This window comes from Rothia sp. HMSC071F11 (assembly GCF_001809115.1).
Classification (GTDB): domain Bacteria; phylum Actinomycetota; class Actinomycetes; order Actinomycetales; family Micrococcaceae; genus Rothia; species Rothia dentocariosa.
The window spans coordinates 1-46,917 of record NZ_KV795770.1; the positions used below are offsets into that span (position 1 = coordinate 1).

Here is a 46,917-nt window from a genome sequence, read left to right on the forward strand (position 1 = left end):
GCGTTCGCTGTATAGTTTTGAAACAACAAGCCTGAGGGTTTGTTAGTTAATTACATATGTATGGAAGAGACCCCCGTGAGGGGTCTCTTTTGTTTTAACCATTGATTTGCATTCTTCTTGATAGCTATCGGCTCTGCTGTGTTCTTATGGCGCGCGTTGGTGAATGCTCTAAAGGCTAAGAAGACCTCATGAAATATAATCGGCGCATCAGGGTGTTGAAAATCTGTGAGAGCGCATATGCTTTCTTGTTATCTTAGGAGCATGGAGACTTTACAATCTGCCCCAGACCCGAAGGATTTGACGCTATCGATAGATGAGAGGCGTGAACTTATCGTCTGGGCGGCAGATTGTATGTATCGGATACTGCCCATTTTTGAGGAACAATATCCTGCTGATCCTCGGCTTCGGCAGGGGCTTGCTGCGGTCGCTGAGTTCAACCGCGGTGCATTATCTGTTGGAACTATGCGTCAGCACGCTTTGCTCTGCCATGCTACGGCCCGGGACTGTGAGACCCCGTCTGCACAAGCCGTAGCTAGAGCCTGCGGACATGCGATTGCCATAGCCCATATGGGTGCCCATGCACGCAATATTGAGCGATATACTCGCAAAGTGCTTTCGGGAAAATCTCTGACCGAAGAGCTCGAATGGCAACGGGCACATATTCCTGCTCGATTCTTCAGCTATGTTTTCACGCGCTAAGCAGCGTATGCCCATACGTAGAATTTCGGAAGCCAGAGAAGTCCTTTTTACCGGTCTGTGATAGCGTGCCTGAGGCTTCATGACGGGAATACTAATACCAATCTTGCACATTCTTCTGAACGAGTTTCTGGAACGTTTACTGCATCAAGTACCGACGAATAACCTATTCCCGAGTTAGAGTGAATGTATGGAGTACCCGCTTTTTTCAGACCGACAGCAGGAACCGTATACGGGAGAGGACACCTCAAAATACCGGACGGTGGCGCTCACCGCTGAGGTTAAGCTGCCTTTAGCGGAACTATGGCTGGCGTGCACCGAGTATATCCATCTGTGGTGGCCGCGGGAGCTTCTGCGGGACGAAGAAAGCTATCTGGAGCTTACCGATACAGTTCTTACTGAAGAAGACTCGCAGGGGTATGTAACAACCCTTGCTGAGGTAATCTACTATGAGCCCGAGGACGTGCTGGGCTTTTTGCCTCTGCCCGACACTAAACTGCATCAGCTTCTGCGTGATGACAGCGGATTTAGCCTACTTTTTGACGAAGACGGCGCAGAATCTTCGCTTCTAGAAATCACCTCTGGTTTAGCGAAACCCCGTGAACTTGCGGCTGAGTACGACGAGCTGGGTGTTTATACGATCCAACGTTATGGCGCAGAACTTATTTTGAAGGCGTGCGCACGATTCTTTGGCGCTGAACTTCAAGCAGAGTCTCTCGTATCGGGTATGCTTGACAGCTATGAGCACTAGGCAGGCCGCATCGGAACGAGGCACCGCAGAAAGTACAGTACAAGAGGCCGAACACTACATTATCGTTCGTCGCCCTCTGATGGTTGTGCAGTGGCTGAACCTGCCAGCAATCCCGATCTTGGGGCAGCTGATTCAAACTGTTTTCTTCGTTCTGCTGGTGTTCGGTTTCTTCTTATGGTTTGCCTCTGTGACGGTTACCGACCAAACCATCGAGCTGTGGGTAGGAACCAAGCCCGAACATCTGAAAATTTTAGACCTTGAAGTCAACTACAACGCGGTCATGCTTAAGGTGACGATGATCGTGCGGTATTCTCTGGGCTGAGCTTTGTGGCGACGACCAGCAGCGACGATCTGCACGCGCTTGACTTCTTAGAACCGATGGTGCTGCGTCTGCGAAAAATCCTGATAATTCGAGATATATACCTCTCCATTTTCAGGTACGGGCGCCGAAGAGACACTGGAGGGCTATGAACTGTGGTCCGCATCGGCGCAAGAAGATAGTACAGAGCCCGTTGCATCTACCGATAAGGAGACGGTGAAGGATAATGGTCTCGAAGAAGCCACTGAATCCGGGAGTACAGACTCATAGCCAGAGGTGAAGGTAGGCTCATAGCGCCTCGATCACAATGCCGCCAAAACGGGCATTCTTTGCCTCGCAGGTTATTCCATCAACGTAGCAGGTTGAACTGGAGTAGGTTTCTTGCAGCCCGGTATTGGCGTAATATCCGTAAAATCCGCCAAGCAGCGTTACACCCGAGCTATTGGGAGTCGGCAGCACCTGTATATCGTAGAAAACAACCGGGCGGCCAGACCGGTCAGTCACCCGTGCAGAACATTCGGGACAGAGCGAGCGAGGATAACGTTCTAAAGTCTTCACGGGCTTGGAACAAACGGGGCATGCAATTTCCATGAATGGTGGCTTGACCATGGAGGATATCCTTCGGGTGGTTAGATGACAATGTAGACACGTTGGATGGGGATAGTCCCATTGCTTTTATCTTAGAGGTGTGTATCCAGGGTGAAAATGGTGTACGCCAAATAGGACATGCGCAGGGCGATGATGAACATCAAAAGTCTGAAAACCCCGTAAACCTAGCTAAGTTATTTCAACGTACGTAAGATGTTCTTATGACACGTTTTACGACCGACCACCTCAAAACATTCGTCACGGTCATCGAATACGGCACCTTCGACGCTGCTGCCGACGTTCTTGGGGTTAGCCCCTCCGCAATATCACAGCGTGTAAAAACAATGGAACAGCTGGCCGGTAAAGTTCTGCTGCAGCGCACCAACCCGGTTACCCCAACAGCCTCCGGGCAGAGCGTGTTACGTATTGCCCGGCAAAGTGAATTCCTACAGCTTGAACTGGAACGAGAACTCATGGGCGAGGGCGGATTCCAGACAGTCTCTATAGCCCTGAACGCCGATTCTTTAGCAACGTGGTTTTTGGAGGCCATACGCACGCTCGCTCAGGAGGACGAAATTTTCTGTGACCTGCGGCGTGAAGGTGAATTTCATTCCTCAGCCCTTCTGCGTACCGGGGAAGTTATGGCTGCCATAACCTCACAGCCCGGAAAAATCCCCGGATGCTCGGTAGATTACCTGGGCGTGGCGCGTTACTGGTGTGTGGCATCGCCAGCGTATGTGGATCGTTACCTTCCGGGGTTCCCCGCGAAGACTACCCGTGATGATCTGAACCGGGCACCCGTGGTGGAATACGATCGTAAAGACTTTGTGCAGGATGCTGCACGCGCTCTGATTGAGGAAGACCTAAAACTGTCCAGAGCCGAATTCGAACAGAGCCCAACGCTCTATATTCCTTCGTCACCGGACTATGCGCAGGCGGTCTATGAGGGTATTGCGTGGGGTCTGCTGCCGGAGGCACAGTGTAGCGAATATTTCGCCGCCCAAACACTTGTGAAACTTGCTCAGAAGCCCGTGGAGTTCCCACTGTACTGGCAGCACTGGAATATCAACTCGCCCGTTCTGGAAAAAGTTAGCCGTCGGGTTGCTGATGCGGCTCATCAGGGACTCTTGAACTCATGAGGGGCAGTTAAGGGCGAATGACATCAAACGCACCGCATCCACTGCTGTATCGCGCGGATTCACCCTGTGGCTGATAACACTCAACTTCGTGCCGGTATTCTACTGGTTGTGACTTTAATTCCACGATCGCCTTGGCAGCATTCCTAGTGGTGTTGGCGCTGTTGCAGATTATGTTGCGGCCTTTATTTGCTACGCTTGCTGCTACACAAACCATTGTTTTTACCAGCTCTTTAAAACCTCAATCGACTAGTATATATGCTTATATTGGAATATTTGCATATATAGATCTTGGCAGCGTTTTCTACTGCACGTCGTATCTACGAAGCGCGCTAGAATCTTGTTCGCTGGGTACTGTTCTACGTCATCTTTGCGCTCTGTACAGGGATTCTCGGGTGTATACCCCCGTATATGACACAGCATGTGGAACAACTCAAAGAAAGTGCATGCCGCAGACCGACCCATGCAGCACACAGCGCTGACCCAGACGATGGTGGAGCTGATCGTCATGATCGTATTCGTACGGATTCTGCAGCCCCTGCGCGAAGAACCAGTCGCAGAGCCTCAGCACGATTAAAAGCAAGAAGAACGCGGCGGGCGCATCCCAGGGATACGGCACCGCCTCGCTTATACGTGATCTAGCGGAAGAAAAGAGTCGCCAGCCAGAATAACGCCGCGGCGACGATAAACCCGATCAACGCCCAGCGGCGCAGCCTTGTCTCCACGCGGGCGGCACGAATATCCGCACGTTTTGAAATATCCTCGGTACTCCGCATGGGATCGGAGGTAGAGCCATGCGGGGCATCCTGAGATTCTTGAGGCGAAGGAGACCCATCTGATTCGGACATAGCCCTAACCTAACGCCACCGAGTCATCATGACCATACCCACCATCATGGCACCCACGCCAATAGTCACATTCCACATACCAATACCGGGCACAGGAAGTCGACCCTCAAAAATGTAATACGCAATAATCCAGAGAATACCCAGCGCAACGAGCGAAAACATCACTACTCGATACCACAGGGGAGTACCTTCTCTCTGTGTTCCGCTCGTTTCCATCTCGCGAGCGACCTCCAACAGACGGAGCTCGCTCGCATCTTCTTCAACGGCCTTAGCCGATTTCTTGTCTTGTGACTTCTTTGACTTAGTATTGGCAGTCTTTTTCGACTTTTTCGCAGTCGACTTAGGGGACATATTTTCCTCCGCCTCAGATGTATGGGTAACCTTATGTAGTACGTTAAAAACTATCTTTGCAGACTCGCGGGATGATTTCACCTTTCACCGGCGTTGTCATTAAAGAAAGTGTAATGACTGGGACGGTAACATCCCGCTATGGAGGACACCCAAAACTATGGCGCATGCATCCGCGAAAGCGCATCAGGCAGTTCAGCCTCATAAATCTATTCTGCGGTGGACCATCCAAATCACGGGTGAGCTTCTGATCACCGTTGGTCTTGTGCTGCTGCTCTTTGTCGTGTGGCAGCTCTGGTGGACCAATATAGACGCAAACCGTTCACAGTCCCAAGCCGTCGATTCCTTGACGCACGAGTTCAGCTCCGCCGCGCCAGTCGAACAGTGGGATCCCCAAAATCCCCCGGAGCCTGAAGCCGAACCCGAACACGGAAAAGGATTCGGGGTTGTCTACATTCCCCGGTTTGGTGCAGACTACCAGCGCCCCGCCGCGCAGGGTACCAGCGCAGACGTGATCGATACCCTCGGTTTGGGACACTACGACGGAACCGCCATGCCGGGCGGCGTGGGCAACTTCGCGCTCGCAGGGCACCGGCAGACACGCGGGGCAGTGCTCGACTATATCGATAAGCTGCAGGTGGGCGATCACATTTATGTGCGCACCAAAGACGGCTACTACACCTACACCGTGTACGAGCACGTGATTGTGCAGCCTGACAATATTGAGGTGATCGAGCCGGTTCCGAGCAAACCCGGACAAGAGCCCACGGAGCGCATTATGACGCTCACGACCTGTCACCCGCGTTACGGTGACACAGAACGTTATATTGTGCACGCCCGTTTTGAATCCTGGCAGCCTAACTCTGCTGGCGCGCCTGCGGAAATTGCCCAAGCAGCCCAGAACCCCGCCTAACCCGAGAGGATATAACATGTACGGTTGGATTTTTCGCCATCTTCCCGGACCTCTATGGGTTCGCATCATCATTGCTATTCTGCTTATCGCCGTGATCGTATACGCCCTCATGGAATTCGTGTTTCCGAATTTTGCCGAGTACGGTCCGTTCAATTTTGACGTTACCATCAACCATTAGCGGCGCTTGCCAAAGGAGAAGCCATGACCCGCATCCTGGTTATCGATAATTACGATAGTTTTGTGTTCACTCTCGTCGGATATCTGCAGCAGCTCGGAGCCGAGACAACCGTAATCCGCAATGACGAGTATGACCTTGATACCGTGCTCACAATGGCTGCCGAGTACGACGGCCTGCTGATCTCTCCGGGACCCGGTGCCCCCGCAGAAGCCGGGGTCATTATCGATACCATTCGCTGGGCTGCGCAGACTCATAAACCCTTGCTTGGCGTGTGTCTGGGGCATCAAGCTATCGCGGAGGCGTTTGGCGGCACCGTCACGCACGCCCCCGAGCTGATGCACGGCAAGACTTCAACCTTGGTTCACGAGAACGACTCGGTGTTCAAAGGCGTACCGAACCCCTTCACTGCGACTCGCTACCATTCGCTGGCGGTCGTCCCAGAGACTATGCCTGAGGTCTTGGAAACCACCTCGACGACTGAGAGCGGCATTATTATGGGGCTGCGGCACCGGGATGCGCCCATGCATGGCGTGCAGTTCCACCCGGAATCCGTGCTTACCGAGAGCGGTTATCTGATGCTGGGTAATTGGCTGGAAGAAACGGGGCTTGAGGGCGCCGCTGAGCGTGCCAAATCGTTGTCCCCACTAATCGCTTAGCGGGCAGCAGTAAAGGCGCCTGACAGGCCCAAATAGGTCTGTCAGGCGCCTTCTCTATGCGTGGTACAGCCGAAGAAATATATGTGGGGCGTGCTTTAGATTCAAAATCTAAAGCACGCCCCACATATATGACCAGGATTTACCTGAGCAAACCAGCCTTACCTTTCTTCTTTCTCCTCATTTTCCTTGCCGTTTTGTACGGCCTTGGATGAAGGAGCAGCGGCACTTGGCGTTGCAGAGGGTACAGGAGCGTTGCCCTGCTGGCCCTGTTGACCTTGCTGCTGTTGATTCTGCTGCTGATTACCTTGCTGACCCTGCTGGCCTTGCTGCTGTTGATTCTGCTGCTGATTGCCCTGCTGGCGCTGGGTGTTGTTGTTATTATTCGTCGACGGGGTAGTCGCACGCGGTGAAGCAGATGCGGTCGCTGCCGGGGCAGCCGCTACACGAATAGTAACAGTGCTGTTCTGAGCCACCAGAGTACCCGCAGCGGAGCTCTGAGAAATCACCGTATTCGGTGCCGCAGAGCTTGTCTGAACGGTCTCAATATTGGTGTTGAGCAGAACATCGGACGCAGTCAGAGCTTCAATAGCCTGATCCTTCGTCAGACCCACGAGCGAAGGAACCTTGACCTTACCGGAGGACAGCACCAGGTTCACGTTGCTGCCCGCCTCGATCGTGGTCTTACCGTTGGCATCGGTTTCAGCCTTCTCAGGCTCCAGAGAAACTACCATACCGGCGGGAACGGATGCGCTCTCAACGGTGCTGACACGACCATCCTTAAGGCCGAGCTCCTTCAGAGCGTTGCGCACATAGGCTTCGCTCTGACCCTGCAGGTTATCGGGCAGGGTTACACGCTCGGGACCATTCGAGTAAGTTAGCGATACGGTAGAACCCTTAGCCGCCTTCGTACCCTCGCCGGGGCTGACACTAATAACATCGCCCTTCTTCACGTTCTCGGAGTATGCCCCGCGGCTCTCCACGGCAAAGCCAGCATTGCGCAACTGGTTCTCGGCATCGTCCTTCGATTGGTTCATCACGGTAGGAATAGCGACCTGCGGAACTTCATTGAGCTTGCCCTGGTAGTACAGGAACGAGCCGATACCCAGCAGAAGCGATGCTGCAATAGCAAGACCAACGAGGAAACGAACCCAGGTTCGCTTACGGGGTTGCTCGGCGGGAAGGAACTCTTCCTCTTCAACAAATTCTTCTCCGCCGTACTCATCGTCATCAAAGAAACCGTTGAGGTTCGCATCTTCAACAGGAGTCGAAACCTGCGGCATGGTCGTGGTGTAGGCATCGAAATCAACCTCACCCGTACCGGTTCCTGCCGCACCCGCCGCGGGAGCCTCAAGAGGCGCAAAAGCGGTGGTCATGGAGTCATCGGGAACCTGTTGCGGCATACCGCCGCCAACCTGCAGACCCGCTCCCTGACGGATCGCCTGCGAAAACTCATCGGCGGTCTGGTAACGATCATCCGGGTTCTTGGCAAGACCTCGAAGAATAACTTCATCAAGCTCAGGGGGTACGCTCAGCGGGCTAAAGGTACTCGGTGCGGCGGGAGTCTCGGTGAGATGCTTTGCCGCCAAGTCAACGTTAGTTTCCGCGTCGAAGGGGGAACGTCCAGCAACCATTTCATACAGCACACATGCTGCCGAATAAAGGTCGCTTCTCGCGTCGACTTCTTTACCACTGACCTGCTCGGGAGACATGTAACGTGCGCTACCCATCACCACGTTGGCCTTTGTCAGAGCCTCGCCAGCCTCTTCAATAGCTCGGGCGATGCCGAAGTCCATCACCTTAATCTGACCCGGCTGCCCCTTCGCGGCGTCTTCCTCGGTTCGGGGAAGCACCATAATATTCGCGGGCTTAATATCGCGGTGGATAATACCCATCGAATGACTGTATTTTAGAGCGCTCAAAAGCTGCTCTGCGTACCCCACCGCATCACGCACGGGAATGTACCCGCCCGACGACAGGACGCTGCGCAGCGTCCTGCCATCAACGTATTCCATAACGATGTACGGGATCTTAGCCTCGTCATCGTCGACGGCATCATCAACACCGTATCCGCTGTTGGGATCTGACGGGGAATAAGCGCCCGTGTCGTACACCGCAACGATACCGGGGTTGTTCAGGGATGCGACAGCCTCCGCCTCACGTTTAAACCGTGAACGGAAGGTTTTGTCTTGGGCCTGCTCCGGGCGCAGGATCTTCATCGCGACCTTACGACCGAGACGAGTATCCTCCGCCGCGTATACGGTAGCCATCGCACCGGTACCGATAACATCGAGTACCTTATAACGGCCATCTACCGTTTCAGGAACCAACAGGTCCATACGTTCTCCTGGGGTAAAAATAGTTTTTGATGTGAGTGGACTCAGACACTAACGCCCAGTACGAGGACTAGAAGAAGTCGACGCGCCTGAAGGCGTAGCTGCGGATGGCGACGAGTCAGAATCCGTCCTCGTACCTGAAGACTCATTAGCTACATACATCTCTACCTTACTAGGAACTGACACTTTAGTGCCAGAAGAAGGGCTGGTGCGCAGCACCGTACCGGGCTGTGCAGTGTCCGAATGCTCGAAGTGAAGGTTCACGTCAACACCAAGCGAGGTAATCGTCCGAGAAGCCTCTTCGTAGTTCTTCCCATCAACATTAGGTAGGGTCGCGCCCCTGGAACCGCTTGAATAACGCACGGTAATGGTGCTGCCTTCGTCTACCGAACCAGCCGGTGAAATCGACAGAACGGTGTTGGCTGGCTCTTCAGACTCAACACTTTCAGTCCTGGGCGAAAGACCCAGGTTCTTCAGGTCATTGACGACATCCTGAAGGGGGCGACCCTCGTAGCTGCGTGCCTGCAGGTTAATTTTCTGCTTCTGAGTACTGCTTGCAGCCGAGGACTCCTCGCTCGGGGTGGCTACCGTGACGGTACCTTCCGCAGAGCTGGGTGTTGCCGAGCTGGTGGTATTCGTATCAGGGGTTGCACGGCTGTTGGCCGCCCAGACAGCCCAGAGGATACCGAGAATAAGCACAAGTGCCGCCACAATAGCGACGATCCATACCCAGTTGCGTTTCTTCGGACCCTGTTGTGCCGTACGTGCGGCCGCAGCCTTTGACCCGGGCTCAGGAATCGGAGCGGTCGAAGGACCGGGCGTGAAGTGCGACCCAGATCCGAACTTCGGAGCGGCGGATGCCGAAATAGGCTCGGCGATCAGGGAGGTCTGGGCGGTATCCAGATTCTCCGGCAAGAACGCCTCAAGCGTGGGCACGGCCTTAATCGCCGCAGGAATATCGCGACGGCGAATAGCATCAATAGCGGATGCCAGCGCGGTAGCATCCTTAGGACGCTCCGCAGGATCCTTAGCAAGCAGGCACATAATCAAGGCGCGGGCGGGCGCCGGGATGCTCTCCGGCAGCGGCGGTGGCGGATCGTTCACCTGAGCTAGAGCAATCGCGATCTGTGATTCACCCGTGAACGGGCGGTGACCGACCAGGCATTCGTACCCGATAATACCCAGCGAGTACATATCGGAGGACGGGGTTGCAGGTTGACCGGTTGCCTGTTCGGGTGCCAAATACTGGGCTGTACCCATCACCTGACCGGTAGCGGTCAGCGGAACCTGATTCGCAAGCCTAGCAATACCGAAGTCGGTAACCTTCACCCGGTCATCCGGGGTGATCATTAGGTTACCGGGTTTCACATCGCGGTGCACGAGTCCCTGAGCGTGCGCAGCAGCCAACGCGCGAGCCGTCTGCGCAATAAAGTTCAGGATGCGATCTGGCGGCAGCGTGCCGTCGCGCTCGATGATGCTCGACAGCGGCTCACCCGGAACCAGCTCCATCACCAGGTATGCAGAGTTATCCTCTTCACCGTAATCGAACATATTGGCAACACCGGGGTGGTTCAGGAGCGCAGTATGGCGCGCCTCCGCGCGGAAACGCTCCAAGAACCCGGGGTCACCCGTATACTCCTCTTTCAGGATTTTAACGGCGACGGTGCGTCCGAGAACCTTGTCGCGAGCTTTCCAGACCTCACCCATACCGCCGATAGCGATACGTTCGGTTAGGGTGTAGCGCCCGCCCAAGGTGATATCAGCCGAAGGCCTCACTTGTTCAACACCGCCTCAAAAAGTTGTTTACCTGCATTTGTCGAAAGCTGGGAACCGGTTGTTGCATCCATATCCTCATAGACCACCGCAATGGCGATCTGAGGATCATCGGCGGGTGCAAACCCGGTAAACCAAGAGTTATTCAAACCACCCGTAGTTTCTGCGGTACCGGTCTTACCAGCAACCTTATACCCGGGCACGCCTGCGTTACGGGCAATACCGTTATCCACAGAGTTCACCATCCATTGTTTCACCTGATCGGCGACTTTAGTAGAAGTTGAGGTGCGCAACTTCTCGGGTGAGAACTCGTAGAGCACGCTCAAGTTACTGGTTTTGACAGAACGAATCATATTGGGCTTCATCTGCACACCGCCGTTAGCGATTGCGGCAGAAGTCATTGCCACCTGCAGTGGGGTGGTGCGTACATCGTACTGACCCACGGATGCCTGTGCCAGCTGGCTCTGCGACATACCCTTCGGGAAGCTCGACTTAGCCACCGCCAGCGGAATCTTCAAATCCTGACCATAACCAAAGTTTTCGGCAGTCCTAGAGATCCTATCTTCACCCAAATCCATTGCGATCTGCGCAAAAGGAGTGTTGCAGGACTGCGCCATAGCCCATTCAATCGTAGCCTTAGTGCGTCCTCCACACTGACCGCCCGCAAAGTTCGGAAGCGACACATTGGTTCCCGGAAGGGGAAGCTGTGCGGGGTTATCGATCGTGGAGTTCGCATCATATTTGCCGGACTCCAAAGCTGCGACGGCATCAATAATCTTGAAGGTCGAGCCGGGCGAATAGGTGTTACCCGCAATAGCACGGTTGTAAAGCGGGTTATTCGGATTCGAGTTCAGTTCCTCATAGTTGCTGACTACCGTAGACCCATCGTGGGATGCGAGCGTATTCGGGTCATATGAGGGAGACGAGGCCATCGCCAAGATTTCGCCAGTCTTGGGGTTAATCGCCACAATAGAACCCTTACGGCCCTGCAGCAGGTTGTTAGCAAGCTCCTGAAGCTTGGAATCCACGGTGAGCTCGACGCTCGCACCGCGTGCCGAAGAACCCGAGAAGAGCTGAGCAACACGATCGTAGAACTGGCTGTCGGAAGTACCCGAAAGCTCCTTGTCCATAGCGGATTCGACACCGGTAGAACCATACACTGACGAGAAATAACCCGTCAGCGCCGCATACTTTTCCGGCTCAGAGTACACGCGCTGATAGTTATACTCATCATCCGATTTCACCGACGAGGCGATTTCGGTTCCATCGACCACGATAGAGCCACGGTTGGCACCGTAGTTATCGTACAGAGAACGCGAGTTCCACGGGTTATCTTTGAGAGATTCGGTGTCGAAGAATTGGATATAGCTCAACGTACCCATGAGCAGGATAAAAACGCAACCTGCGGCCATCCACATGCGGCGAATTGCCCTATCCATTGCGGTCACCTCCTGCTTGTTGAGTTGAAATACGGGCGAGAACGCTGGTTGCGCCCTCAGATTCATAGCTGTAGTCTTCGTGGTCGATACTTTCGGGAACGTCGAACCCGACCACGACGTGAGGCGCTCGCGCGGTATGCGAAATCGAAAGCCACAACGCCACGATAATCCAGTTAGCCACCAGGGATGAACCACCGGCAGACATAAACGGTGTGGTCAAACCGGTCAGCGGAATTAACCGGGTTACACCGCCAACCACCACGAAGAGCTGAAGCACCATAACCGTGGAAAGGCCCGCCGCCAAGAGCTTGCCGAAACCGTCACGAGTGCCCAACGCCGCGCGGTAGCCACGCGAGATGAGGATGAGGAACATCATCAAAATAGCGCCCAGGCCGATCAGACCGAGTTCCTCACCGAGAGAAGTAATAATCATGTCCGAGTTAGCGAACGGCACCAAAGAGGTAAGGCCCTGACCCCATCCACGGCCAAAGAGACCGCCGTAGGACAGACCGAAAATACCCTGAAGGATCTGACCGGAACCACCGCTGGAGGACATATAGACCTCGGGATCAAAGGCGTGCATCCAGCCATAGATACGGGCGTGCACGTGAGAAATGGAGTTGTAGGCGAAGTATCCGCCAACCACCACGCCGACACCGCCGACTACAAGCCAGGAAATCTTGCCGGTCGAGAGGTACAGCATCGCCATGAACAGCCCGAAGAACAGGATTGCAGAACCCAGATCCTTCTGGAAAACCAACACGCCGATGCTGACCATCCACGCCAAGAAAATTGGGGTCAAATCGCGCAGACGAGGCAGATTGATGGGCCCCAGACGCTTACCCGCTGTGAGAATCAAATCGCGGTGTGTGGACAGGTAGCCCGCAAAGAAGATTGCCAGGGTAATCTTTGCAATTTCGCCGGGCTGGAAGGTACGCCCGCCGAGCCTGATCCAAATCCGTGCGCCGTTGATTTCGGTACCAAGGCCGGGGATAAGCGGCATGATAAGCAGGATGAAGGAGAGCACCAGCGAAATATAGGTGATCTTACGCAGCACTCGATGATCCCGCAGGAAGTACAGCACAACGGAGCAGAGGATCATTGAGAAGCCTGTCCAGAACAGCTGGGACTCGCCCACTGGGGACTTCTGCATGGCGGGATCCTTATCGATGCGGAAAATCATCGCCAGCCCGATTCCGTTGAGCGCCACAACGAGCGGCAGAATAAACGGATCGGCGTAACGCGCCCGGAATTGAAGCACCAGATGCGCGATGAGCGCGCACACGCCCAGCACCACGGTACCTTGAATCCACGGGTTTTTCCCCATGTCCCACGCCGTTTCGGGGTCAATCAGGTACATTGAAAATGAGCCGATGCCGACCGCAACCACGAGCAGAACAAGCTCAATCAGGCGACGCGAACGGGGTATGTGTGCATCACGCAATAGCCTAGCCACGATTACCACCTTCCGTTGCTGAAGTTTTTTGACCTGTCTGCGCGCCGGACGAAGCCGCACCGGAAGGCTGTGTATTCCGGTCATCCTGCAGATTCACCTGAGCCTGCATGCGGTTTACGATAACCCGTGCATCGTCAAGATTATCCGCGTGAATCGTATTCTTCAAAAGCGTGCGTGTATGTTCGGGCAGCTGTGAAGTTTCCACTTCGCTTTCCTCGACTACATGGGAGAGATGGATTGGCCCCAACGACTGCGGAACACCGTTATAGACGGCGACCTTACCGTTATTTTCACCAACGTAGTAGCGGCCCTCAACCCATTTCAGCCCGCTCCAACCCGCAATGAGCGCCAGTACAAGGATTACGGCTGCACTCACCAGCAGAATCGGGCGCCGACGGCGTCGAATCGGGTCCGCCAGAAGCTCTTCAAGCTCGTCCGGCAGCTTTGCGGGTTCCTCGGTGCTCATCGGCACACGCTGCGCCAAAGAGGCCCGATGCTCCAGGGTGCGGCTCGTCACCGCCGGAATACGCCCGGTTTCTGTTGCCACGGCGGCGCTGCCCACCAGCTGATGCGGGCGAGAACCAAGCTCGTGGCGTAAAATGGCGGCATTTGTGCGGGCAAAGTACACCGCATCCTGATCGCTCGCGTCGCCATCGTGAGGGAAGGAATCTGTGAGGTCACGGGCGCGGCGGAACTTCTTGAGCGCGCGGTCGTGATCGGACAGACCCTCTTCGGCGTTTACTTCCTCGGTGATTTCCTCAAGCTCAGAGGTTGTCAGTGAGGTATCGATCTCGCCGGTCTCCGGCAGGGCAGAAGGGCCTACAGGTTCGTCGGCGGGAAGTTCTTCGCGGTCAATAACCTGTACAACTACGACCGTCACGTTATCGGGTGCGCCGCCGTCGAGAGTCATCTGGATAAGAACGTCCGCGATCTCACCCAGATCATCGGTGGAACGCATGACGGCTTCGATCTCTTCATCAGAGACCACCGCCTCTAAACCATCGGAAGCAAGCACCCAGCGCTCACCGGGAATGGCTTCTAAAGTCTGCAACTCAAGCTCGGGGGAGGCATCGACGTCGCCAAGCACGCGCATAATCACGTTGCGGTGCGGGTGATTCTCCGCCTCTTCGGGAGTGATACGGCCCTCGTTGAGAAGACGCTGTACGAAGGTGTGGTCGGTCGAAATCTGCTCGAAACCGCCGTCTTCATCGGCGCGTAAACGATAGGCCCGCGAGTCGCCAATATGGGCCATCTCGATCTTTTCGCCGTCCACCAGCAGAGCGGTGCAGGTGGTACCCATGCCCGCAAGGCGCTGATCACTGGTTGCCAGATCATTGATAATGGCGTTGGCACTTTGGATTTCGTCGGCGAGGTATATGCCGCCGGTACCGTCAAAGTCGGGGTGGTCCAAAGGGGTCAGGTTTAAAACGGCGGTAGCGGATGCGACGTCACCACCGACGTGCCCGCCCATGCCGTCAGCAACAACAGCAAGATAACGTCCACCGTACCCGGAGTCGTCATTCTTGCTGCGTTTCACGCCCGTATCGGAACGGGCTTCAAAGCGAAAGGCTATCTTCAACGATTACCCCCTCAGCTGCATAGTCGTTCCGCCCACACGGAAATCGACACCCGGCTCAATAGCGGTAGCGCGGGTCAGCTTTTGGTTGTTTACGAATGTGCCGTTGGTTGAGCCCAAATCCTCCAAGAACCAGCGAGAACCCTGTGGGAACAGACGGGCATGGCGACCGGAGGCGTAATCGTCCTGCAACGAAACCTCAATATCATTGGCGCGACCGATAGTAACCGGGGAGTCACCCAACTGCATCATAGCTCCCGCCTGCACTCCCTTGGTGATCACCAAGCGGGAAGGACGTGCAGGAGGAGCTGCAATATGCTGCGGTTGCGGCTGCGAGTCTGCGGCAGATTCTACGGGTACGGAGCGGAAGTTCTTGCCCAGCCCCAAATCGCGGCGGGCGGCTGCCACCACGAAAAACACAAAGAACCAGAGCAACCCCAAAAACGCAAAGCGCAGTATGGTTACAGTTAGCTCGGATGCCATTAACGTATACCTCCAGAGGCAATTGAGCGGAAGAGAACTCGGGCTCCGCCCAACTGTAACACCGCTCCATCTTGGAGAACGGTAGGGGTTTTCAGCGGAAAACCATTCAGCCGGGTTCCATTGGTTGAGCCCAAGTCGGTGGCAACATAGTTGCCTCCCTGGCGGGAAATCTGTAGGTGGCGGCGCGAAATACCCTTGTCAGCCAGCCGCACGGATGCATCGGAACCGCGACCGATGACGAGAGGTGCCCCAGAAAGCTCATACCGCTGCCCGTTAATATCCACAAAGGCATGATGCGCCACGGCACGTTGCTGCTGCGGAGGATTCTGCGGGGAACGCGGTTTCGGCGCGGACGCGGCAGGTGCCTGCTGTTGCTGCTGCTGAGGCTGTTCCGTGCGACGCGGCGGAGTAGCCCGCGGTTTTGTAATTCTGGTCGGCAGACCGGTATCACGAGCCGGGGCAACAGGGGCGTAGTCGGAGGCGCCGTGGGCGGCACCGGCGGGAGGAACATAGTTCGTCGCACCCGAGGGCGGAGCCTGGAACGCCTCAAAACTGGGCACAACCTCGAACTCGTCGGCTTCGAGATCGGCAATAGGACTGAAGGTAATACGTACAGCCCCAATCAGCGAATACCCCTGCGCACGCGCATGCGAAATAGCAAGATTGCACAGCTCAACCGCGAATGGGTTGCCCCACTCCCGCACGCGCGAAAAATCGGCGCTCGAAAAGCGAACGTTGAAGATATTTGGTGCCATCGTATGACCGCCCTGGTCCACATATGAGGCATCATCCATCGACGTGCGAATACGGTTAGCTACATCAGCCTTTGCGAAGGTGCCAAAGCCTTTAGAAAAGCCAACGGTACGACCGATGCCTTGCTCCAGTCGTTCCAACTTATCAAATAACTTCATTGCCTCCTCCTTTATGGCTCGGGCCGGATGTCACCCCTGGCATCCCGTGGTTGGGAACCCGAAGGGTTCAGTCTAGCTTTTGTAGCTGTGCATTTGCTGTGTTAGGTGTGAGTGCACACACCCAACTCTATTCTAGGGGATAGTGTGACCACCATGCCGATAATATACTTTTTACTCGTAAAATATAGACTCGAAAACCCCAAATGTTGCCGACACAACAAAAAATCCCCGGCTCATCAGAACCGGGGATTGCTGGTGCGCGAGGGGGGAGTTGAACCCCCACGCCCTCACGGGCACACGGACCTGAACCGTGCGCGTCTGCCTATTCCGCCACTCGCGCAAGTGTCATACGACTCAAAGAGCCGCAGGCAACATATAGAACTATACAGGCTCCGTAACAGACCGTCCACTTCGGTATTCGTGAACTTACTCACCGAAGGTTGAAATTGTCATAGGATATGTTATTTTCCTTCGTCGTGAGGGTTCGAGGTGGTATCGGTCTGATCTGCGGCGGGCGCATCCTTTTTCTCGCGATGCACGCGCAAAAACCACGCCAGCGCACCAAAATAGGGGAGCACCAGAATGAACAGAAGCCATTTGAGCTTCTGAATCTCGTTGAAGTAGGGGCTGCGATGCACCGTAAAAATGCAGTACAGCACCGAAGCAATCCAGATAAAAATCAGGGCAAGCACCGTGTACTGGTAGATTGCCTGCGCCGTCGGACTCTGAAAAAGCACAAGAGGAAACACCGAAAAACCTAAAGTCAGCACGTCTTTAGTATGCCAGAGGATACGCCAAGCGCCCGAGAACATAAAATTTATGTCCTCGGGCGCTGCGGGGAGAGTTATCTAGGTGAAGCGTTATACATTCGCAGCCTTTGTGGCGCGTTTAGCCGCAGCTGCCGCATCACGCTCAGCCCAGAACTCGCGGGTGGTCACCTCATCGGTGCCGTCCCAAGCCGCAAGATTCTTAATCTCAGGCATATCGGATGCCTTGAAAATAGGCTCCACACCGGATTTGCGCTGCCGCTCGTAATTCTTGAGCACCGCAACGACCTTCGGCGAAAGCCACACCACCGCAATCAGGTTCACAATCACCATGCCCGCGTTGAGCATATCCGCCGTGGTCCACACCAGCTCCAGCGATGCAATTGCCCCGAAGAATACGAAGCCCAGCACCACCAGACGGAACACCGTCAACGCCCCGGGCTTCTCAGTCACGAAGCGAATATTCGATTCGCCGTAATAGTAGTTGCCGATGACCGAGGAGAAGGCGAAGAGGAAAATCGCGATGGTTAGGAAGTGGGTGGCCCAGGTGCCGAGCTGGTGGGCAAGCGCATCCTGAGTCAGTCCAGCACCGCGGGTCTTATTGCCATAGGTTGGGTTCGACAAAAGCACGATAAACGCGGTGACCGAGCAGACCAGCATCGTATCGAAATACACGCCCAAAGCCTGTACGTAGCCCTGCTTTGCGGGGTGCGAAATAGTTGCGGTTGCGCCCGCGTTCGGGGCGGTACCCATGCCGGCTTCGTTCGAGAGCAGACCGCGCTTCATGCCCCAAATAACGGCGCCCATCGTGCCGCCCACTACGAACTCGCGCAGACCGAAAGCACCCTGGAAAATCATGAGCAGAACGTTCGGGATTTCGCCCACATTGAGCACAACCACGAACAGTCCCAGCAGCATGTACAGAACCGCCATGAACGGCACCATAAACTCGGTGACCGTAGAAATGGTGCGGATACCGCCGAAGATAATCGCAGCCGTCAGTGCGGCAACGAAAAGGCCTACCACGATGCGGAAACCCATATTCTCGGTACCGGAAATACCGATATTCAGGGAGTTCGCACCAGCTTCCACGATCGCATTGGTTTGTACCGCGCAGAACACAAAACTATAGGTGAGCACGATAAAGCCCACGAAAATCAGGCCCAGCCAGCGTGCATTCAGGCCACGCTGCATATAGTAGGCAGGACCGCCAATATAGGAATCCTTGCCGCGTTCTTTATACAGCTGACCCAGCAGGGATTCGGCAAAAGCGGATGCGCCGCCCACGGCAGCAATGACCCACATCCAAAACACCGCGCCGGGACCACCCATTGCAATAGCGATCGCTACGCCAGCAATATTGCCAGTGCCCACGCGGGATGCCGCCGAAACGGTGAACGCGCGGAACGAGGAAATGCTCTTGCTCCCATCGGCTTCGTGACCGGACGGGTCGGTGAGTACGCGCAGCATCTCGGGTAGGGAACGCCACTGTACGGCGCGGGTGCGGATCGTCAAGAACAGGCCCACGACAATCAAGGCAACGAACAGAAAGTTTTCCCATATCCAGCTTTGAATGCTGTCAACCACACTGGTGGCGCCAGCGGTGGAGGCGTTAATGTCCTGAATAAAATTTACAAGTGAGTCCACAGGTTTTCTCTTTCGTCACGGCATAGAAGCGTAATAGGGATAGCAACTATGCGGGCATGAAGGCGCGAAGGTGCAAACCGGGTAGACCGCACGCCAGGGAAAGAAATTCCCTTTAGAAATTACAGGTACTTATTGTTCCGTTGATGAAGGGTGTACGGCAATCTCATTGGGGGTCTTGTCCACATTTGTAACGAATAATTAATATAGCCGGAACACGGGTGATACTCCGTTTGACAAGCAAAAACATCAAAAAGCTATGGCTGAACCACAATTCATATCAAACATCGTTTAATAGACATAAAAACACTCTCCAGTGGAGAAAATGAATTTTTGACTACATGCTACTTCACGGGTTTAACAAACGGGAAAGAAAGCACCCCGCGAATCTGGGTCTGCGCCATGAGCATCGCCAAACGGTCAATGCCGATGCCCAGCCCGCCCGTCGGGACAAGCCCGGTCTCAAGGGCATACAGAAAATCCTCATCAATCTGCATGGCCTCCGGGTCTCCCGCGGCAGCCTTGAGAGACTGCTCGGTCAGGCGGCGGCGCTGTTCTAAAGCATCCGTCATCTCGGAATAGGCGGTTCCCATCTCCATACCGTTAATCACCAAATCCCAGCGTTCCACCAGATGCGGCTTGGTGCGATGCGCACCCGCCAGGGGAGAGGTCTCCACCGGAAAATCCGTATAAAACGTGGGGAACACAGTTTTTGCCTCTACCAGCTCGCCGTAAAGCTCCTCAAGAATGGCGCCCGCGCCCATGTCATCACGCACATGAATCTGATGCTCATGCGCCAGCTCAAGCAAAGTCTCAAAATCTGTTTCACTCGAAATATCGCGCCCCAGCGCACGCGAAAGGGCCTCGCATACCGAAACTGCCCGCCACTCACCCGAAACATCCGTGAGAGTACGCTCGGTACTGCCCTTCTCGCCCAGCGGAAGTACCTCAGAACCATAGACGGCCCGGGCAGCGTTCTTGATGAGCGTTTCGGTAAGTTTGCGCATGACCGTGTAATCTGCGTAAGGCTTATAAGCCTCCAACACCGTGAACTCCGGGTTATGGGTGGCATCCGCGCCTTCGTTGCGAAAATCCCGCCCCAACTCATAAACAGCGCCCAAACCGCCAACCACCAGGCGTTTAAGATACAGCTCGGGCGCTATACGAAGCGTCAGATCCGCACCATAGGCGTTAATAAAGGTTTTGAAGGGGCGCGCGCTCGCACCGCCATGAATAGTATTCAGAATCGGGGTCTCAACCTCGGTGAACCCTGCATCATTGAGCGTGCGGCGAATGGCAGTGATCAGTGAGGAGCGCATCCGAAGGTTTTCAAGCTGCTGCGGATGCACCAACAGGTCGGTCGAGCGTTTGCGGATGCGCGCCTCCGGATCATTCAACGCCCCGTACGGAATGGGGTGTAGACACTTCGCCGCCATCTGCCAGCTATGCACAATGACGGATGCCGTTCCGGTGCGGCTAGCCCCCGCCGTGCCGGTCACGAGCAGAATATCACCCGTATCGACAGCGGACTTGAGAAGCTGAAACTCGCGCTCACTCACAAGGCTGCGCTCGGCAATAATCTGTACCTGTTTGCCTTCCTCAGACAGGGTCAGGAAGATAACCCCGCCGTGGTTGCGGATAAACCGCACCCTGCCCGATAGGGTAAACTCCCCGCTTGGAAGCGTATGGTTACTCAGCCCATCGTGCACCTGCACCGTCGAATACTCGCACGTGACTCCCAGCGGGTACGGGTTCATGCCGGCATCACGAAGCATCTGCAGGTGACGAATACGGTGCTTGGTCTGATCGCTGAAGCGGTGTTCGGGGGCCTGCGCCTCGCTTGGACGCACACGCTCAATCTCGTGCACTCGCGCGATCTGGTCTTCGGTCAGGCGGTGCACTTCATGGCGCTGTTTACGTGCCGAAAAATCGGGCAGGAAGCCCTCGGCAACCCCGGCCGCTGCCGCAACGTTCAGGAAAGCCAGCGTCGGTTCCGCAACCATATAGCGCGGCATCCACTCCGGGGCGAACTTGAGGTTGAAGCGGTACAGTCTCTCCAACTGAAGGAACCTGTCTAAAACCCCCAGCGACCGAGAGGCGAACCTGCTCCAGGCATTGGCACCGAACTGATCTGCGTTCTCGTACACGTGGCGGAACATAGCAAAGTTCAGTGAAACACGCGTGATGCCGTAGTCGGGGGTATCCTCCATAAGCTGGGCAACCATATATTCCACGATGCCGTTGGGGCTGTCGGGGGAGCGGCGCATCACATCCAGCGATATGCCGGTGCGGCCCCACGGCACGAATGAGAGGAGGGCAACCATTGTGCCAGCAGAATCATGCGCCGAAACAAGCAGATTGCGACCGTCTGCGGGGTCTGAGAGCCTGTTGAGTGCCATCGAGAACCCGCGCTCAACCTTGCCGTGACGCCAAGCGTTCACGTTATTTTCCACCTCGTGCAGCTGCTCGGGTGAAAGCTCACGATGCCTGCAGATTCTCAGCGTGTAACCGGCCTTACGAACCCGCTGGTGGGCGTGGCGTACCTCCGTAAGCGAGGTATTGTTCAGGCTAAAACGTGAGACCTCTAGAATGGCTTCGTCCCCCATGCGGATTACGCCCAGTCCCCGGCGTGCGAAAGCTCTGGCGCCGTCTTCACTCACGCTGATGGCGGCGGGAATCCAACCGTAGCGGCGCACTTGGTGCATCCACCGGTCGATTGCGGAACCCCAGGATGCCGGATCGCCCACCGGGTCGCTGGACGCCAAACATACAGAGCCCACTTGCCTGTAGGTGACGGCGGCGCGCATATCCGCCGAGAAAATCACCTGCTTATCGCGGCGTGTTGCAAAGTACGAGAGTGAATCGTTCCCGCCATACTCCTGTAAAAGTTCGCGCAGGCGCAATTCCCGATCGGCGGTCCAGGTATTAGGGACACGGTACCCCCGCACCACCACATACACCGCGATCAGTGCAAAAATTCCGTAGAACACGGATGCTGCCCCCACCACCGTGGCACCCGGGTTTGCACCCTTGAGTTCGGGAAAACTATCGAGCCCTAACCCCTGTTTGAGCAGGTGGGGAACCGTAACCCCCGGCACGTGATGCCCAAAATACCAGGCCAGCAGGGTTGTCACCGTTAGCCCGCCGAGGAAGACCACGGTTGCCAATACCCATGAAATTCGGCCTATATGCGCCGGGAAAGCAGAGCGTGCCAGGATGAGAAGCGGAATAAAGATAGCCGCCACAATAATAGCTACGGTGTCGAGTGTGGAGGAGAAAAATTCTTCGCTCGGCATCACGTTATCGGGGAAGAAGAGCAGAAGCGCACTTCGTGTTCCGATGAGGATGCCGATGACTTGAAAGAAGATGACGGCGTAGAGGGCGGCTCGTTTACGGGTAATCAGAGCGGATGTCATGACCACCATGATGACTGCGCTCACCAGCGTATGACTTGATGGGATGTTAAGCAGGCTCGCGGTGATTTCCCACCAGGTGAACCCGTGGCCCCTGCGAAGCGGGGAAATAATCCAGGTGAAAAGTGTCAGAATTGTCGCGATTGAGTAGATACCGATAACCCAGCGGGCGATGATTTCCGCATAGCGTGATGTCGTGTGATGGGCTTCTGTGCCCTGTTTCTGATGTGCCATAAACCGTTCTCCACCAATCACTCGGTACTTTTCATTCTACGGACATGCCGTGTGTATGCGTAGAATCTGAGGACGTAAGACAGCGCACCATTGGGGTGGAGGTCGAAAGCGCTGCCAGGGGTCGCCATGCAGGGAGTGCTTTGAATGCCATATGGCATACGCGGTAGACTCCCCACCATCGATATATTCCAAAAATAGAATATATCTGAAAGGGTGCAGTACGGTTAGAGGTGTTGGGCTGGATGTTTAGAAAAAGCTCTCAAACCTGAGAAATATCAGCTATATTCCAGAACGAGAATAGAAAAATCCGGTGGTGATTCTTAGGGGTGTCACCACCGGATTCTTAATGCTTGGGCAAGGTACTTACCAATACTCCGCCGCCGAACACGACCTGGCTAAGACTGTGTTTTGCGTTGCTGGAACACGTCCGGAATGCCATCCATATCGGCATCCACGCTCTCCTTTTCCGCCAGTAAACGGTAGTGCTTATTGCGGCGGGAGAGAATCAGAGCACCCAGAATTGCGGCGGTCACTGAACCGAAGAGAATAGCGATTTTGGCGTCTTCACCGTGCGGCGATCCACCGGTGAATGACAGTTCTGCCACCAGAAGCGATACGGTAAAGCCGATACCGCCGGTAACCGCAAGGCCTATGACGTCAATCCACTGCACATCCGGGTCTAGGTTGGCGTGCCTGAACCTGGTAACCAGCCAGGTGGTTCCCGTAATACCGATGGTCTTGCCGAAAACGAGGGCGAGCATAATACCCAGGGAGACCGAATCGGTGAGGGCCCGCTTAAGACCGTCAAAACCGCCCATAGCAACACCGGCGCTAAAGAAGGCGAAGACCGGCACGCAGATACCCGTAGAAAGGGGGCGGAAACGATGCTCGAAAACCTCGGCGAGACCAGCATCCGCGCCCGCAGCTTCGGTACGTTTATTGAATTTAACCGGAACACAGAAACCAAGCACCACGCCGGCAATGGTTGCGTGAATACCGGATTCAAGGAAAAGAGCCCACGTGATAAAACCCAGGGGCAGAAGCAGAATCCACGCCGCGGCGGGCTTGAGGTGCAGCATTTTTTCGCCGCGATAGGCGATAAAGGCGAACAGCGAGATAGGGATGATCGCAAGGAGCAGGTATTCGCCGTGGAATGTGCCGGTGTAGAAGATTGCAATAATGCAGATAGCGATCAGATCATCAACCACCGCCAGGGTAAGAAGGAAGATGCGCATTGCCGAGGGCAGGAACGTTCCCACGCCCGCCAATACGGCGACCGCGAAGGCAATGTCGGTTGCCGTGGGAATGGCCCAGCCATGTATAGCTGTGGGGCTGCTGAAGTTGATAGCGGTGTAGATGATGGCGGGGGTAATTACGCCGCCGAAGGCTGCTGCGATGGGAACGATCGCGGTTGCCGGTGATTTGAGGTCACCGATCGCGAACTCTTTTTTGAGTTCAAGACCGGTCAGGAAGAAGAATATTGCCAAGAGACCATCTGCCGCCCAGGTGCCTATCTTCATGTGAAGGTGGTGAAACCCTGGAACTTCGGGGCCTATAACGGTATCGCGCACCCCGAAATAAATATCTGCCAGTGGGGTATTGGCAAGAACTACCGCGAGGACGGTCGCCACCAGCAGGATGCTGCCGCCCACGGACTCCGTGCGCAAAATATCTGCAACTCGCTTAGAGTTGCTGTAGGATCCGCGGCTGAAAACTGTATTTTCTGAGTTCGGTGTCTGTGATTGGGTCATATTCTCTGTAGTTATCCTCCGGATAGGAATAATCTTTACTATTCTAACGCTCCTACCCAGGAGATGGTATTTTTTGCTTCTAAAAGTATAAATATACTTAACCAATATATGCCATTTTGGGCATATATTCTATAACGTAAGTGAAATTTCAAGGTTAATATAAATATTCTCGCCCCTGCCGTAATATTGGCTCGGAGCGAGAATATAAAAATTATGCAATTATGAGGTGTGAGATACCTTAGGACCCTGCAACGGCAGGAGCGGAGCTGTCTTCGCCGTGCGACTCATCGAGCTCACGAGCCACATAGTTTTCGATGTCGAAGAGGTTTCCGTTTGCACGCTTCACGATGGTGACGAGGGTTTCCATCGATGCAACTTCCTCAACCTGTTCCTTCAGGAACCAGAGGATGAACTGCTCACCCAGAGCATAGTTTTCGTTGCGTGCTGCGGAGAAAAGAGCCTCGATCTGACCGGTGACTTCCTTTTCCTGCGCCAGGGAAAGATCCACGATCTCCTGAACATCTTTAAAGTCATTCTTGACGCTCGGAACTGCGGGAATCTCAACCTTGTGGCCGCGATCCAGCTTGTACTGAACCATCATGAGGGCGTGCCCACGCTCCTCCAAAGACTGGCGGTAGAAGTAACGCGCCAACTGGGGAAGGTCCTCACCATCAAGCCAAATCGCCATTGAAAGGTATTGGTGGGATGCGGCAAACTCGTGACCGATCTGTTCGTTGAGCAGATCATAGAAGGACTTAGACATAACTTTTCTCTCCTTGAAATTAGGGTGTGTGTTCTATTTGCGTAGGGTACAGTGCAACGCTGTCGAACCCATCATAGAGGGCCGAATCAGCACTGTATAGAGAGAAAAGGCTAATCTGGAGGCGTATTTAGGGGTTCCTGAGTTCGGTCTATCACACCACAACAGAACCGTTATGATGTGCTCGCAAGCCTCGGAAAATCCGGATGTATTCATTCGCGCAGGCTTAGGCGGGGTAACTTCCGCGTCGCAAACTCGACGATGAAATAAGTTTAGAAGGCGTATCTCCCAAGATGCTTTCGCCGATATTAGCTAAAGCACGCACCTGATCTTCCGTGAGGTGGTCGAAAATCTCGTGACGTACCTGTGCTACGTGACCGGGTGCCGCATCCTGAAGCTTCTGCAAACCCTGAGGAAGCAGATGGCAAATGCTGACGCGGCGGTCTTCGGCGCTGAGTGACCGGGACACGTACCCGTCTTTCTCCAGTCTGGCGACCACGCGCGAAAGACGCGCCGGCAGAGTGTTTGTGGCCAGTGCCAGCTGCGTCATTGTTAACTCGTGATCCTCTGACTCTGAGAGTCCAACAAGTACCATGTACTCGACATAGCTCAAATCGGCATCCTGCTGAAGCTGATTATCGAGCTGCCGTGTGAGGTTGAAGATGATCGAGCTGATAAACAGCCATCCCTCACGTTCTTCTTCATTTAGCCATTTGGGCTCCGCCTTCTCTGGAAGATTGCCAGAGACGGTGGTTGCTTGTTTGGGCATGAGTGTTCCTCCTCGCACCTCCAGCTTTTAAACTGAGCGCATATATAAGGTGTGTAAAGTTCATTGTACTTGTTAAGACAGCAAACCCTCAGATATTGCTCAAAACTTGGTATGTCTTTCCTTAAAGTACACACTGGCGGCACAAATTTGTCCGAAATACGTCACACCATTGTCGGCGTGTCTTCGACAATTTGCCCGGGAAATAGCGCTTCCCGAATGAAATCACTGTAATGATTACCTGTAAAAAATACTTGATAATTCAAGGTTTTACACGTAAAGAAGGTAAAATTTTGAGGCTGCTTAGGTAGTACTCGCCAGGAATATTACAAAATGATTAAAAAAATTTGGGAAAAAATACCATTTGGGTTTGCACATGATAAATAAGCGTGTACACTGGTATGCATAACGGGGTCGAAAAAGAAGCCCGCGGGGCGAGACCGGAAGCTCAAACCGACAGGGTTCGACTCTCTATTTATCGGTGATTGTCGTCGGTGTGCAGGTAACCTGCATTTCTACCGGCGGTTGTGCGGTGCGGGTACTGTTCGTGGTTGGGCGGTCCCCGCGCCGTTCTTTTTAAGAATACCCTACGTACCCCGCCAACACTAGCAAGAATGCCTCATAGGTGGGCAAGCGCACATCAAAAAGGTTGCGCGGCGTCTATGCTCGCTACTTCCCCGGTATTTCGGGGGTTTTCTATTAATTTTTCCCCCGACGGTCACGGTCTTTCATGCCTTTCTGCACGGCGTGGTGCATGGTGGGTCGTGCGGGATCGCACGCAGTACGCCAGATCCATACCTTAACTACCCCGGCAGAGCAGGATGCGCCCGGCGTGTCGCGTTCCTGCGCATTCTGACATTCACAGGCGTGCATGACCTCTCTCGATACGTGGAACGACAGGGGCAGGCAGTGTAAGCGTGCTCTGGGAGATGCGGCTGATATGACCCCCAATGAACTCTTTCCAAGGCTTTATCCACAGTACTTTTCCACACTGTGGAGAACTTACACGACTGTTATTAGGGAATCTGGCTCACACACGCATCACGCCCACTGTGTCTTAGAACGCACCCGTTAATCCGTGCAAATACGCGAAAATAACTCTGCTATGAAAATCTTCGGTGGACGCATCCAGAATTTTGAGGATGTCGAGACAAGTTTTAAACAGATACTATCCACACCTGTGGAAAACTTTGTGAACAATTTCCACCGGTCATTATCCACAGAATAGGTTGTGCATTATGCACATACTAAATTCTGCTTGTGAAAACTATATGCGGTACTAGCGTGTGAGTTTTTATGGGCGAGAAGACGCTAAAACACAGCGAACACGGTAAAAATTACACGTAACATAACGACACTAATTTTCGGCTTTTGGCGTCATAAATGTCGTTATCTATATGCGACAGAGAACATCAACATGGGTTATCCACAAAGTTTATCCACAGCGTGGATAACTTACATACCTGTTATTTGCGGGTCTGAACCCCGCAAAAATCCGGCAAATACTCCGAAATCGTGATGAATTTGAAATAAAATCCACGGGTTTATCCACCCCTGTGGAAAACTTTCTCCACCCTATGCACAGCATCCCCGCACAATGCCCAGAACCCACTGAACTCGCAGGCAAACGCTGGTACCCTTGTAACGACGCCATCTTCTGAATGAAAGGGCATACACCATGGCTGAAAAGTACACTCTTCCCGAGCTCCCCTACGACTACGCGGCGCTCGAACCCCACATCTCCGCAAAGATCATGGAGCTGCACCACGATAAGCACCACGCAGCCTATGTTGCAGGCGCAAACGCAGCCCTAGAGCAGCTTGAGGAAGCACGCGCAAACGGCTCCTACGGCAACGTTTCCAAGCTGTCCAAGGATCTCGCCTTCAACCTGGGTGGTCACACCAACCACTCCATCTTCTGGAAGAACCTTTCCCCCGAGGGCGGCGACAAGCCCACCGGCGAGCTCGCAGCGGCTATCGACGAGTTCTTCGGTTCCTTCGATAAGTTCCGTGAGCACTTCACCAACGTTGCCCTCACCATTCAGGGCTCCGGCTGGGCAATTCTCGCCTGGGACACCGTGGGTAAGCGCCTCATCATTGAGCAGCTGTACGACCAGCAGGGCAACATCTCGGTTGCACTGATTCCCGTTCTGCAGCTCGATATGTGGGAGCACGCCTTCTACCTGGACTACCAGAACGTGAAGGGCGACTACGTGAAGGCATTCTGGAACATCGTGAACTGGGCAGATGTCGCTGAGCGCTTCGCCCGTGCAGTGTCGCAGACCAAGGGTCTGGTGCTTCCCGAGTAGTCCTCAAGGATTAACGTGCGCTCGCACTCAGGGCGTATCGTATACGGGCGGGTGCCCGGTGCCTTCGTTAGAAGAGGCGCCGGGCACCCGCTTTGCGCTATAGAACTCATGGGTTAGTGGCTACACGGTGATGAGATGGTATACAGAACCGCGACGCCCTGAGTGTGCTCGCTGCTCTGCCATACCTCGTTTGACCAATTTGGGCAGTGCATACCGAACCTGCCGCGCGGTTAACTGGGTATCTTCTACGAGATCGGTGACCGTAGCGGGCTTCTGCGCTAAGGCAGAATACACCTGTGATTCTGTGGCGGATAGTTCCTGCGGTACGTCAACATGCTGGGAAGACTGTGCCGCCCGTCGCTCCCGTGTGGACTGTGCATCGTTGGTGGATCGGTAAATGATAACGCGTACCTGAATACCTTCATCAAGGATGCGAGCCTCGCGCAAACCAGCATTGCGTAAGGCCTGCTGCGCCGCCAAAATACCCCCGCCTTCTCCCTCAATGAGCCGACGACCGTCGCTGAGACGAATATTCTGACAGATAGCGTACAGTGCCTCATTCACAGCCGCAGGGCGGTGCACAAGACCAACCTGACTAGGTAAAATACCCCAAAAACCACCGGGGCTGATGATCTCAACACGGCCACGCTTAATAAAAATCTGCACGAACTTCCCCGAAGCATCCTGCTCATAACTGCGGTGCACAAGGGCATTTGCCACGAATTCGCGCAGAGCCACTAGAGGAATTTCGGGTTCATCCATCAGACCCGCCCCGTCAGGGGTTGTTACGGTGCGGTTTTTAAGATTACGCACAAGCCAGGCAAGCGCATCTTCAAGCATGGCAGGAATAGGGCCTTCGCCCCGAAAACGGTCATCATTACGGGCTGTACCGCTCATAGACACTACGCCGATAATACTTGCCCCAGAATAAAACTGCTGCGGATAATCCCCCAGAGCACATAATCCGGCCAAGGTTAAATCGTTCTGCGCGGCGGTGAGAACATTGCGTTTGTGCAGAATTTCCTGGTCAGAGTCATGCCGCAAACGTGCTGAGGAGAGGCGAACCTGACGCAAAAAGTCCTCAGTGTACGGCTCATCTAAATCTTTGATGGACGTTCCAGGAATATTTCGTAGGTCATTCTGTGGTTTATGGCGTTGGGCATACATAAGGCTTAGCGCGTAACTATCCATCGGGTAGTCACCGTCTCCGAGGCGCTGATACGCCACATTACCTTTAAAGCAGGGGCGTTCCTGTACCGGTAACCCTGGAACAGATACGATGAGCACCTGATGATCGCCCAGAACCATATCGGTGGTTTCTACCGCGATTTTGGGTTTGAGATTCTGCGCGGCGTCAATAATTTTCGCTCGTAAATCTTCAAGATCGTAAACACCCACGGGAGCAAAATCTTGGGATTCGTCCACACCGCATATGATGGTGCCGCCGTCAGGAAGGTTGGCAAAGCTACAGATAGTCTCAGCAATGGACGACGGGTAACCGTTATGCGCCGACTTCACCTCAACGGTCAGGCTATCCCGACCGAGGAGGCGTAGCTCATTCAGAGTTTGTGTCACTTCTTCAGGCGTATACATGTAAATATTGTAACTCTGAGAGTGACAATGTGGGCGTCTGACTGGACTGAAAGTTACAAATCTGGTGATTTTGGATGACAAAATGTAACTTCCAGACGGGTTTTTGTCACTTTGGTATAAAAAACGGAATGAAAGTGACAAAAATGTGACTCTCGATGGCAATTGTGTAACTTTCACCGAGGAATCAAACGGGACCCCTTTAAACTTTGCGAACTTCCGAAGGGGCACACATACTCGCGAGATGCTTTCGCAAGTGTAAAAGCGGGAGCGGGTAAAACTGGGGTGGACCGATGTTCGCTAGGCCGCGCCGAGTTCTTGGGCGAGAAGCGCCATTTTGCGGCCGCGACCCCAACGGTAATCCCCGATCACGCCGCTCTCACGAATCACTCGGTGGCAGGGAATAATCATGGCAACCGGATTGTGCCCCACCGCGGTTCCCACGGCACGGGCGGCACGCGGGCGACCAATACTCTCAGCCACAGACCCATAACTTTGCACGGCACCCTGCGGAATATTCAAAAGCGCACGCCACACCTGCACCTGAAACGGCGTACCCTTCAAATGCAGGGCGATGCGCTCCCCGCCGCCACCGAAAATACTCAACGCCTGCTCGTGAAAAGGATGCTCGCCCTCATGCAGCTGCGCATTCGGGTATTCGGCGCGCAGGTTCGTAAGAGCCGCATCCGGGTTATCGGCGAATGCCATATGACATATGCCTTTATCCGTTGCGGCGATCAGCACCGTGCCGAAAGGGGACGCGGCGTAACGCCAGACGATGCGCAGGTTCGCCCCGCCGTTCTTGTACTCGCCGGGGGTCATGCCCTCAATGGTGACGAACGCATCGTGCAGGCGCCCTGTGCCGCTGAACCCGCTCGACCAGGCCGCATCGAGCGTGCTCTGCTGCCCAGCGAGCGCCGCCTTCGCCCGTTCAAGGCTGATATGCTGCAGCATTTTCTTGGGGCTCACTCCCGCCCACTGCTGGAACTGACGCTGCAGATATTCGGGGCTCACATGAACCGCTTGGGATACCTGCGCGAGCGTGGGCTGATCTGCGGCGTGGTCATACAGGTACTCGATAGCGGCGGCTATGCGCCCGAACTGGACGGTCTGCTCAATCGGGTCTGTGCTCGCTGCGGAACGGTCTGTGATGCTCAAGGATTCTCCTAGTTCAAGGTCTTAACACTAGAGAATACGGATGTTTCGGGCGGAAAACGACCCGATTCTTGACCTTGTGCGCGGGAGGCGTAGAAGCGGGAGTATTCTCATCGCTCCCGAATAAAAAACTTCTCCCGGATTGGTGGGGGCTTCACTATCACCCCGCCTGTGAGGCGAAAAGCCGGGTGAAATGCGAGTTGTGCGCCATTAGCTCGGTGTAGGTACCCGATTCGACGATTGCGCCTGCATCCATCACGTAAATACGGTCGGCCTGGCGGAGGGTCCATGCGCGATGCGAGACCAGAACCGTCATATGTCCCGCCGCAATCTCGCGCAGAGAGGCGAAAATATCTTCCTCCGTTTCGGCATCAATCGCGCTGGTTGGTTCGTCCAGAACCCACAGGTCGGTATTGCGCAAAATTAGGCGAGCCAATGCGAGCCGCTGCCACTGCCCGCCTGATAGACCAGTGCCGCCCCACTGTTCACCCAGCTGGGTGTCTAAACCGGCAGGCAGGGCCCGCACGAACTCGGCGGCACGGGCCTTTTCGAGTGCGTCCCACAGCTGCTCGTCGGTTGCGGAGCGCCCGGAAATCCCCATGAGGAGGTTCTGCCGAACCGTCAGTTCGTAGCGTCCAAAATCCTGGGTGAGAATAGTCGCCAGTCGGTGCCGTTCGGCGGAATCGAGAGCATCCACCGGGGTGTTGTCGAAAAGAACACGTCCCTCGTGAGCGGCGAGCATGCCCAGAATCCCATGTATTAGCGTGGTCTTGCCCGCACCGTTTGCCCCCACGAGCGCGATTGTTTGACCGCGCTCAATCTTGAAGGATACCCCGCGCACCACGGGTTTTTCAGCGTTGGGGTAGGTGATGGAAAGGTTCTCGATGCGCACGCGGCTAAGCGGTGCATCAAGAGTGGCGACCGCCTTGCGAGACGGATTTTCGGAGCCTTCCAGAAACTCTCGATACCGTGTAATTCCGTTAGCCCCGGCGCCGAGCGAGCTCATATCGTGACTCGCTGCAGTCAGCGACATCATGGCGGAAAGCGCGCCCACTATCGTACCAGAGATGATACCCGCGCTCGCCCCGGAGGACACCAGAAAATCTAGCGCACCCACCAGGAAGACTGCGCACATTACCCCCGATATTACCTGCAAACGCAGGGCATATGCGGTAAGTTTCACCTCTTCGTCAGCGGCCAGCCCGCGTTGTCGGTTAGCCCGTGCCGCAAAGAACCAGCCTGCTTTCAGGGTCGAAAGTTCTTCAGCGGTATCCGGGTAGGCTATTTGGTTGGTAGCGTACCAGGCTCGGTGATTATGCGCATAAATGCTGTCCCAGGCCTGCTCGTTGCGCCGCGTGTACAGCCCCGCTACGAACGCCACCGGAATCAGGCACAACAGAAGGCATGCCGCCGCCGCAGAGCTGACGCGAGCTACCATGACGCAGAGCGAACCCACCATAAGAAACGTGAAGAGAAGTACGCCGGTGCTGGTTACTTGGGTGTGCAGGTGGCCGTTGGCGACCGCATCCTGGGCGGCACGCGAGCGCTGCGAAAATGATCCGCGCGAAATCTGTTCGGGGGTGAGGGAAGCGAGCCTGCGGGCGATCGCCCGAATACCTGTTTGCGCCATACCCGCCCGCAGCGACATATCCAGCGAATTAGACACTTGCTGCAGGGCAAGGTTACCCGCCAGCACGCCCCCAGTTACGCCCGCCCACGTGAGTGCAGTGTGCGCATCCCCGGCGCTGAGCGAGTCGGTGATTGCGGCTATGAGGAACATCTGCGCGCTGGGCAGAAACGAGAGCACTGTGAGAAGGGTGAACGAGCTGAGTACAAGAATAGGATGCGCCCGCAGCGCATACCGCAGGGCCCAGAGAGTTTGTCTAATCGTTTTTAACACGATGGTGTCCCTTCTTCCGCAGACCCGATGTTTTCCGTGGATCCGGCACCGTCAGCAACTAACAAGTCTGACGGCGTGTGTTCCGGCGCATCCTCTATCTGTGAGGCGAAAATTTCGGCGAACCGCCCGCCAGCGCCTAATAGTTCGGCGTAGGTTCCCGATTCGACGATGGTTCCGCGATCCACCACATGAATGATGTCCGCGTGTTTGAGAGTCCAGGCGCGATGTGAGACCAGAATCGTCATATGATCCGCCGCAACTTTGCGCAGGGTAGCGAAAATCTGTTCTTCGGCGTGGGCATCGATAGCGCTGGTTGGTTCGTCCAGAATCCACAGGGCGGTGTTACGCAGGATCAGGCGCGCCAATGCTAAACGCTGCCATTGCCCGCCCGATAGCCCGACCCCGCCCCAGGCTTCGCCGAGCTGTGTGTCTAAACCGGCAGGCAGGGCACGCACGAATTCGGCGGCGCGGGCTTTGTTGAGCGCATCCCAGAGACGTTGATCGGTTGGCGGTTCCTGGCCCTGCGTGTGAGTGCCCAACAGCAGGTTTTCCCGCACGGTCAGCTCGTACCGCCCGTAGTCCTGGCTGAGCAAGGTGGTGTGCTTAAAAACCTGTTGCATGCTTAGCGACTCAGTCGGAGTATTGTCAAAGAATACGCCTCCCGCGGTGGAGGGAGTCAGCCCGAGAATCCCGCGCACCAGCGTAGTTTTCCCCGCGCCGCTGGCACCGACCAATGCCACCATCTGTCCGCGTTGTATGTGTAGGTTCACGTGGTGCAGCGTCGGTGTATCCGTCCCGGGATAGGTGACGCTCAGATTGCGTACAGTGAGTTCGCGCGGAGAATCACCGGTTGCGGGCGGATTATGATGCGTTGTCTCTGAAGCAAGCACGTAGCGCGGATTATCCACAAACGCGCGATACTGGGCAATTGACATCGCTCCATTTGAGACCTGCCCGAAGGCGTAGCCAACATCCTGCGTGGCCGCGATACAGGTGAGCGTTCCCACCAGCGCACCGGCAATCTCGCCCGCGCTCGCCCCCGAACCGATCAGACAGTAGAGTGCACCCATCAGCAACACCGAGCAGATGAGCCCAGCGAACCCCACCACGATACCGCGCACCGCCTCCAGATGATATTCCCGCCCGGTGGCACGATTTCGTGCCCGCGCCACACCGTCGGCGAAGAAACCACCGGCCTCCAGGGTCGCGATCTCCCGGGCTGTACTGGGGTGGGTGAGCGCATCCAGAAAATATGCTTCTTCACGGCGGTCCTCATAAACCTGCCCGTAGATACGGTAGTCACGCTTCGCCAGCAGAACCATCGCGGCAGAGAGCGGAACCATGCACCCCGCCACAAAGAACGCAGCCGGAAGGCTCGTGCCTGCAATTGTCGCGCACAGCAGCAGAACCATCGCCACGGCGGCAACGAGGGTCACCACGGAATTTGCCTGAGTGGGAATCTCCTGCTTCGTAAGAGATTCACGGGCTGCACGAAGATGCTTCTGCATCTCGGGTTCACTCATCACCTCGGGCTTCACCCGCGCCAAGGTGGTATTGAGTTTTTGATGCGCGGCGGCATTCACGCGCGCCTTCGTCATGGTGAAGAGCGACATGCTTGCCCGCTGCACCAGAAGGTACGCCGCCACGAGGAGACCGATTATCGCAGCCCAGGTGAGCGATGTTGCAGTATCGCCGGAGGCCACCGAACCCACCGCAGCATTCACCAGCACCACCTGCGCGCTCGGCATGAACGTGAGAAGCAGGGTCGTACAAACCGCGGCAAGGAAGGGAATGGGCGCCGTGTGAAGGGTTATACGGAATGCCCACGGGATGGAACGAAGAATGTTCAGCACGGTGCCTCCCCGAGGGTCTTTGCCGAAAGGCTGAGCGTGCGGTCGATGCGGATGCGCTCGCAAAAATCCTCGTCGTGGCTAACGATGATCAGCGCGCCAGTATAAGCATCGAGCGCCTGCACCAGCCAATCCACCGACGAAATATCTAGGTTATTCGTGGGCTCATCCAACAGAAGAAGCTGCGGCACCGGGTCGGTGAGCAGAACCGTCGCCAGCGCGGCACGAAAACGTTCACCCCCGGAAAGCTCCCCAATACGCTGATGCACGCTTTCGCGCCTGAACAGCAGCCGCGCCAGTTGGTTGCGAAGATGCTGTTCGCTCGCGCCCGGGTTCGCCCGCTGCACGGTTTCAAGGAGGGTGCGTTCAGGATCAAGCGTGATGCGCTGCGGCATATATGCAGCGTTGCCCAGGCGGTAGAGCACCCGGTAAGCGGGCGGCACGGGAGAGTGGTATCCGGGCTTGTTCGCGTGCGCTATTGCTTTGAGAAGCACGGTCTTGCCGCTGCCGTTTGCTCCCGTGATGCGCATATGCTCGGGCCCGGTCAGGATAAGAACCTCGGGAAAGTCTTGGCGACGGGACGAATAATCAACTTTATAAGGTTGTGTTTCATGTGAAACTATATTTTGGGTGTGTGCATTCTTAAATTCGGCACTCTGTTGCGCAGACGCGCAAGAGTCTTTCCCCACCCGCTGTAATTCCAGTACCTTCCGCCCCGCCGGGAGTGCATCCTGAGCAAGTTCCAGGTAGATACGCTCCTGCACGCGCAGGTTCTCTTGGGCTTCACTAACTGCCGCACGCGCATCCGCCACCATGCTTTCATGTGCCGTGCGAAGTTTTCCAGCAGAGCGCTCTGAACTGTTCTTATCCAGGCCCATCGCCAGGCCAGGTTTCCGCTTCGACCGCTCAAAATCGCGGCCTCGGCGGGCGTTGCGATCGAGCTTAATCTGGTTCTCAATGCGCTCGCGCTCAGCCTTACGCGCCTCATTTTTCGCCTCACTCATGCGGCGATGAGCGGCGCTCTCCTCGGCCTTCCGAGCCGCCCGGTAGGTGTCGTAGTTGCCCTCATATATGCGCAGATGCGCCCGCCCCTCACGGTCGGCGTGCAGCTCGGCAATCGCGTTCATGCGCGCGAGCAGATCGCGGTCGTGGCTGATGATCAGCGCCGGGCAGGTGAGGGTTTCAAGAGCCGCGAAAAGCCGACTCTTCGCGGCGGAATCCAGGTTATTTGTGGGCTCATCCAGCAGAATAAATTCGGGGTTCGAGCGCAGAAGCGCGGCGAGGGCGGCAGTGACCGTCTGACCACCCGAAAAGGTGCTAAGGGGGCGCATCAGAAGGTCGCGAATGGCGTGTGGGTCGGCGGCATCCGTGGTGCGCGCAGGACTAAAACCGTACTCGGCAAGGGTCGCGAGGGTGCGTTCTTCAATATCCCAGGCGTCGCCGATAGTGTCATAAAGGCTGGGGGAGTAGTTGCCCGATTCCAGCGCATCGAGCGCTCGCAAAATTTTTGTAATTCCAAAAATATCGGCAAGATGCTGATGCTCGCTCAACCCCAAATCTTGCGGCAGGTACGCTATGCGTGGCGGGGCGCTGATTATGCCGTGACTAGGCTTTATCTCGCCAAGAATAAGCCTGAAGAGGGTAGTTTTTCCAGTACCGTTATCGCCAATAAGCCCGGTGAGCGGCGCGGAAAATGTGGCGGAGAGGTCGGTGAAAAGCGGGGGTTCACCCGGATGCGCATACGAAATATGGTCGAGTGTAATGTGTGGCATGGGCCGAGTTCCTTCGGGTCGGTGCTCGGGTCCCCGCCAGCGCAGCGCACGTTAGGCGTGAGGGCATGAAAAAACCCGAGCACGGTGTGTAGATACACGTAAGCCCGGGTAGTGGGTGGGCGCATAAAAGCGCTCTGACCTGGTGTTTTGGTCCGGGCTATGCTCGGGAGCCGTTCATGTGCTGGTGCCTCCTCGTGTGCCGATGCGCTTCCGTGCGCCTCGGTGGAATAGATAGGGACAATCCGGAATGTGACCCGGATAACCTCTAGTGTAGGGAGTGGCGATAGCGCCTGTCAATCATGGGGCGCATTAATCTCTGTTTCGACCGGGATACTCGCGAGCGGGAGCGTTTTCTTCATTTGGGAGCAGTTAAAGTGCTCCCAAATGAAGAAAACGCTCCCGGAACTCCCCTGTCGACATCAGCACTTCTGTATCACTCTGGCTTGCACGCCACTATCGCCAGGTGGTCGCGGTGTCTCCCAGTGCGGCGGGTGTGAACTTCTTCCACCATAAAACCGGCCTTCTCGCACAGCGCGGAAAACCCTGGAACGCTCACATAATAGGCGGTTGTCACGGCGTGCGCGAAGGGCAAACCGTGGTCGCCCAGAAACATCCCCAGAAGAAGGCTTCCTCCCGGAAGCAACAGCCGATAAAACTCGGTGAGTATGCCGGTAAGGTGAGCTGGCGGCGTGTGAATGAGCGAATACCAGGCGAGAACTCCCGCGAAAGACCCGTCAGTATAGGGCGTGTGTGCCATATCCATGACCTCGAAGTTAAGGTTTGGGGCGCTAGAGGCGGCGCGGGCATGGGCAATAAATTCGGGGGTTACATCTATGCCGGTGACGGGCCGGTCTGCGGAGGCGAGCAGGCGCGCCCAATGCCCGGGGCCGCATCCGGCATCAAGAATACTGCCTGGCACGGAAGCACTCCACGACTTGATTAGGGCAATATCAGTCGGTTCCATCTGATCGAGCGACCCCAGCGCCTCACAATATTCTGACGCCCGCGCGCCATACCCGCTGCTGACTGTCATTGTTTCCTCACGTGGTGTTTATTGTGCAACGCGATAGGTCGTGTTCCGGTTTCCTTGGCCGCCTTCACGCACGATAAGACCAGCATCGAGTAACTTTGTGATTATGTAGCGGATCTGCTGTTTCGAGAGATTGCTATGGAGACCTGCATATATGTCTGCGACGTTTACTGCCCCTTCAGCATTGCGGATAAACTCGTAAACCTGCTGATCAGATTCTCGTTTTAGCGCAGTCCCATGAGCGACATACTGTGGAGCGCGCGTTTGCACATCTTCTACCAAATCATATTTAGGTGTTTCTTCATGGGGTTCCCTGCTGATAACTGCTTTAAATCGTGCACCCATATCAGTAAAACGAATGGGCTTAAGACCGGCTTCACGAACTGCCTCCTGCGCTGCGGGTATACCTTCCCCTTCACCTTCGATCACTCGTTTTGTGGTGCCCGGCAGAACCAATTTTTGGCAAATACTGTAAAGCGTAGGGTTTACATGGGCTTTGTACCCATGAGTTTCAAGCTGATCTTCCGTAATAGTCCATAGTCCGCCGGGGTTAATGACCTGAATCTCCCACGGAAGAATACGCACTTGAACCTCATGATGCTGCGTGTTGGGGTTCAGGCTGCGATGCACTAGGGCATTAGCAATAATCTCTCGAATTGCTACACCAGGAACCTCTTCACCATCTTCGAGATGACCGTCAGAACGCTGCAGAACGGGCTTACGAAGATTGCGCATTACCCATTCTATGGTTTCACTGAGTAAATAGGGGATAGGTCCAGAAACGTTGAGTTTATCGAGGTTGCGTGATTTTCCGGTTGTATCAACAACCACCCCATTGACACTAAGCGTTGGGAAAAATTGCGGCGGATAAAACCCCAAGGCGTATACGCCGCCAAGGGTAAGTTGCTTCCGATCAGGTGTCAGTACATTGGTACGAGTCAGAATGTCTTCATCGCTAAGGCTTTGCATGCGCGTAGACGATGCGCGTACCTGCTCAACATAGTAAGACACAAAATCTGCATCAAGATCCTCAGGGGTAGAACCCTTAGCAGGCTCGCGGTCGTAGTTGTGCTGTTCCCGCTGACTGAGCATAATGCGTATCTCATAGTCGCTCATGCGGTGGTCACCATCGCCGGAACGGATGTAGTAAAACGCTCCCATTTTTGCCGGGCGTTCATGCGCCGCTAATCCTGGTATCTCGATGATAAGGATGTCTTTTCCTTCATAGAGGATATGGTGACTTTCCATGACGTTAGGCGGGGAAAGTTTCTTGCGGAGTTTACTTTCGATGGCCTTTTCGAGCTGTGAGACATTATAGACGCCTATAGGGCGGAAGTTATTGCGCTCGTCAAGACCTAGAATGATGGTGCCACCTCCCGGCAGATTGGAGAAACTGCCTAGCGTCGCATCCAGACTTTCGGGGTAATCGACATGTGCGGATTTAACTTCGAGACGGCGAGTATCGTTACCGCGTGCTCGCAGATTATGTATAGTCTGTTGTAATTTTTCCGTTGTCCATTGGCTGTCCATAGTTCTCACTATATGCCAGACATGAAAACTTTTCATGTCTGATGTGAGGATTTTATGTCTGAAAAAGCCGATATACCGCTGAACTTGTCTTGACACTGTGCTTTAGTGAAAAGCTCACATGAAAATTTTTCATGTCTGGGTCTGTTATTTATGTGTAGACATCAAAATTTAATGTCTGGCGACTCTTCGCTATGAATCATCGCAGATTTACCACAGTAGCAAGGGGGTTTAGTGCAGGATTTTCTGCTGACCGAGACGTAAATGACATGGGGAGTACAAAAACGGGAGCATTTTCTTCATGCGATAGCACTTTACTGCTCCCGTATGAAGAAAATACCCCCGGATTTAGAATGCCTGAGTATTAGTACTCCACGCGATCGAAATAACGACCCCTGAGCGACGCAGCTTGCCGCTCCCGGAACTCGTCTAAGACTCGTGGCGCTCGCGGTACATGCCCAGCGGGCCCGCATCCGCATAAGCCTGCGCAGTGTTGTAACGGTACAGGCGCGGTGGGCGGTGGCGGGTACCTTCAATGCGCCGACCGGTATCAATAATCGACTTTGAGGCCGCAATCTGGCGGCGGAAATTCGCGGGATCCAACGGGCGACCGAGAATCGCCTCGTACACCTCACGCAGCTGTGCCAACGTGAACTCATCGCCCAAGAATGAGTGCGCAATACGCGAATATTCGACCTTATTCTGCAGGCGGTACAGGGCGTACTCCACAATCTCGTTGTGGTCGAAAGCCAGCTCGGGAAGCTCATCTACCGGGAACCAGCGAATATTTTCGTGCACGCGAGTCTGCGAAACCTCAGTCGCCGGGATCGAGGCCCAATAAACCACCGAAACCACACGCTCATGATCCGCCCCAGGTGCCGGAACCGGCGTGCCGTTGATGCGCGCCGCACGTGCCTCCGGGGCACGCAAAACATCACCGAACGCATACAGCTGCTCAAGGTACCCGGGCTCAAGACCGGTCGCACGCTTGAGCGTGTACCCCGCCGCCTGCTCTAGAGACTGCTGGGACTGCAAGGGACCGCCAGGAAGCGCCCACTGACCCTTGTAGGGTTCGCGCAGGCGGCGCACCAGCGGCAGCCAAAGACTAGGGCGCGCACTATTCTTTTTGTGGCGTAATGCAAGAATCACGGTAGAAACCGCTAATGAAACCGAACTGTGGTCGGCCTCGTGTTCCTCGGGGACCTCAGCTGCGTAATGTGGTGATGAGTTCATCCATGACTCCTGTACTTATTTTTGTGTGCCCTATAACCATTTTAAGGGTAAAAACGGCGTTACACGACTTACGGCGCGCGCATCCGGCGGATACACGCGCTGCATGGTTGGACTCTTGAGGTAAAGCGGCTAATTCTCGATGTTCAGCTCGCCCATAGCGTCCCAACCGTCACCGTCGATCTGGCGGGAGATAATCTTCGGAGTCTCGCGCAGAGCCGGGCGCATATCGGTTATGGCTTGGGCGAAATGCGCGGAGTTCACATGAGCCGCCGCGCCGTCGTCCTCGAACGCCTCTACCAGCACGAACTCGTTCGGATCCTCAACGCTGCGCGACCACTCAAACCACTTGTTGCCGGGTTCGGCACGGGTTGCCTCGGTGAAGTCGCGGGTTAAATCCAGCCATTTTTCGGTGTATTCGGGCTTGACGGGAAATTTCACAACAATAAAAATCATGGCGACTCCTGATGCGCAAGATACGGAACACTTCTATTCTTTCACAGGATGCACTCGCGCGGGCAGAGCTCTAACGCGCGAGCAGGTCGGGTTCCGTCGACAAGGTAGGATTTTCCAACCTGCTCGGGCCAAAAACCACCTGCTCGCGGCTAGTCGTGGGGTATTCACGGGCGTAGGGTTAAAGGTATGACTATTGCACAGATAAAGTTCCTTGAGACGGATCCCGCCATGATCTCCGCCGAAACTATTCTGCGGGCGGCGGCGAGTGATGTATACGCCCTAATTGCCGACCCCGCCCGCCATACCGAGCTTGACGGAGGCGGTTCGGTGCGCGGACTGATATCCGGCGACACCCCCGAACTGCGCGAGGGTGATACCTTCACTGAAAAAATGTTCCTGGGCATCCCATACCGCATGTCTCCCACGGTCGTGCGCGCCGAGAAGAACCAGATCCTCTCCTGGCGTATGCCTGCCGACCACTACTGGACCTGGGAGATCGCAGATAACCACGACGGCACCGTGACCGTGCGTGAAACTTGGGATGCTTCCGAGGCGAAAATCTTCGGGTTCATTCCCGCTGCGCCCGTATTTCGTATGGTTGGTGCGTTCGCGCGTAACCGCCGTAATATTGCGCTGTCGCTGGCGAAACTGCATCGCACCTTCGAGGGGTAGAGGCTGTTTCTTGCCTGCTTCTTCCCCGCGAGCAGATAGTATTTCGACGAGCAGGTAACGGATTGCTATCTTGTCGTCGAAATACTATCTGCTCGCGGTGTTATACCGCCGATACGAACACTACCGCGCCGCGCGCCTGAGAATGTCGAGCGCATCCAGCAGAATATCCCGATCGGCCTTGATGCGTTTGCGCGCCGCCGGGTTCGCCATGCCTCCCGCAAACGCCGCGCTGTAATACATGCCGTCCCCCAGCAAAAGCACGGTGCGCGCCATCTTATCGTCCCCAATCTCCGCGCGAATCAGCTCATACCACTGCCCCTGAATCTCGTCCATGAGTTCGCGTGCCGCCGGGTTCTTATCCTGCGCCAACCGCGAGAGGGCAACCAGGCATATATCGAATGGGGTGCCCTGAAAGGTTGAGGTGTTGATGTAATAGGCGCTGGCCCCCTCGGGTGCGGCGCGCATCTTCTCAAGGTCTTCGTCTGCGTAGGTGCGGGTGCGGTCTAAAAGCGCTTGGAAGAGCGCCTTTTTCGAGCCGAAATGATAGAGCAGCCCGCCCTTAGAAACTTTCGCTTGGGCGGCGACCGCATCAAGGGTGGCGGCACGTTCACCGGCCTGTACCAGCAAATGTTCATAAGCGTCTAGAATCTGCTCGCGCGAGTTGTTGGCGCGGGTCGCACGGGGTTCGGATGCGCTGGCTGGGGTAGTCATAATCACCATTCTACGGATTAGAAACTTTACCGTCTAGTTGGTATAGTTAGTGTGTCCGTGGTTGCCTGTATGGCGCATCCTCACTACCCCAAGCAAAGCCTCTAGCAGCAACCCCTCTGCGGACTATGAGCACTTGCCGCCCGGCGCATCTGCCGCAAGTGCCGAAAACTCCCAGATGCGTGTGAACACAACGATGAACAACTCATACCCCGTCACCGAGGCGCTGCCTATTCACGCGCCCGATCAGAAAATCAAACGGTGGATTGCCCTGACCGTGCTCATGCTGCCGGTGCTGCTTGTCTCGGTCGATAACACCGTGCTCGCATTCGCCGTGCCCTCAATCGCGCAGGCGCTCGAACCATCTTCCAGCGAGCAACTCTGGATCGTAGACGCCTACTCGCTCGTGCTCGCCGGGTTACTCGTGCCTATGGGAAGCCTGGGGGACCGCATCGGGCGGCGTAAAATCCTGCTGATCGGATCCGTAGGGTTCGCGGTTATCTCAGCACTCGCCGCTTTCGCACCCACCGCTCTGCTGCTTGTCATCGCCCGCGCCGTACTTGGGTTCTTCGGCGCTATGCTCATGCCCGCCACGCTCTCACTCATTCGCAACATCTTCCGTGACCCGAAAGAACGCCGCACCGCAATCGCCGTGTGGGCGGCTGGCTTCTCCGCCGGTGCAGCGCTCGGCCCCATCGTGGGCGGACTCCTGCTGAGCCATTTCTGGTGGGGGTCGGTGTTTCTCATGGCGGTACCCGTACTCGTACCGTTCCTTGCCCTCGCACCCATGACCGTGCCCGAATCGAAAGACCCAAACCCCGGTCCGCTCGATATGGTGAGCATCCTGCTGATTATGATCGCCATGATCGGCATAACCTTCGGACTCACCCATATTTCTGAGGCAGGCGTGGATGCGCTCGCAGTCAGCACCGCGTTTATTGGCGCCGTATTCGGTTTCTTCTTCGTGCGCCGTCAGCTGCGCCGCGGGCGTGCGGGAACCACCCCCATGCTCGATGTTCGTCTCTTCAAAAACACCGTGTTCACCGGGGGGATTCTGGCGAACCTGTTCGCCATGTTCGTAGATGTTGGGTTCCTTTTCTTCGTTTCGCAGCATTTGCAGCTGGTTTCGGGGTACTCTCCCATGCAGGCTGGACTGTTCCTGATTCCTGGTCTGGCGTGCACCATTATTGCGGGCCTGTATGCCGCTAAGCTCGTTTCACGATTCCATCCGGCGGTGATTGTGTCTTCGGGGCTTGCCTTGGGTGCCCTCGGGTACCTGTTTGTGGTGTTCCTCGGTTCGCGCAACGACCTTCTGCTCATGCTTTCCTTCATGTTCTTAGGGTTGAGCGTGGGTGCGGCTCAGACCATCTCGAATGACCTAATTCTTTCCAGCGTTCCGGCGAATAAGGCGGGTGCTGCGTCGGCGATTTCTGAGACCGCCTACGAGTTCGGCACCGTGCTGGGTACCGTAGTGATCGGCGGCATGCTGACCGCAATTTACCGTGCACAGGTGACGGTTCCCGCCGGTCTTAATGCGGATGCGGCCCATGCGGCGGGCGAAACCCTCGGTGGCGCGACCGCAGTTGCTGGGCAGCTTCCGTCGGATCTAAGCGCCGAGCTGCTGCATTCGGCGCATGCCGCGTTCGATTCGGGCGTGCTGGTAACCGCAACCTTTAGCGCCGTGCTTCTGGCGGTGCTGTCGGTCTTCACCTACCGGATGCTCCGCTCGGCACCCGCCGAACTGGAGAAAGCAGAGCACTAGAAAAACTCCGGTGCTAAAAAGAGCCTTTATGTAAATAAAGCGGTAAAAAATACTCTTTATTCACATAAAGGCTCTTTTTATCGCAGAGGTAGGCGCCGGTAAGACCGCAGAAGATCCATAATTCAGGGAAGGAAATTTTACATGGAAACCAAATGAACGCAGCAGAAAGAAGCTCAGATGTTACGGTAGAAGTACCAGCTTCAGCGAGTAGGTGCCGCGTCAGCTTACGCGTTCTTTGCCGCCGCATACGCGCATTCAGGCTACTAGGATGCGCACAAGGGCAGCCGCTACAGTCGCCGCGCGCCGGGAGGATAACCACGTGGATATTAAAGACTGGATGGCGCCTATGGTCACGCTCGCCATCGGCGCCAGTACCATTTTCATCTCCTATAAAAACTACCAATCACAAACCCAAGCCAAACCCTCGGAACTTGCCCGCCTAGAGCTGTGGAGCAAATTGCTTGCGGAAGCGGGAATCGACATTGGCGACCTGCCGCCCGAGGATGAACTTACCGCCGAACAGCGCGAGATCCTTGAAAATTACCGGGTTTTCCTCAAGCGTGCGTCACTCGAATCGAAGCTGCGTAAGGTCGGTATCGAGAATAACCGCCTATTCAACCTGTTGATGAAACGCGCGCATTCTCCCGTAAAGCCTACCCCCATCGGGTTTGGCGACTCCATTATTTACTATCGTCTTATTCTGTGGCTTTTTGCATTTATTTGGATTCCGATAGCCACCATTTTTCTGGGTATTCCGGTGCTGATCTCGTTCGGTGCGTATTTGTACCGCATGTTTGTAACCCGCAGTGCCGATAACTATGTGGACTATTCAATTCCGGTTGGCTCGCTCGTCATTATCATTATTGGGCTTCTCGCCGTTGGTGGACTCTGGTATCTGCAAAACAAGATTCGTTCGGCGATTATCGCCAATAACGTGTACTTCTATTTCTGGGACACCTACGGCGCCAAACGAGGCAGCCGTGATTCCGTGCAGTCGTACACCGAGCGGCTGACCGCAAAAACCTACTCTGACCTGCTCTTTATTGGGCAGCACGAGTTCGCGCAGCAGTTCCGCGAGAACATGTACATGGCGGGTATTCAAGAGATTGATGAGTACCCGCGCGTGCTCAGCGAGGTGGGCATGATTCCACGTAACCACCAGGTAGTTGAGGCGACCGCAGACTACAACTGGCTGGACCGCATTATCAACTGGATGCGCGCCAAAATCGGCATGGAACCGAAGCCTGCACGCGTTATCTACACTCTGGAACGTAAACCGCCGAAGGGTGCGGGGGCAACTGCGACATCCGGGCTTGACGTGCAGCTTCATGAACTCAAACCGGGCAAGAAAAAGCGTTTTAGGCGCAAGCGCAAGAAGGGTCGGGTGCTTATGCAGGCTGAACCGGCGACGGATGCGGTGCCCCTCTATACCGAGCACCCTGACGATGCGGCGAATGACGCCTCGGAGGCTGATTCCGCGTCAGCTTCGCAGCCTCAAGTGGTGAACGGCCCGACTCTGACTGACGAATTGGTTGAGGATCTCAGCACCGGGCAGATTCCGCTGGTTCAGGTTCGCAGAGAGCAGGGGCAGAAGTCACAGAAGAATGCGGGCACCGAGGATGCTGGCTCGGCAGAAACGTATGGCATAGACGGTGCCGCTGAAGGTGTACGTGCGGATTCTCCGAAATCGGCATCGGAAGGTTCACCTGAGTAATACGCATATCTCGGGGTGCGAAAAAGGCTCTTTATTTTAATAAAGCGTTAGAAATCTTGCTTTATGTAAATAAAGAGACTTTTATTATTAGATAAATTAAAAGTATTATTTTTTGAGAATATTCAGGGAGCTTTCACAGAATACCCAGGCTATAAGCTTAGGGTGAAGCCATGACTATTGATGAGAACCTTCCAAAACCTGAGCATGGAACGATCCAAGCTCAAGATGTTCATGAGATAGAGAAAGAATCTGAAACGGATTCGGCTGAGAAGCAGAATTTGTTTCCTCCTAGCCTTATAACTGTGCAGATTATCAGGACTGCTCTTGAGCTCATATTGGTAGTGCCGTTACTGCCATTGCTCTCTAATCCTCTAGGGATAATCCTTTTCTTGCCTTTTGGTTTGTATTTTGTTTTGCAGGCTGCGGCATGGTCACGGACAGAGAAAGAAACTCAGATCGCTTGGATTTTAGGAAGCAACATTTATAGCCTGATGATTGTTGCGCCTATTGGTGCTTTTTATACATGGTTCGTGATGGAGGTGACGGCTCCAAATGCCGATGTTCGACCATTATGGTGGTTTATAGGTGCCTGCGTTCTTGAAGCATTCATGAGCATTTTTATGATCGTTGCGATGAGTGTGATCAAGAGGAACTCTCCGGATGATTTTCAGGACAAGGGAGTCACTGTCTCTAAACCTCGAATATATGACGATGCTCTACACGGTTCTCAGGGAAGGGTACACGAGTTGGGTGATGAATCAGAATCCTTGAAGAAGCATCATGAAGATCCGATTGTAGAAATTCCTTGGCAGCACGTTAACGTCAAGTCGCAAAAGCAAGATTAGGGCGAACACCATGAGCACCGATAAGAATTTTTCAACCTCCGAGAACAATGATCCGCAGCCTCCCGTGGAAAAGCAAAGTGCATCGAATAATCCGGAGAATTCCCAACAAGAGCCAAAATATACACAGCTGTATGGCTTAGAAGGTGCCGACGGTAAGATGTCCTTGGATCCCCAGGCGTCCCGGGGGTCTCAGGGCGCTGAGGTAATGGAAGAGCCTCATAAACGCATATCACAACAGTTTGATATAGACCCCAACACCCGCGAGCCTCTTCTCATCGCACAGGCTATCAAGAATATTCTAATTATTATTCCTGCGCTTATCATACTGGTTTTTCTTGTCGGTGGATTTATTTTCGGTTTGATTCATGAGATTGATAATATTTCCCTGACTATCATAACTATTTTAATCATTATTGCACTGCCCTATATAGTTCACGTTATCTTGCAGATTGTCGCGTTTATGCGGTTTAGGAAATCAGTCAAGTTTCGGTGGATACGAGGTGTCAATATTTACGGCCTTATTGTTGCCCCGATCTCCGAGGTTACCTATGTGCCGTTTATGCTAGAGCGGATTCTTAGGTCATATTCATCTACCGAGAGCTCTCTTGCAATAGTGGGGGTTATGGTAGCCCTTTACGAGGTTATTTTGGGCATCTTAA

The 46,917-nt window shown here is 55.0% G+C and carries 40 protein-coding genes and 1 tRNA gene; 14 read left to right on the forward strand and 27 right to left on the reverse strand.

Annotated features, from left to right (window positions below; genetic code table 11):
• The first annotated feature begins 261 nt into the window (after window positions 1-261).
• The 3 genes from HMPREF2554_RS09470 to HMPREF2554_RS11850 all read left to right on the forward strand — a co-directional run bounded on the left by HMPREF2554_RS09470 (window position 262) and on the right by HMPREF2554_RS11850 (window position 1,769).
• Entirely contained in the window at window positions 262-699 is a 438-nt protein-coding gene (locus HMPREF2554_RS09470; protein WP_070554989.1) for a putative immunity protein, read from the forward strand.
• 187 nt (window positions 700-886) lie between these two features.
• Window positions 887-1,447, forward strand: a complete 561-nt coding sequence (locus HMPREF2554_RS09475) for a hypothetical protein (protein WP_070554991.1) — start codon at window positions 887-889, stop codon at window positions 1,445-1,447.
• The gene (locus HMPREF2554_RS11850; protein ID WP_246826060.1) at window positions 1,437-1,769 is read left to right on the forward strand and encodes a hypothetical protein; all 333 of its coding nucleotides are present in this window, start codon (window positions 1,437-1,439) and stop codon (window positions 1,767-1,769) included. Before HMPREF2554_RS09475 ends, HMPREF2554_RS11850 begins: the two co-directional genes overlap by 11 nt.
• A gap of 285 nt (window positions 1,770-2,054) precedes the next feature.
• On the opposite strand, the gene HMPREF2554_RS09485 is transcribed toward HMPREF2554_RS11850, so the two are convergent.
• Complete coding sequence (locus HMPREF2554_RS09485) at window positions 2,055-2,375, reverse strand: hypothetical protein (RefSeq protein ID WP_013398181.1); 321 nt, start codon at window positions 2,373-2,375, stop codon at window positions 2,055-2,057.
• Between the two features lie 200 nt (window positions 2,376-2,575).
• Between HMPREF2554_RS09485 and HMPREF2554_RS09490 the strand changes: the two genes are divergently transcribed.
• Window positions 2,576-3,493, forward strand: coding sequence for a LysR family transcriptional regulator ArgP (locus tag HMPREF2554_RS09490; RefSeq protein WP_048780289.1), 918 nt, complete (start codon window positions 2,576-2,578; stop codon window positions 3,491-3,493).
• A 418-nt stretch (window positions 3,494-3,911) separates the two neighbouring features.
• Window positions 3,912-4,067: a hypothetical protein gene (locus HMPREF2554_RS11615; RefSeq protein WP_161800479.1), complete on the forward strand. Its 156-nt coding sequence runs from the start codon at window positions 3,912-3,914 to the stop codon at window positions 4,065-4,067.
• Window positions 4,068-4,128: 61 nt separating this feature from the next.
• On the opposite strand, the gene HMPREF2554_RS09495 is transcribed toward HMPREF2554_RS11615, so the two are convergent.
• Entirely contained in the window at window positions 4,129-4,338 is a 210-nt protein-coding gene (locus HMPREF2554_RS09495) for a hypothetical protein (RefSeq protein WP_048751099.1), read from the reverse strand.
• Between the two features lie 9 nt (window positions 4,339-4,347).
• A complete protein-coding gene (locus HMPREF2554_RS09500) occupies window positions 4,348-4,689 on the reverse strand; it encodes a cell division protein CrgA (RefSeq protein WP_013398184.1) in 342 nt (113 codons plus the stop codon).
• 157 nt (window positions 4,690-4,846) lie between these two features.
• Between HMPREF2554_RS09500 and HMPREF2554_RS09505 the strand changes: the two genes are divergently transcribed.
• From HMPREF2554_RS09505 to HMPREF2554_RS09510, 3 genes are read left to right on the forward strand one after another with little or no spacing between them, the layout of a single operon-like run.
• Window positions 4,847-5,599, forward strand: a complete 753-nt coding sequence (locus HMPREF2554_RS09505) for a class E sortase (protein ID WP_070448455.1) — start codon at window positions 4,847-4,849, stop codon at window positions 5,597-5,599.
• 16 nt (window positions 5,600-5,615) lie between these two features.
• Entirely contained in the window at window positions 5,616-5,777 is a 162-nt protein-coding gene (locus HMPREF2554_RS11620; RefSeq protein ID WP_004006314.1) for a hypothetical protein, read from the forward strand.
• 23 nt (window positions 5,778-5,800) lie between these two features.
• Window positions 5,801-6,433: an aminodeoxychorismate/anthranilate synthase component II gene (locus tag HMPREF2554_RS09510; RefSeq protein WP_004006315.1), complete on the forward strand. Its 633-nt coding sequence runs from the start codon at window positions 5,801-5,803 to the stop codon at window positions 6,431-6,433.
• A 158-nt stretch (window positions 6,434-6,591) separates the two neighbouring features.
• Here HMPREF2554_RS09510 and pknB read toward each other — a convergent pair whose 3' ends face one another.
• From pknB to HMPREF2554_RS09580, 14 genes are all read right to left on the reverse strand, one after another.
• Window positions 6,592-8,769, reverse strand: coding sequence for a Stk1 family PASTA domain-containing Ser/Thr kinase (pknB, locus tag HMPREF2554_RS09515; protein ID WP_070535235.1), 2,178 nt, complete (start codon window positions 8,767-8,769; stop codon window positions 6,592-6,594).
• Between the two features lie 48 nt (window positions 8,770-8,817).
• Entirely contained in the window at window positions 8,818-10,542 is a 1,725-nt protein-coding gene (locus HMPREF2554_RS09520) for a protein kinase domain-containing protein (RefSeq protein ID WP_004006317.1), read from the reverse strand.
• The gene (locus tag HMPREF2554_RS09525) at window positions 10,539-11,978 is read right to left on the reverse strand and encodes a peptidoglycan D,D-transpeptidase FtsI family protein (RefSeq protein WP_070448451.1); all 1,440 of its coding nucleotides are present in this window, start codon (window positions 11,976-11,978) and stop codon (window positions 10,539-10,541) included. The genes HMPREF2554_RS09520 and HMPREF2554_RS09525 overlap by 4 nt, the downstream gene beginning before the upstream one ends.
• Window positions 11,971-13,443 carry an FtsW/RodA/SpoVE family cell cycle protein gene (locus HMPREF2554_RS09530; RefSeq protein ID WP_172884785.1) on the reverse strand — a complete coding sequence of 491 codons (1,473 nt, stop codon included), beginning with the start codon at window positions 13,441-13,443 and terminating at the stop codon, window positions 11,971-11,973. The genes HMPREF2554_RS09525 and HMPREF2554_RS09530 overlap by 8 nt, the downstream gene beginning before the upstream one ends.
• The gene (locus tag HMPREF2554_RS09535) at window positions 13,427-15,013 is read right to left on the reverse strand and encodes a PP2C family protein-serine/threonine phosphatase (RefSeq protein WP_070554994.1); all 1,587 of its coding nucleotides are present in this window, start codon (window positions 15,011-15,013) and stop codon (window positions 13,427-13,429) included. The genes HMPREF2554_RS09530 and HMPREF2554_RS09535 overlap by 17 nt, the downstream gene beginning before the upstream one ends.
• A gap of 3 nt (window positions 15,014-15,016) precedes the next feature.
• Window positions 15,017-15,493 (reverse strand): FHA domain-containing protein FhaB/FipA, encoded by a 477-nt coding sequence (locus tag HMPREF2554_RS09540; protein ID WP_004006321.1) that lies wholly within the window; start codon window positions 15,491-15,493, stop codon window positions 15,017-15,019.
• Entirely contained in the window at window positions 15,493-16,404 is a 912-nt protein-coding gene (locus HMPREF2554_RS09545; protein WP_070554996.1) for an FhaA domain-containing protein, read from the reverse strand. Before HMPREF2554_RS09545 ends, HMPREF2554_RS09540 begins: the two co-directional genes overlap by 1 nt.
• A gap of 253 nt (window positions 16,405-16,657) precedes the next feature.
• A tRNA-Leu gene (locus HMPREF2554_RS09550) sits at window positions 16,658-16,744 on the reverse strand.
• Window positions 16,745-16,865: 121 nt separating this feature from the next.
• Window positions 16,866-17,216 (reverse strand): PLD nuclease N-terminal domain-containing protein, encoded by a 351-nt coding sequence (locus HMPREF2554_RS09555; protein ID WP_070554998.1) that lies wholly within the window; start codon window positions 17,214-17,216, stop codon window positions 16,866-16,868.
• Window positions 17,217-17,264: 48 nt separating this feature from the next.
• Window positions 17,265-18,818 carry an alanine/glycine:cation symporter family protein gene (locus tag HMPREF2554_RS09560; protein WP_070555000.1) on the reverse strand — a complete coding sequence of 518 codons (1,554 nt, stop codon included), beginning with the start codon at window positions 18,816-18,818 and terminating at the stop codon, window positions 17,265-17,267.
• A gap of 341 nt (window positions 18,819-19,159) precedes the next feature.
• A complete protein-coding gene (gene lysX, locus HMPREF2554_RS09565; protein ID WP_083297470.1) occupies window positions 19,160-22,462 on the reverse strand; it encodes a bifunctional lysylphosphatidylglycerol synthetase/lysine--tRNA ligase LysX in 3,303 nt (1,100 codons plus the stop codon).
• 395 nt (window positions 22,463-22,857) lie between these two features.
• Entirely contained in the window at window positions 22,858-24,213 is a 1,356-nt protein-coding gene (gene nhaA, locus HMPREF2554_RS09570) for a Na+/H+ antiporter NhaA (protein WP_070555001.1), read from the reverse strand.
• Window positions 24,214-24,451: 238 nt separating this feature from the next.
• The gene (locus HMPREF2554_RS09575) at window positions 24,452-24,976 is read right to left on the reverse strand and encodes a ferritin (protein WP_013398195.1); all 525 of its coding nucleotides are present in this window, start codon (window positions 24,974-24,976) and stop codon (window positions 24,452-24,454) included.
• 223 nt (window positions 24,977-25,199) lie between these two features.
• Window positions 25,200-25,742, reverse strand: a complete 543-nt coding sequence (locus HMPREF2554_RS09580; RefSeq protein WP_070555003.1) for a MarR family winged helix-turn-helix transcriptional regulator — start codon at window positions 25,740-25,742, stop codon at window positions 25,200-25,202.
• Window positions 25,743-27,417: 1,675 nt separating this feature from the next.
• Between HMPREF2554_RS09580 and HMPREF2554_RS09585 the strand changes: the two genes are divergently transcribed.
• Entirely contained in the window at window positions 27,418-28,047 is a 630-nt protein-coding gene (locus HMPREF2554_RS09585; RefSeq protein WP_006886979.1) for a superoxide dismutase, read from the forward strand.
• Between the two features lie 120 nt (window positions 28,048-28,167).
• On the opposite strand, the gene HMPREF2554_RS09590 is transcribed toward HMPREF2554_RS09585, so the two are convergent.
• The 9 genes from HMPREF2554_RS09590 to HMPREF2554_RS09630 form a co-directional block, all read right to left on the reverse strand.
• Complete coding sequence (locus HMPREF2554_RS09590; RefSeq protein ID WP_246826061.1) at window positions 28,168-29,622, reverse strand: RNA-binding domain-containing protein; 1,455 nt, start codon at window positions 29,620-29,622, stop codon at window positions 28,168-28,170.
• Between the two features lie 315 nt (window positions 29,623-29,937).
• Window positions 29,938-30,795, reverse strand: a complete 858-nt coding sequence (locus HMPREF2554_RS09595; protein WP_070555007.1) for a bifunctional transcriptional activator/DNA repair enzyme AdaA — start codon at window positions 30,793-30,795, stop codon at window positions 29,938-29,940.
• A 157-nt stretch (window positions 30,796-30,952) separates the two neighbouring features.
• Window positions 30,953-32,692 (reverse strand): ABC transporter ATP-binding protein, encoded by a 1,740-nt coding sequence (locus tag HMPREF2554_RS09600; protein ID WP_070555008.1) that lies wholly within the window; start codon window positions 32,690-32,692, stop codon window positions 30,953-30,955.
• Window positions 32,686-34,545 (reverse strand): ABC transporter ATP-binding protein, encoded by a 1,860-nt coding sequence (locus HMPREF2554_RS09605; RefSeq protein ID WP_070555011.1) that lies wholly within the window; start codon window positions 34,543-34,545, stop codon window positions 32,686-32,688. Before HMPREF2554_RS09605 ends, HMPREF2554_RS09600 begins: the two co-directional genes overlap by 7 nt.
• Window positions 34,539-36,314 carry an ABC-F family ATP-binding cassette domain-containing protein gene (locus HMPREF2554_RS09610; RefSeq protein WP_070555013.1) on the reverse strand — a complete coding sequence of 592 codons (1,776 nt, stop codon included), beginning with the start codon at window positions 36,312-36,314 and terminating at the stop codon, window positions 34,539-34,541. Before HMPREF2554_RS09610 ends, HMPREF2554_RS09605 begins: the two co-directional genes overlap by 7 nt.
• 433 nt (window positions 36,315-36,747) lie before the next feature.
• Complete coding sequence (locus tag HMPREF2554_RS09615) at window positions 36,748-37,347, reverse strand: class I SAM-dependent methyltransferase (RefSeq protein WP_070555014.1); 600 nt, start codon at window positions 37,345-37,347, stop codon at window positions 36,748-36,750.
• A gap of 18 nt (window positions 37,348-37,365) precedes the next feature.
• A complete protein-coding gene (locus HMPREF2554_RS09620) occupies window positions 37,366-38,874 on the reverse strand; it encodes an ATP-binding protein (RefSeq protein ID WP_048754698.1) in 1,509 nt (502 codons plus the stop codon).
• Between the two features lie 426 nt (window positions 38,875-39,300).
• A complete protein-coding gene (locus HMPREF2554_RS09625) occupies window positions 39,301-40,104 on the reverse strand; it encodes an NUDIX hydrolase (RefSeq protein WP_070555016.1) in 804 nt (267 codons plus the stop codon).
• Between the two features lie 129 nt (window positions 40,105-40,233).
• Complete coding sequence (locus tag HMPREF2554_RS09630) at window positions 40,234-40,557, reverse strand: putative quinol monooxygenase (protein WP_070555018.1); 324 nt, start codon at window positions 40,555-40,557, stop codon at window positions 40,234-40,236.
• 186 nt (window positions 40,558-40,743) lie between these two features.
• Between HMPREF2554_RS09630 and HMPREF2554_RS09635 the strand changes: the two genes are divergently transcribed.
• Window positions 40,744-41,229: an SRPBCC family protein gene (locus HMPREF2554_RS09635; RefSeq protein ID WP_070555020.1), complete on the forward strand. Its 486-nt coding sequence runs from the start codon at window positions 40,744-40,746 to the stop codon at window positions 41,227-41,229.
• 120 nt (window positions 41,230-41,349) lie between these two features.
• On the opposite strand, the gene HMPREF2554_RS09640 is transcribed toward HMPREF2554_RS09635, so the two are convergent.
• On the reverse strand, window positions 41,350-41,940 hold the full coding sequence (locus HMPREF2554_RS09640) for a TetR/AcrR family transcriptional regulator (protein WP_070448440.1): 591 nt from the start codon (window positions 41,938-41,940) through the stop codon (window positions 41,350-41,352).
• Window positions 41,941-42,133: 193 nt separating this feature from the next.
• Between HMPREF2554_RS09640 and HMPREF2554_RS09645 the strand changes: the two genes are divergently transcribed.
• The 4 genes from HMPREF2554_RS09645 to HMPREF2554_RS09660 form a co-directional block, all read left to right on the forward strand.
• On the forward strand, window positions 42,134-43,699 hold the full coding sequence (locus tag HMPREF2554_RS09645) for an MFS transporter (RefSeq protein ID WP_070555078.1): 1,566 nt from the start codon (window positions 42,134-42,136) through the stop codon (window positions 43,697-43,699).
• Between the two features lie 319 nt (window positions 43,700-44,018).
• The gene (locus HMPREF2554_RS09650; RefSeq protein ID WP_244864847.1) at window positions 44,019-45,413 is read left to right on the forward strand and encodes a CoA-disulfide reductase; all 1,395 of its coding nucleotides are present in this window, start codon (window positions 44,019-44,021) and stop codon (window positions 45,411-45,413) included.
• Window positions 45,414-45,583: 170 nt separating this feature from the next.
• Window positions 45,584-46,258, forward strand: coding sequence for a hypothetical protein (locus tag HMPREF2554_RS09655; protein ID WP_070555022.1), 675 nt, complete (start codon window positions 45,584-45,586; stop codon window positions 46,256-46,258).
• Window positions 46,259-46,268: 10 nt separating this feature from the next.
• The coding region (locus HMPREF2554_RS09660; protein ID WP_070555025.1) for a uracil phosphoribosyltransferase at window positions 46,269-46,917 on the forward strand (649 nt) is incomplete at its 3' end.

Bases quoted from the DNA above. Each gene is read 5' to 3' on its own strand.
- HMPREF2554_RS09470 (WP_070554989.1), top strand. From the start codon at position 262: ATGGAGACTTTACAATCTGCCCCAGACCCGAAGGATTTGACGCTATCG.
- HMPREF2554_RS09475 (WP_070554991.1), top strand. From the start codon at position 887: ATGGAGTACCCGCTTTTTTCAGACCGACAGCAGGAACCGTATACGGGA.
- HMPREF2554_RS11850 (WP_246826060.1), top strand. From the start codon at position 1,437: ATGAGCACTAGGCAGGCCGCATCGGAACGAGGCACCGCAGAAAGTACA.
- HMPREF2554_RS09485 (WP_013398181.1), bottom strand. From the start codon at position 2,375: ATGGTCAAGCCACCATTCATGGAAATTGCATGCCCCGTTTGTTCCAAG.
- HMPREF2554_RS09490 (WP_048780289.1), top strand. From the start codon at position 2,576: ATGACACGTTTTACGACCGACCACCTCAAAACATTCGTCACGGTCATC.
- HMPREF2554_RS11615 (WP_161800479.1), top strand. From the start codon at position 3,912: ATGTGGAACAACTCAAAGAAAGTGCATGCCGCAGACCGACCCATGCAG.
- HMPREF2554_RS09495 (WP_048751099.1), bottom strand. From the start codon at position 4,338: ATGTCCGAATCAGATGGGTCTCCTTCGCCTCAAGAATCTCAGGATGCC.
- HMPREF2554_RS09500 (WP_013398184.1), bottom strand. From the start codon at position 4,689: ATGTCCCCTAAGTCGACTGCGAAAAAGTCGAAAAAGACTGCCAATACT.
- HMPREF2554_RS09505 (WP_070448455.1), top strand. From the start codon at position 4,847: ATGGCGCATGCATCCGCGAAAGCGCATCAGGCAGTTCAGCCTCATAAA.
- HMPREF2554_RS11620 (WP_004006314.1), top strand. From the start codon at position 5,616: ATGTACGGTTGGATTTTTCGCCATCTTCCCGGACCTCTATGGGTTCGC.
- HMPREF2554_RS09510 (WP_004006315.1), top strand. From the start codon at position 5,801: ATGACCCGCATCCTGGTTATCGATAATTACGATAGTTTTGTGTTCACT.
- pknB (WP_070535235.1), bottom strand. From the start codon at position 8,769: ATGGACCTGTTGGTTCCTGAAACGGTAGATGGCCGTTATAAGGTACTC.
- HMPREF2554_RS09525 (WP_070448451.1), bottom strand. From the start codon at position 11,978: ATGGATAGGGCAATTCGCCGCATGTGGATGGCCGCAGGTTGCGTTTTT.
- HMPREF2554_RS09540 (WP_004006321.1), bottom strand. From the start codon at position 15,493: ATGGCATCCGAGCTAACTGTAACCATACTGCGCTTTGCGTTTTTGGGG.
- HMPREF2554_RS09545 (WP_070554996.1), bottom strand. From the start codon at position 16,404: ATGAAGTTATTTGATAAGTTGGAACGACTGGAGCAAGGCATCGGTCGT.
- HMPREF2554_RS09555 (WP_070554998.1), bottom strand. From the start codon at position 17,216: ATGTTCTCGGGCGCTTGGCGTATCCTCTGGCATACTAAAGACGTGCTG.
- lysX (WP_083297470.1), bottom strand. From the start codon at position 22,462: ATGGCACATCAGAAACAGGGCACAGAAGCCCATCACACGACATCACGC.
- nhaA (WP_070555001.1), bottom strand. From the start codon at position 24,213: ATGACCCAATCACAGACACCGAACTCAGAAAATACAGTTTTCAGCCGC.
- HMPREF2554_RS09575 (WP_013398195.1), bottom strand. From the start codon at position 24,976: ATGTCTAAGTCCTTCTATGATCTGCTCAACGAACAGATCGGTCACGAG.
- HMPREF2554_RS09580 (WP_070555003.1), bottom strand. From the start codon at position 25,742: ATGCCCAAACAAGCAACCACCGTCTCTGGCAATCTTCCAGAGAAGGCG.
- HMPREF2554_RS09585 (WP_006886979.1), top strand. From the start codon at position 27,418: ATGGCTGAAAAGTACACTCTTCCCGAGCTCCCCTACGACTACGCGGCG.
- HMPREF2554_RS09610 (WP_070555013.1), bottom strand. From the start codon at position 36,314: ATGCCACACATTACACTCGACCATATTTCGTATGCGCATCCGGGTGAA.
- HMPREF2554_RS09615 (WP_070555014.1), bottom strand. From the start codon at position 37,347: ATGACAGTCAGCAGCGGGTATGGCGCGCGGGCGTCAGAATATTGTGAG.
- HMPREF2554_RS09620 (WP_048754698.1), bottom strand. From the start codon at position 38,874: ATGGACAGCCAATGGACAACGGAAAAATTACAACAGACTATACATAAT.
- HMPREF2554_RS09625 (WP_070555016.1), bottom strand. From the start codon at position 40,104: ATGAACTCATCACCACATTACGCAGCTGAGGTCCCCGAGGAACACGAG.
- HMPREF2554_RS09630 (WP_070555018.1), bottom strand. From the start codon at position 40,557: ATGATTTTTATTGTTGTGAAATTTCCCGTCAAGCCCGAATACACCGAA.
- HMPREF2554_RS09635 (WP_070555020.1), top strand. From the start codon at position 40,744: ATGACTATTGCACAGATAAAGTTCCTTGAGACGGATCCCGCCATGATC.
- HMPREF2554_RS09640 (WP_070448440.1), bottom strand. From the start codon at position 41,940: ATGACTACCCCAGCCAGCGCATCCGAACCCCGTGCGACCCGCGCCAAC.
- HMPREF2554_RS09645 (WP_070555078.1), top strand. From the start codon at position 42,134: ATGAACAACTCATACCCCGTCACCGAGGCGCTGCCTATTCACGCGCCC.
- HMPREF2554_RS09655 (WP_070555022.1), top strand. From the start codon at position 45,584: ATGACTATTGATGAGAACCTTCCAAAACCTGAGCATGGAACGATCCAA.